Source organism: Streptomyces amakusaensis (assembly GCF_039532665.1).
GTDB classification, from domain to species: Bacteria; Actinomycetota; Actinomycetes; order Streptomycetales; family Streptomycetaceae; genus Streptomyces; species Streptomyces amakusaensis.
In genome coordinates, this window is the sequence record NZ_BAAASB010000005.1 from 1 (window position 1) to 57,671 (window position 57,671).

The 57,671-nt window shown below is 71.7% G+C and carries 44 protein-coding genes and 4 pseudogenes (1 of these 48 running past the window's edge); 22 read left to right on the forward strand and 26 right to left on the reverse strand.

The features are described from left to right. The 4 genes and pseudogenes from ABD371_RS09965 to ABD371_RS09980 all read left to right on the forward strand — a co-directional run. Nucleotides 1-338, forward strand: a pseudogene (locus ABD371_RS09965) (ABC transporter); the annotation flags it as partial. Further along, a complete protein-coding gene (locus tag ABD371_RS09970; protein WP_344475033.1) occupies nt 335-1,126 on the forward strand; it encodes an ABC transporter permease in 792 nt (263 codons plus the stop codon). The pseudogene ABD371_RS09965 and the gene ABD371_RS09970, both read left to right, overlap by 4 nt. Nucleotides 1,127-1,192: 66 nt before the next feature. After that, a complete protein-coding gene (locus ABD371_RS09975; RefSeq protein ID WP_344475035.1) occupies nt 1,193-2,458 on the forward strand; it encodes an acyl-CoA thioesterase/bile acid-CoA:amino acid N-acyltransferase family protein in 1,266 nt (421 codons plus the stop codon). Nucleotides 2,459-2,619: 161 nt separating this feature from the next. Beyond that, nucleotides 2,620-3,828 (forward strand): serine hydrolase domain-containing protein, encoded by a 1,209-nt coding sequence (locus ABD371_RS09980; RefSeq protein WP_344475037.1) that lies wholly within the window; start codon nt 2,620-2,622, stop codon nt 3,826-3,828. A gap of 94 nt (nt 3,829-3,922) precedes the next feature. Here ABD371_RS09980 and ABD371_RS09985 read toward each other — a convergent pair whose 3' ends face one another. The 3 genes from ABD371_RS09985 to ABD371_RS09995 all read right to left on the reverse strand — a co-directional run bounded on the left by ABD371_RS09985 (nt 3,923) and on the right by ABD371_RS09995 (nt 5,691). Then, nucleotides 3,923-4,120, reverse strand: a complete 198-nt coding sequence (locus ABD371_RS09985; protein ID WP_344475039.1) for a hypothetical protein — start codon at nt 4,118-4,120, stop codon at nt 3,923-3,925. Nucleotides 4,121-4,372: 252 nt separating this feature from the next. Beyond that, nucleotides 4,373-5,152 carry a GntR family transcriptional regulator gene (locus tag ABD371_RS09990; protein ID WP_344475041.1) on the reverse strand — a complete coding sequence of 260 codons (780 nt, stop codon included), beginning with the start codon at nt 5,150-5,152 and terminating at the stop codon, nt 4,373-4,375. Continuing rightward, nucleotides 5,149-5,691, reverse strand: a complete 543-nt coding sequence (locus ABD371_RS09995) for a GntR family transcriptional regulator (RefSeq protein WP_344475731.1) — start codon at nt 5,689-5,691, stop codon at nt 5,149-5,151. Before ABD371_RS09995 ends, ABD371_RS09990 begins: the two co-directional genes overlap by 4 nt. A gap of 74 nt (nt 5,692-5,765) precedes the next feature. Between ABD371_RS09995 and ABD371_RS10000 the strand changes: the two genes are divergently transcribed. Further along, nucleotides 5,766-6,365: an ATP-binding protein gene (locus tag ABD371_RS10000; RefSeq protein WP_344475732.1), complete on the forward strand. Its 600-nt coding sequence runs from the start codon at nt 5,766-5,768 to the stop codon at nt 6,363-6,365. Here ABD371_RS10000 and ABD371_RS10005 read toward each other — a convergent pair. From ABD371_RS10005 to ABD371_RS10030, 6 genes are all read right to left on the reverse strand, one after another. Next, the gene (locus ABD371_RS10005; protein ID WP_344475043.1) at nt 6,275-7,198 is read right to left on the reverse strand and encodes a phosphatase PAP2 family protein; all 924 of its coding nucleotides are present in this window, start codon (nt 7,196-7,198) and stop codon (nt 6,275-6,277) included. The two genes, ABD371_RS10000 and ABD371_RS10005, sit on opposite strands and share 91 nt — an antisense overlap. Nucleotides 7,199-7,314: 116 nt before the next feature. After that, nucleotides 7,315-8,415 (reverse strand): LacI family DNA-binding transcriptional regulator, encoded by a 1,101-nt coding sequence (locus ABD371_RS10010; RefSeq protein ID WP_344475045.1) that lies wholly within the window; start codon nt 8,413-8,415, stop codon nt 7,315-7,317. Nucleotide 8,416: 1 nt separating this feature from the next. After that, the gene (locus ABD371_RS10015) at nt 8,417-10,018 is read right to left on the reverse strand and encodes a glycoside hydrolase family 13 protein (RefSeq protein WP_344475047.1); all 1,602 of its coding nucleotides are present in this window, start codon (nt 10,016-10,018) and stop codon (nt 8,417-8,419) included. A gap of 145 nt (nt 10,019-10,163) precedes the next feature. Then, nucleotides 10,164-11,045 (reverse strand): sugar ABC transporter permease, encoded by an 882-nt coding sequence (locus ABD371_RS10020; RefSeq protein ID WP_344475733.1) that lies wholly within the window; start codon nt 11,043-11,045, stop codon nt 10,164-10,166. A gap of 14 nt (nt 11,046-11,059) precedes the next feature. Then, nucleotides 11,060-12,001 carry a carbohydrate ABC transporter permease gene (locus tag ABD371_RS10025; protein WP_344475049.1) on the reverse strand — a complete coding sequence of 314 codons (942 nt, stop codon included), beginning with the start codon at nt 11,999-12,001 and terminating at the stop codon, nt 11,060-11,062. Nucleotides 12,002-12,132: 131 nt separating this feature from the next. Further along, a complete protein-coding gene (locus ABD371_RS10030) occupies nt 12,133-13,437 on the reverse strand; it encodes an extracellular solute-binding protein (protein ID WP_344475051.1) in 1,305 nt (434 codons plus the stop codon). A 340-nt stretch (nt 13,438-13,777) separates the two neighbouring features. Here ABD371_RS10030 and ABD371_RS10035 point away from each other — a divergent pair. Together ABD371_RS10035 and pulA are read left to right on the forward strand one after the other, a co-directional pair. Next, a pseudogene (locus ABD371_RS10035) lies at nt 13,778-15,178 on the forward strand (alpha-amylase); the annotation flags it as partial. Nucleotides 15,179-15,227: 49 nt separating this feature from the next. After that, nucleotides 15,228-20,576 (forward strand): pullulanase-type alpha-1,6-glucosidase, encoded by a 5,349-nt coding sequence (gene pulA / locus ABD371_RS10040; RefSeq protein ID WP_381733394.1) that lies wholly within the window; start codon nt 15,228-15,230, stop codon nt 20,574-20,576. Between the two features lie 65 nt (nt 20,577-20,641). On the opposite strand, the gene ABD371_RS10045 is transcribed toward pulA, so the two are convergent. From ABD371_RS10045 to ABD371_RS10080, 8 genes are all read right to left on the reverse strand, one after another. Further along, entirely contained in the window at nt 20,642-21,367 is a 726-nt protein-coding gene (locus tag ABD371_RS10045; protein ID WP_344475053.1) for a TetR/AcrR family transcriptional regulator, read from the reverse strand. Between the two features lie 36 nt (nt 21,368-21,403). Then, on the reverse strand, nt 21,404-22,498 hold the full coding sequence (locus ABD371_RS10050; protein WP_344475055.1) for a PDR/VanB family oxidoreductase: 1,095 nt from the start codon (nt 22,496-22,498) through the stop codon (nt 21,404-21,406). Nucleotide 22,499: 1 nt separating this feature from the next. Next, complete coding sequence (locus tag ABD371_RS10055) at nt 22,500-23,396, reverse strand: metal-dependent hydrolase (RefSeq protein WP_344475057.1); 897 nt, start codon at nt 23,394-23,396, stop codon at nt 22,500-22,502. 69 nt (nt 23,397-23,465) lie between these two features. Then, nucleotides 23,466-26,579: an alpha-N-acetylglucosaminidase gene (locus ABD371_RS10060; protein ID WP_344475737.1), complete on the reverse strand. Its 3,114-nt coding sequence runs from the start codon at nt 26,577-26,579 to the stop codon at nt 23,466-23,468. A gap of 503 nt (nt 26,580-27,082) precedes the next feature. After that, a complete protein-coding gene (locus tag ABD371_RS10065) occupies nt 27,083-27,739 on the reverse strand; it encodes a LuxR C-terminal-related transcriptional regulator (RefSeq protein WP_344475059.1) in 657 nt (218 codons plus the stop codon). Beyond that, nucleotides 27,724-28,986 carry a sensor histidine kinase gene (locus ABD371_RS10070; RefSeq protein WP_344475061.1) on the reverse strand — a complete coding sequence of 421 codons (1,263 nt, stop codon included), beginning with the start codon at nt 28,984-28,986 and terminating at the stop codon, nt 27,724-27,726. Before ABD371_RS10070 ends, ABD371_RS10065 begins: the two co-directional genes overlap by 16 nt. Before the next feature lie 120 nt (nt 28,987-29,106). After that, nucleotides 29,107-30,096 carry an NAD-dependent epimerase/dehydratase family protein gene (locus ABD371_RS10075; RefSeq protein ID WP_344475063.1) on the reverse strand — a complete coding sequence of 330 codons (990 nt, stop codon included), beginning with the start codon at nt 30,094-30,096 and terminating at the stop codon, nt 29,107-29,109. A 91-nt stretch (nt 30,097-30,187) separates the two neighbouring features. Then, complete coding sequence (locus ABD371_RS10080; RefSeq protein WP_344475065.1) at nt 30,188-33,484, reverse strand: AfsR/SARP family transcriptional regulator; 3,297 nt, start codon at nt 33,482-33,484, stop codon at nt 30,188-30,190. A 133-nt stretch (nt 33,485-33,617) separates the two neighbouring features. On the opposite strand from ABD371_RS10080, the gene ABD371_RS10085 reads away from it, so the two are divergent. The 9 genes from ABD371_RS10085 to ABD371_RS10125 all read left to right on the forward strand — a co-directional run bounded on the left by ABD371_RS10085 (nt 33,618) and on the right by ABD371_RS10125 (nt 43,323). Next, complete coding sequence (locus tag ABD371_RS10085) at nt 33,618-34,376, forward strand: SDR family oxidoreductase (RefSeq protein ID WP_344475067.1); 759 nt, start codon at nt 33,618-33,620, stop codon at nt 34,374-34,376. Nucleotides 34,377-34,404: 28 nt separating this feature from the next. Continuing rightward, nucleotides 34,405-34,866 carry a nitroreductase family deazaflavin-dependent oxidoreductase gene (locus ABD371_RS10090; RefSeq protein WP_344475069.1) on the forward strand — a complete coding sequence of 154 codons (462 nt, stop codon included), beginning with the start codon at nt 34,405-34,407 and terminating at the stop codon, nt 34,864-34,866. A 1,153-nt stretch (nt 34,867-36,019) separates the two neighbouring features. Further along, nucleotides 36,020-37,336 (forward strand): tetratricopeptide repeat protein, encoded by a 1,317-nt coding sequence (locus tag ABD371_RS10095; RefSeq protein ID WP_344475071.1) that lies wholly within the window; start codon nt 36,020-36,022, stop codon nt 37,334-37,336. Then, nucleotides 37,333-39,336, forward strand: coding sequence for a M3 family metallopeptidase (locus ABD371_RS10100; protein WP_344475073.1), 2,004 nt, complete (start codon nt 37,333-37,335; stop codon nt 39,334-39,336). The genes ABD371_RS10095 and ABD371_RS10100 overlap by 4 nt, the downstream gene beginning before the upstream one ends. A gap of 36 nt (nt 39,337-39,372) precedes the next feature. After that, nucleotides 39,373-40,617, forward strand: a complete 1,245-nt coding sequence (locus tag ABD371_RS10105; RefSeq protein ID WP_344475075.1) for an aKG-HExxH-type peptide beta-hydroxylase — start codon at nt 39,373-39,375, stop codon at nt 40,615-40,617. Beyond that, complete coding sequence (locus ABD371_RS10110) at nt 40,578-41,822, forward strand: MFS transporter (RefSeq protein ID WP_344475077.1); 1,245 nt, start codon at nt 40,578-40,580, stop codon at nt 41,820-41,822. The genes ABD371_RS10105 and ABD371_RS10110 overlap by 40 nt, the downstream gene beginning before the upstream one ends. Nucleotides 41,823-41,836: 14 nt before the next feature. Further along, the gene (locus ABD371_RS10115; RefSeq protein ID WP_344475079.1) at nt 41,837-42,319 is read left to right on the forward strand and encodes a flavin reductase family protein; all 483 of its coding nucleotides are present in this window, start codon (nt 41,837-41,839) and stop codon (nt 42,317-42,319) included. A gap of 340 nt (nt 42,320-42,659) precedes the next feature. After that, a complete protein-coding gene (locus ABD371_RS10120; RefSeq protein WP_344475793.1) occupies nt 42,660-42,941 on the forward strand; it encodes a hypothetical protein in 282 nt (93 codons plus the stop codon). 25 nt (nt 42,942-42,966) lie between these two features. Then, the gene (locus ABD371_RS10125) at nt 42,967-43,323 is read left to right on the forward strand and encodes a DUF1330 domain-containing protein (protein WP_344475081.1); all 357 of its coding nucleotides are present in this window, start codon (nt 42,967-42,969) and stop codon (nt 43,321-43,323) included. A gap of 22 nt (nt 43,324-43,345) precedes the next feature. On the opposite strand, the gene ABD371_RS10130 is transcribed toward ABD371_RS10125, so the two are convergent. After that, on the reverse strand, nt 43,346-44,179 hold the full coding sequence (locus ABD371_RS10130; protein WP_344475083.1) for a methyltransferase domain-containing protein: 834 nt from the start codon (nt 44,177-44,179) through the stop codon (nt 43,346-43,348). Between the two features lie 52 nt (nt 44,180-44,231). Next, nucleotides 44,232-45,079, reverse strand: a pseudogene (locus ABD371_RS10135) (amidase family protein); the annotation flags it as partial. Nucleotides 45,080-45,248: 169 nt separating this feature from the next. Here ABD371_RS10135 and ABD371_RS10140 point away from each other — a divergent pair. After that, complete coding sequence (locus ABD371_RS10140; RefSeq protein ID WP_344475085.1) at nt 45,249-46,118, forward strand: helix-turn-helix transcriptional regulator; 870 nt, start codon at nt 45,249-45,251, stop codon at nt 46,116-46,118. 69 nt (nt 46,119-46,187) lie between these two features. After that, nucleotides 46,188-47,261 carry an SDR family oxidoreductase gene (locus ABD371_RS10145; protein ID WP_344475087.1) on the forward strand — a complete coding sequence of 358 codons (1,074 nt, stop codon included), beginning with the start codon at nt 46,188-46,190 and terminating at the stop codon, nt 47,259-47,261. A 31-nt stretch (nt 47,262-47,292) separates the two neighbouring features. On the opposite strand, the pseudogene ABD371_RS10150 reads toward ABD371_RS10145, so the two are convergent. The 3 genes and pseudogenes from ABD371_RS10150 to ABD371_RS10160 all read right to left on the reverse strand — a co-directional run. Next, nucleotides 47,293-47,400: pseudogene (locus tag ABD371_RS10150) on the reverse strand (DUF397 domain-containing protein); the annotation flags it as partial. Further along, nucleotides 47,390-48,163: a methyltransferase domain-containing protein gene (locus tag ABD371_RS10155; RefSeq protein ID WP_344475089.1), complete on the reverse strand. Its 774-nt coding sequence runs from the start codon at nt 48,161-48,163 to the stop codon at nt 47,390-47,392. The gene ABD371_RS10155 and the pseudogene ABD371_RS10150, both read right to left, overlap by 11 nt. A 162-nt stretch (nt 48,164-48,325) precedes the next feature. Continuing rightward, nucleotides 48,326-48,898, reverse strand: coding sequence for a hypothetical protein (locus ABD371_RS10160; protein ID WP_344475091.1), 573 nt, complete (start codon nt 48,896-48,898; stop codon nt 48,326-48,328). Nucleotides 48,899-49,021: 123 nt separating this feature from the next. On the opposite strand from ABD371_RS10160, the gene ABD371_RS10165 reads away from it, so the two are divergent. Next, on the forward strand, nt 49,022-49,654 hold the full coding sequence (locus ABD371_RS10165; protein ID WP_344475093.1) for a hypothetical protein: 633 nt from the start codon (nt 49,022-49,024) through the stop codon (nt 49,652-49,654). 79 nt (nt 49,655-49,733) lie between these two features. Beyond that, entirely contained in the window at nt 49,734-51,179 is a 1,446-nt protein-coding gene (locus ABD371_RS10170) for a PepSY-associated TM helix domain-containing protein (protein ID WP_344475095.1), read from the forward strand. A 48-nt stretch (nt 51,180-51,227) separates the two neighbouring features. Here the strand turns inward: ABD371_RS10170 and ABD371_RS10175 are convergent, their stop codons facing one another. The 4 genes from ABD371_RS10175 to ABD371_RS10190 form a co-directional block, all read right to left on the reverse strand. Continuing rightward, entirely contained in the window at nt 51,228-51,845 is a 618-nt protein-coding gene (locus ABD371_RS10175) for a winged helix-turn-helix domain-containing protein (RefSeq protein ID WP_344475097.1), read from the reverse strand. 504 nt (nt 51,846-52,349) lie between these two features. Continuing rightward, the gene (gene glnII, locus ABD371_RS10180; RefSeq protein WP_344475099.1) at nt 52,350-53,378 is read right to left on the reverse strand and encodes a glutamine synthetase; all 1,029 of its coding nucleotides are present in this window, start codon (nt 53,376-53,378) and stop codon (nt 52,350-52,352) included. Nucleotides 53,379-53,519: 141 nt separating this feature from the next. Next, nucleotides 53,520-54,722 (reverse strand): ARPP-2 domain-containing protein, encoded by a 1,203-nt coding sequence (locus ABD371_RS10185; protein WP_344475101.1) that lies wholly within the window; start codon nt 54,720-54,722, stop codon nt 53,520-53,522. Next, nucleotides 54,719-56,416: a hypothetical protein gene (locus tag ABD371_RS10190; protein WP_381733407.1), complete on the reverse strand. Its 1,698-nt coding sequence runs from the start codon at nt 56,414-56,416 to the stop codon at nt 54,719-54,721. The genes ABD371_RS10185 and ABD371_RS10190 overlap by 4 nt, the downstream gene beginning before the upstream one ends. On the opposite strand from ABD371_RS10190, the gene ABD371_RS10195 reads away from it, so the two are divergent. Together ABD371_RS10195 and ABD371_RS10200 are read left to right on the forward strand one after the other, a co-directional pair. After that, nucleotides 56,415-57,323: a Gfo/Idh/MocA family protein gene (locus ABD371_RS10195; protein WP_344475105.1), complete on the forward strand. Its 909-nt coding sequence runs from the start codon at nt 56,415-56,417 to the stop codon at nt 57,321-57,323. The two genes, ABD371_RS10190 and ABD371_RS10195, sit on opposite strands and share 2 nt — an antisense overlap. Before the next feature lie 15 nt (nt 57,324-57,338). Then, a protein-coding gene (locus ABD371_RS10200; RefSeq protein ID WP_344475107.1) for a DUF2207 domain-containing protein crosses the window boundary here: on the forward strand, nt 57,339-57,671 show its 5' portion. 528 nt of this gene lie beyond the right edge of the window; 333 of the gene's 861 nt are visible here — the first part of the coding sequence; it begins with the start codon at nt 57,339-57,341; its stop codon lies beyond the right edge, outside the window.

The following is a 57,671-nucleotide window of genomic DNA, read 5'->3' on the forward strand; positions in this document are numbered from 1 at the left end:
ACCGTATCGCCGTGCTCAACGACGGCAGGATCGCGGCCGAAGGGACCGCCGAGGAGCTGAAGCGCCTGATCCCGGGCGGGCACGTCCGGCTCCGCTTCACCGACCCGGCCGCCTACCGCTTCGCCGCTCTCGCGGTGCGCGAGGCCACCGGGGACGACGAGGCGCTGACCCTCCAGATCCCCAGTGGCGGCAGCCAGCGCGAACTGCGCTCCATTCTCGACTGGCTCGACGCGGCCGAGATCGAGGCGGACGAACTCACCGTCCACACCCCCGACCTCGACGACGTCTTCTTCGCCCTCACCGACCCCGCCAACCGCAGCGAGGAGAACGTCCGATGAGCGCCCTCACCCTCGCCGTACGCGACTCGTCGACGATGCTGCGCCGCAACCTCCTGCACGCGTGGCGCTACCCGTCCGGGACGCTCAATCTGCTGCTCACGCCGATCATGATGCTGCTGCTCTTCGTCTACATCTTCGGAGACGTGATGAGCGCGGGCATCGGCGGCGGCGGCGCGGACCGCGCCGACTACATCGCCTACATCGTCCCGGGCCTCCTGCTGATGACCGTCGGCAGCACCGTGATCGGTGCGGCGGTGTCCGTCAGCGTGGACATGACCCAGGGGCTCACCGCCCGCTTCCGCACCATGGCGATCCACCGGGGCTCTCTGCTCGTCGGGCATGTCGTCGGCGGAGTGCTCCAGTCCGTCATGAGCGTGATTCTCGTGGGCGCGGTCGGGGTGGCCATCGGCTTCCGGTCCACGGACGCCACGGCGCTGGAGTGGATCGCGGCGCTCGGGCTGGTCACGCTGTTCGCCCTGGCACTCACCTGGATCGCGGTCGGCATGGGCGCCGCTGCCCCCAACCCCGAGGCGGCGGGCAATATGGCCATGCCGCTGATCCTTCTGCCGCTCATCTCCAGCACATTCATCCCGGTCGGCACGATGCCCGGCTGGTTCCGGCCGATCGCGGAGTACCAGCCGTTCACCCCGGCCATCGAGACCCTGCGGGGCCTGCTGCTCGGCAGCGAGATCGGCCACAACGGCTGGCTCGCGGTCGCCTGGTGCGCCGGCCTGATCGCGCTCGGTCACCGCTGGTCGACGGCGCGGTTCGACCGCGACCCGGAGTAGCCGCGGCCCGCGCGTGATCACGTGCAGGTGTGGCGGGCCGGGCCCGTACCGGAGCACACTGCGAGCATGAGACATGGGGGATACAAGGGGCTGTTGGGGCTGCTGGCCCTCGCCGTGCTCGCGACGGGCTGCACCTCCGGATCCGGCGGTGCGGACGGCTCGGACGGCGACGCCAGCGACAAGGCGGTCATCGAAGTCGACAAACCGACCGCGCTCGTGGATGAGCCGGTACGGATCCGGGTCACCGGCCTGCGCGCCGGGGAGAAGATCACCGTCACCTCCGAGGCCGACGACGCGAACAGCGCCACCTGGTCGGGGAAGGCGGCCTTCACGGCGGACGCCCGGGGCTCGGTGGACCTCACCAGGGCCCGCCCCTCCTCGGGGACGTACAAGGGTGCCGACGGCATGGGCCTCTTCTGGTCGATGGTCCGGGCGGACGGGGCCGACCCCGACGAGAACTCGTTCGCCGCCAATTCGGGGCAGTCCTCCTCGTACACCATGAAACTCGCCGTCGAGGCGGGCGGGCGCACGATCGCCGACCGTGAACTCACCCGTATCTGGCGGGCCGAGAAGGTCACCGTCCGGGAGCTGACCGTCGCCCGCGACAAGGTCGCCGGCCGGCTGCTGCTCCCCGCGAAGGGCGGCCCCGAGCGCGCCCCCGTCCTGCTCTTCGGCGGCTCGGAGGGCGGGGGCAGCTCCTCCCGCAGCACCGCCGCCCTGCTCGCCTCCCGGGGCCATCCGACCCTCCTGCTCTGCTACTTCCGCTGCCCCGGCACCCCCCAGAGCCTCCAGGACGTCCCGCTGGAGTACTTCGCCACCGCGGCCGAACTGCTCGCCGCCCAGCCGGGGGCGGACGCCCGCCGGATGACCGCGATGGGCACCTCCCGGGGCAGCGAGCCCGCCCAGCTGCTGGCCCAGCACTACCCGGACCTGATCCGCGACGCGGTGGTGTTCGCCCCGTCCGACCATGTCGTCGGCTCCTTCCCGCCCGGCGGCAAGGCATGGACCAAGGGCGGCAAGGCGATCCCGGAAGGGCCCATTCCGTACGACCGGATGCGCGGGTCCGTCCTCGCGATCGCCGGCGGCAAGGACACGCTCTGGGCCGCGCGGTCGTTCTCCGAGTCGATCGCCGCCCGCAAGGGCACCCCCGAGCCCCACCGCGCGCTGATCCACCCGGACGCTGGCCACACGGTGGGCTCCTATCCCTATCTGCCCACGGGCACCGTCACCGTGCTCCTCGGCGAACGCCTGCCCCTGGGCGGCACCCGGGCCGCCGACGCCAAGGCCCGCGCGGAGTCCTGGCCCGAGGTGCTCGCCTTCCTCAACCGCTGACCGCAGCCCCCGGCGGGTCCACCAGCCGGGGCCCGGGCCCAACGTTCATCCGGCCATCGCCTCCGGACTTCCGGCCAAGGGTCGTGCAGCGGTCAACCAGTGCATCCGGCGCTGGGTCATCCCGGGTGAAGCACCGGTACGACACACACCAGGAGTGGCGGATGTCAGCGGGAAGCAAAATAAGCAGGACGAGCCTCGTCGGACTGGTCGCGGCGGCGGTGGCCGTCACGGCGTTCACCGTTCCGGCCCAGGCCAGGACCGGGGTCGGGAGCGACGGGGAGAAAGCGGGGAAGGCGCACCAGAAGACCCAGCAGGCGCTGGACGCGCTGGTGACATCGGGGCTGCCCGGGGTCACCGCCGGAGTGCGGGACAAGAACGGTGTCTGGCAGGGCACCGCGGGGGTGGGGGATCTGAGGACGGGCAAGGCGCGCGGGGCGGACGACCGCTTCCGTATCGGCAGCGTCACCAAGACGTTCGTGGCGACCGTGCTGCTCCAGATGGAGGCCGAGGGGAAGCTCAGCCTCGACGACTCCGTGGAGAAGCATCTGCCCGGCGTCGTCCGGGGCAACGGCAACGACGGCCGCCAGATCACCGTACGGCAGCTGCTCAACCACACCAGCGGGATCTTCAACTACACCAGCGACCCGGAGTTCGCCCGCAAACACCTCACCGCCCCCGGCTTCCTCACCCACCGCTACGACACCCTCGCCCCCATGGACCTGGTCAAGGTGGGCCTGTCGCACAAGCCCGACTTCGCGCCCGGGACCAAGCACTCCTACTCCAACACCGGCTATGCCCTGGCCGGGCTGATCATCGAGAAGATCAGCGGCAGCACCTACGAGGACGAGGTGCGCGAGCGGATCATCAAACCGCTCGCCCTGCGCGCCACCAGCCTCCCCGGGAACAACCCCCACCTGCCCAAACCCAGCGCCCGCAACTACTCGACCCTGAGCGACCCCACCGCGACCGAGTTCTACGACGTCACGGCCCACAACATGTCCTGGGGCTGGGCCGCCGGAGACATGATCTCCACCACCGGCGATCTGAACCGGTTCCTCAGCGCACTCATGCGCGGCAAACTCTTCCCCGCCAAGCAGCTCAAAGCCATGAAGACCGCCGTCCCCGCCCCCGGCGACCCCCTCTACACCGGCTACGGCCTCGGCATCTACAACCCCCACAACAGCTGCAACACCACCCTCTGGGGCCACAGCGGCGGCACCCCCGGCGCCGTCACCGAGGCCGTCTCCAGCCCCGACGGCCGCCACACCGTCTCCTACAGCGTCAACAGCGAGGGCGGCGGCGGTGTCATCGACGCCGAATTCTGCGGCGACCCGCACTCCAAGCGCCTGGTGCCCGCCCCGGTCCTCTGACTCAATCTCCACGCATCCGTACGATTCCTGCTCTCGCGGGCTGTCACGGACAGGAAGCCCCGTCAGGATTCACCTGACGGGGCTTCGGCGGAAGCTAGTATCCGCCGCCCAGAGGCAGGTCGGGGAAACTTCGCAACAGGGCTCGCACCGCATCCTTCGATGCGCCCACGCGCGTCTCGAAGTCCCGGTCGTCACCGGTCTCCAGCGCTTCACTCATGAGCGATACAGAGAGGAAGAATTCCTCCCTGGTCATCGTGACGACGACCTCTGCGCCGTGATCGTCCACCTGCATGAAGATTCCGCTCCTATCCCTTTATTTCCCTGAATTCTCTTTCTCCGGCACCCGACTGTCACCCCTGCTCCTGGAGTAAGGCGTCGTCATCCCCTACGCCAGGCTCCGCCTCCAGCGAGACGACATCGACCCTCTCAGTACCGCGCTCGGCGGCCGGGAGACCACCAAGACGGTCCAAGAGAGGGCGGCACCGCCCGCCTCGCCGAGTACGGAGGGGCGGGCGGTGCCGGGGACGGCTGCTTCCGGCCCGGTTCACTCAGGAGCGAACTCGTATCTCAGCTCGTACAGATGACCCGCCTTGACCATCACGGTGGCCTCGACCGGCCGGTCGCCGTCGCTGTAGACCACCCGCAGGGTGCGCAGCACCGGCAGATCGCCGGGCAGCCGCAGCAGCCGGTACTGCTCTTGCGTGGGTACGCGGGCCGACACCAGGTCCACACTGAGCCGGGGCGGAAGGCCCAGATCGGTGAGGAGCGCAGGGGTGCCGCCCTTGAGCCTTCGCTTTTCCGCCAGTGCGGTGCCCCGGGCGATGTCCAGCGGGTAGTAGGACCCGACGAGTTCGGCGGGCTCGCCGTCTACGGAGAGAACCTGTTGCCGCAGCAGCACCGACTGCCCTTCGGGCAGCTCCAGCACAGCGGCGACATCGGCCGGCGGCGCGGTCTCGATCACCTCCAGCAGGGTGCTCTCCGCCCGGGAGCCGTGCTTCTTCAGCTCCGTCAGCCAGGGGTACGGCTCTCCTGCCCCGGCCGTGGCCATGGAGGAGGCGGGGCGCACGGTCCTCTGCCGGTGCTCCCGTACGGTGACGGCCGAGCCCGCGCGTCCGACGACGAGTCCTTCGTCCTTGAGGAGTTGCAGAGCTTTCTGGACGGTGGCGTTCGAGGCGTCGAACCTCGCCTTGAGCTGCACGGTCGAGGGGAGTCTGCCACCGGGTCCCGGATCGCCGCTCATGATCTCGTCGCGCAGATCTGCCGCGATCCGCGCATGCAGGGAGCGGTTGTCGGCGGTACCGGGTTCGGTCGGGGGCACGGTCATCCGATTCTGATCTCGTAGCGCAGCCGCTGGACGTCGGCGGGCATGGTCATCATCTCCACCTGAATCGGCTGGTCGGCGCGGTCCAGTACGGTTCGGGTCAGCCGGAGGACGGGCACGTCCGGTCCGATGTCCAGGGCCTCACACTCCTCGGGGGAGGGCATCCTGGCCGTGACGTCCTCAAGGGCGCGGGCCGCGACATGCCCCAGCCCGGCGAGGAGGGCGACCGCACCGCCGGGGATCTTGGCTGTCTTCGCGAGGCGGGTGCCCGCGCCGATATGGGCCGGGTAATAGGTGTCGGTCAGCTCGCACGGCCGGTCGTCGAGCAGCATCATCCGTCGTCGCACCACGACCGTGGCCCCCTCGGCGACCCGGAGGAGCCGGGCCACGTCGCTCGGTGCGGCGGCCTCGCCCGCGTCGATGACGCGCTGAGTCCCCTTGCGGTTCCGGGAGGCCGCTTCGGTGGCCCAGACGTCGCCCGCCTTCCCGCTCGGCGGTGTCAGATACGGCATTGAGGTGCTGATCCACTCGCCGGTGCCCATGGCGTCCTCCCGTCGGATGGCGTTCTCCTGTCCTTGCTGCCCCACACCGTATGCGTATCACTGCGGCCCCCACCATGAGGGCACCTTGCTGCTTTTCGCGAATAGCGATACGGTCTGGGCGATCTGTAGCTCAGAACCAAGGCGGTGCGCCTCATGCGCGAGCCTTCGTGACAGAGGCTCTCGCGGAGTGGGATTTGACTGATCGGCGGGACGGCATCCGCCTCTGCGTCTCCGAACTGGCCACCAATGCCCCGCTCCACGGTGTGCCGTCGGGCAGGGAGTTCGCTGTGAGTCTCCTCGTCGACGGCGGGTTGCTGCGGCTGGAGGTGCGCTACAGCGGGGGCGGGTGGCCCCAGGTCCGGAACCCGTCCGACGGCGAGGCGGCCGGGCGTGGACTCCATCTGGTCCGGGAGTCGGCCGATGACTTCGGAGTGGTCTGCCACACGGTCGGAAAGGCCGTGTGGTGCGCGTTCAAGACCGAACTCGGCCCGGAAGCGAAACGCTGGCGAAATCCACGCTCACAGCGCGATCGCCCGCGCCCCGACAGGGGTGCGGGCGATCGTTGGGCGAGTGGTCGTACGCGCTACGCCTTCGCCGGCCACAGCCGCCCCCGCGCCGGTTCCCGGACGGGGATCTTGGGGAGCTGGTGGGGAAGGGCCGCGTACCAGGCGTAGGAGACCGCGAAGCCGAAGGCGAGGCAGATGACGCCGCCGACGGCGTCGAGCCAGAAGTGGTTGGCGGTGGCGACGATGACGACGAGGGTGACCGCCGGGTAGAGCAGGCCGAGGACCTTGGCCCAGGGGGTGGTGGCGACGGCGAAGATGATCAGGCCGCACCAGAAGGACCAGCCCATGTGCATGGAGGGCATCGCGGCGTACTGGTTCGACATGTTCTTGAGGTCGCCGGAGGCCATGGAGCCCCAGGTCTCGTGAACGAGCACGGTGTCGATGAAATCCTGGCCGTTCATCAGCCGAGGGGGTGCGAGCGGATACAGGTAGTAGCCGACCAGGGCCACGCCTGTGGTCGCGAAGAGGGCGAGGCGGCCCGCCGCGTAGCGGCCGGGGTGCCAGCGGTAGAGCCAGACCAGGACGCCGATCGTCACGATGAAGTGCAGGGTCGCGTAGTAGTAGTTCATCGACACGATCAGCCATGTGACCGAGTTCGCGGCGTGGTTCACCTTCTCCTCGAAGGCGAGGCCCAGGGACTTCTGGGTCTCCCAGATCCAGTCCGCGTTCCGCAGGGCCTGGGCCTTCTGCTCGGGGACCGCGTTGCGGATCAGGGAGTACGTCCAGTAGCTGACCGCGATCAGCAGGATCTCGAACCAGATGCGGGGGCGGCGCGGGGAGCGCAGCTCCTTCAGCCGGGCGAGCCGGGCGGACCGGCCGGGCCGGCCGGTCGCTCCCGCCCCGGTGCCCGGGGCGCGCGCGGTATCGGCGTCCTCGTCCACCATGGGTGACGGGGTGGTGGCCGTCCGGCCTTCCATAGTTTTCACGGTTGTTTCACCCATGGGGGAAGAGTCTGCCAGACGCGGGCGGACCGTCTGATCATCCTTCGGTCCCTGTTTTCCGCCGTACCGGCTCCATCTTACGGAGGACCCGCCCGTCCCGCGTCCGGCGCAGCCGCTCAGACACGGGCCGGAGCCGGGGCGCCGGGCCCCGAGGCCGTCGAGCCCCGGACCACCAGCTCGGGCATGAAGACGAACTCGCCGTAGGTCGGGGCCGGGGAACCGCCCGCGCCGCCGGGCCCGGACTCGCCCTGGATCTCCTCCAGCAGGGTCCGCACCGCGGCCTGCCCCATCGCGGGGACCGGCTTGCGGACCGTGGTCAGCGGCGGATCGGTGAAGGCGATGAGCGGGGAGTCGTCGAAACCGACCACCGAGACGTCGTCCGGGACCTCCAGACCGCGCTGCCGCACCGCCCGGACCGCCCCCAGCGCCATCATGTCGCTGGCGCACACCACCGCCGTGCAGCCGCGGTCCAGCAGCGCGGACGCCGCCGCCTGGCCGCCCTCCAGTGTGTACAGGGAGTGCTGGATCAGCTCCGCCTCGATCACGGTGGGGGCCAGACCCAGCTGGTCCCCGACCGCCCGGACGAAGCCCTCGATCTTGCGCTGCACGGGCACGAAGCGGCGCGGACCGAGCGCCAGCCCGATTCTGGTGTGGCCGAGCGACACCAGATGCGTCACCGCCAGCTTCATCGCCGCCCGGTCGTCGGGCGAGATGAACGGCGCGCGCACCTTCGGGGAGAAGCCGTCGACCAGGACGTACGGCACCCCCTGGGCGTGCAGCTGCTCATAGCGCCGCATGTCCGCCGTGGTGTCCGCGTGCAGCCCGGAGACGAAGATGATCCCGGCCACCCCCCGGTCCACCAGCATCTCGGTCAGCTCGTCCTCCGTGGACCCGCCGGGGGTCTGGGTGGCGAGCACGGGGGTGTAGCCCTGGCGGGTCAGCGCCTGCCCGATGACCTGCGCCAGGGCGGGGAAGATCGGGTTCTCCAGCTCCGGTGTGATCAGTCCCACCAGTCCCGCGCTGCGCCGGCGCAGCCGTACGGGACGCTCGTAGCCGAGGACGTCCAGTGCGGCGAGGACGGCCTGGCGGGTGGTCGCGGCGACTCCGGGCTTCCCGTTGAGGACGCGGCTCACCGTCGCTTCGCTGACCCCCGCCTGGGCCGCTATGTCTGCCAGTCGTGCGGGTGCGGTCACAGGGGTGGACTGTACCGGGCGCATCTCAGACTGCCCACCAGACACAGGTGTCGCCGGGGACACGGACCTCGCCGCCGCTGAACTCCAGCGCCGCCGAGGAGATCAGCGGGCGCCCCGGAACCGGCAGCACGGCCTCGTCCGCCAGGGTGTTCAGGGTGCAGACCAGCCCGGGACGGCCGAGGGCGAGGACGCCCTCGGGGGAGCGGAGCCACTCCATCGCGCCGTCGCCGAGCCCCGGCAGCGTCTTGCGGAGGGCGATCGCCGAGCGGTACAGCTCCAGCGTGGAGCGCGGGTCGCCGGTCTGCGCCGCGACCGAGAGCCCCTGCCAGGACTCGGGCTGCGGCAGCCAGCTGCCGCCGGGGCCGAAGCCGTACGGAGCCCGGGTGCCCGACCAGGGCAGCGGCACCCGGCAGCCGTCGCGCCGGCCGTCCTGGCCGTCGCCCCGGAAGAACGCCGGGTCCTGGCGCACCGCGTCGGGAAGCTCCGTCACCTCGGGCAGTCCCAGCTCCTCGCCCTGGTAGACATAGGCCGAGCCCGGCAGCGCCAGGGTGAGCAGCGCCGCCGCGCGGGCCCGGCGCAGACCGCGCTCCCCGCCGCCGTAGCGGGTGGTGTGGCGCACCACGTCGTGGTTGGAGAGCACCCAGGTGGTGGGCGCGCCCACGGAGGCCGTCGCGGCGAGCGACTCGTCGATGACCCGGCGCATCGCCGGAGCGTCCCAGTCGCAGGTCAGGAACTGGAAGTTGAAGGCCTGGTGCAGCTCGTCGGGGCGGACGTACAGCGCGAGCCGCTCGGCACTGGGGGCCCAGGCCTCCGCGACGCCGATGCGCTGCCCCGGGTACTCGTCGAGGAGGGCGCGCCAAGCGCGGTGGATCTCGTGCACCCCGTCCTGGTCGAAGAAGGGCAGCACCTGCGCGCCGATCAGCTTGGCCTGCTCGCGCAGCCCGATGTCGGGCAGCCCGGCCGCCTTGACCATGCCGTGCGCGACATCGATCCGGAAGCCGTCCACGCCCAGGTCCAGCCAGAACCGCAGGATCGACTCGAACTCCTCGCGCACCTCGGCCCGGTCCCAGTTGAGGTCCGGCTGCTCGGCGGCGAAGAGATGCAGATACCAGTCACCGGCCCCGGTACGGGTCCACGCCGGGCCGCCGAAGATGGACTCCCAGTCGTTCGGGGGGAGTTCGCCGTGCTCCCCCTTCCCGGGGCGGAAGTGGTACAGCTCGCGCTCGGGACCGCCGGCCAGCGCCGCCTTGAACCAGGCGTGCTGTTCCGAGGTGTGGTTGGGCACGATGTCGACGATGACGCGCAGCCCCAGCCGGTGCGCCTCGGCGACCAGCTCCTCGGCGTCGGAGACGTTCCCGAACAGCGGGTCGACCAGGCGGTAGTCGGAGACGTCGTAGCCGCCGTCGGCCTGCGGGGAGGCGTAGAAGGGGGTGAGCCAGACGGCGTCCACGCCCAGGTCGGCGAGGTGCGGCAGCCGCTCGCGGGCGCCGCGCAGATCGCCGATGCCGTCGCCGTCGCCGTCGGCGAAGGAACGGACGTACACCTGGTAGATGACGGCGTCCCGCCACCAGTCCGCCGAGGCGGCGGCGGGCTGGTCGCTGAGGGTGGGAGCGAGCTCCTGGGTCATGTACGTTCCCTTGTAAGTCGTCAAATACGTGATCGTGCTGGGGTGAAGAGGGATCTTCCCGCTGTACGGGAGGCTGCCCCCGGCGGATGGACGGGCAACGCCCGCCGGATGCGCGGGCCCGCGCCGCGCGCGCCCGTCGCCGCCGTCAGCCCTTGGTTCCGCCCGCCGTGAGCCCGGCGACGAGATGCCGCTGCGCGAAGAAGAAGAGCAGCCCGGCGGGGATCATGATCAGTACGGAGGACGCCGTCAGCAGGCCCCACTCGGCGCGGTGCGGGCCGACGAAGGTCTGGAGGCCGACGGCGAGCGTGTACTTGGTCTCGCTGCTCATGAACTGGCTCGCGAAGGCGACTTCGCCCCAGGCCGTGAGGAAGGTGTAGAACGCGGTCACCGCCAGGCCCGGCCGCGCCAGCGGCATGATCAGCCGCCAGAAGGTGCCGAAGGGGGTGAGCCCGTCCACCCGGCCCGACTCGTCGATCTCGGTGGGGATGGTGTCGAAGTACCCCTTCAGCATCCAGGCGCAGAAGGGCACGGACACCGAGCAGTACGTGAGGATCAGTCCGCCGTGGCTGTCCAGCAGCCCCAGCGCGCCGAGGATATTGTAGAGCGGCACGATCAGCACCGCCACCGGGAACATCTGGCAGACCAGGAAGGTCCACATCAGCGGCGCGTGGCCGGGGAAGCGCATCCGGGAGAGCGCGTAGCCGGCGCTCGCCGAGATGAGGACGCCCACCAGCATGGTGCCGCCCGCGATGGCGATCGAGTTGAGCATCCAGGTGAGGAACTCGGTGTCGCCGAGCACATGGCCGTAGTTGGAGAGCGTGAAGCCCGCCATCTCCAGCGGGGCCGTCCAGCCGCTCTCGCCCCGGATCGAGACCAGGAGGATGAAGACGATCGGGAAGAGCGCGACGAGACAGGCGGCGACGAGGGTGGCGTGCAGGGCGACGGAGGCTCCCCGGGAGCGCTCGGCCCTGCCGCGCACCCTGGTCACGGGCCGGGCGGCGACGGCGGGGCGGACGGCCCCGGACACCTTTTCCGCGGTGGTCACTTGGCGGCCTCCTGGCGCTTGAGCATGCCCCGGTAGAAGACGGAGAAGACCAGGAGCAGCGAGAGGATCACGATTCCGTAGGCGGCGGAGCCCGCGTAGTCCCGTACGCCCTGGAAGGCGAGGCGGTAGGCGTAGGTCACGAGAATCTCGCTCTCGGTGCCGCCCGCCTGCCCGATCACCAGATAGATGACCGGGAACATGTTGAAGGTCCAGATGGTGCCCAGCAGCACGATGGTGGAGCTGACCGGCCGCAGACCGGGCATGGTCACGCTCCAGAACCGCTGCCAGGGGGTGGCCCCGTCCATCTCGGCGGCCTCGTGCAGCTCGCGCGGGATGGACTGGAGGCCGCCGAGTATCGCGAGCATCATGAAGGGGACGCCGAGCCAGGTGTTCACGGCTATGACGGACAGCTTCTGGACGAAGGGGTCGCCGAGCCAGTCGACGGGGCCCATGCCGATTTTGGCGAGCAGCTCGTTGAACACACCGTTGTCGGTGTTGTACATCAGCTTCCAGGCGAACGCGGCGACGAACGCGGGCACCGACCACGGCAGGATCAGCAGCACCCGGTAGAGGGAGCGTCCGCGCATGGGCCGGTTGAGCAGCAGCGCGAGGCCGAGGCCGATCGTGTAGTGCAGGAAGACGCAGCTCGCGGTCCACACCACGGTCCACATCAGCCGGGGGTAGAACGATCCCTCCTGGCCGGAGAGGATGTTCCAGTAGTTGTCCAGGCCGACGAACCGATAGGTCGCCGGGACGGAGAAGTCCCCGATCGTCCGGCCGATGTTGACCTCGTCGGCGTCGGTGAAGGAGAGATAGACGCCCCGGCCCAGCGGATAGCCGACGAGCACGGCGAGGACGACCACCACGGGCAGGACCATGGCCCACGCGTACCAGTGGGTGGTGAAGGACCGTCTGGTCCTGGCTGTCAGGGTGCTCATCTCTCTCCGATGGCTGAAGGGCGGGTGCCGTCCGGTCCGGCCGGGCGGGTGCGCGGGATTCGGTTCCCGCGCCGCGGGGCGCGCTGTGCCCGTCCGGCCGGACCGGGGGTCCGGTGGGTGCGTGGGCCTCGTCAGCCGGTGGTCGTGTAGTCCTTCAGGAGCTTGCTGTTCCACTCCTTCGCGAGGGCGTCGAGGCCGTCCTTCGGGGAGACGTCGCCGCGCAGGATCTTCACGTAGTGCTGGTCGAAGGCGACGAAGAGATCGCCGACGCCGGGGATCACCGGCCGGGGCCTCGCGACGGTCAGCGCCTGCTGGAACGCCTTCTTCGCCGGGTCGGCGGTGACCTCGGCGGTGTACGCAGACTTCCGCGTCGGGAGCGTGTTGATCTCCTTGGCGGTCAGCTCCTGGCTCTTCTTCGAGGCCATGAACTTCACGAAGAGGTACGAGGCGTCCTTGTTCTTCGAGCCCCGGTAGACGGAGTAGTTGTGGCCGCCGATGGGCGCTCCCGCCTTGCCGGCCGAGCCGCCCGGGACATTGGCGATGCCCAGGTTGTCCTTGTCCTTGAACGCCTTGCCCGCGTAGCTGTCGCTCACCGACCACGGCCCGTTGAGGATCATGGCGACCTCGCCGGCCTTGAAGGAGGTCTGGGCCGCGACATAGCCGTCGGTGGTGGCGGGCTTGAGGGCGACGTCGGACCCGGCCAGCTTCAGGGCGGTCTCCATGGCCCTGACGCCCTCGGCCGAGTTGACGGTGATCTTCTTGCCGTCGACGTCGAGCATGTCCGCGCCCTCGCCGTGGAGGAACGGCAGCGAGAAGTAGCCCTCGGGGTTGAGCTGGGTGCCGGTGACGCCCGTCTTCTTCTTGATGGTCTTCGCGGCGGCGATGAACTCGTCCCAGGTGGCCGGGGGCGCGGCGATGCCGGCCTCCTTGAAGATCTTCTTGTTGTAGAGCAGGGCCAGGGTGTCGGTCACCTGCGGCACGCCGACCGTCTCGTTGTTCCACTTGGCGGTGGAGAGCGGGCCGGGCAGGAAGTCCTCCGCGCCCTCCAGCGCGGGGGTGCCGTCCAGCGGCTGGAGATAGCCGAGGTTGGCGAACCCGGCGGACCAGCCCACATCGGTGCGGATGACGTCCGGCGCGCCCTTGCCGGACTGGGCGGCGGTCTTGAACTTCTGCTCCGCCTGGTCGAAGGAGACCGAGGTCCGGTTCACCTTGATCTTCGGGTACTCGGCCTGGAAGGCGGCGATGAGCTTGTCGTACGTGGGGCCCTCGGCCTCGTTGGACGTGTCCCACCAGGTGATGGAGCCCGACACGCTCTGCGGGTCCTCGGCGGCCTTCTTGCCGCTGCTGTCCCCGCCGCTGCCGCTGTCGCCGCCGCACGCGGTGGCGGTCAGGGCCAGTACGCCGGCGATCGCGGCGACCGTTATTCCTCTGCGCATCATGATCTCCCCATTGAGGTCAGGCCCCGCCTGTCCTCGGGCTGGGCTGCTGCGGCGTGAAGTTAACAGTCTTGCAAGACTTTGCGAAAGACCTTGCAGAAAGAAAACGGCAAGATTTCGATGTTGTGACCTCCCTGTGTCCTACAGATGTCCCGGATAGTCCCCAGGGGTTGACCTCCAGTCAGTACGCCTCCTACCGTCTGCTGGCAGGCGGGTCGGGCCAGTTGCTGCAAGAACCTGCAAGATCCATCAGCAACTTTCAGAGAAGCCCGCGAGCGCTTCGGAGCACACCCGCACCCGCACTTCCCCCACGTACGCACAGCGTTGTGCAGGAGGAAACATGTCCGGCATACCCAGAGCCGGGGTCGGCCGACCCCTCGCCGCCCTGCTCGCACTGACGGCCGGGGCGGCGATCGCCGTCACCGCCCCCGCGCCGGAGGCCGTGGCCGCGCCGCCCGGCCCGAAGGACGTGACCGCCGTCCTCTTCGCGTGGCGCTTCGACTCGGTCGCCCGCGCCTGCACCGAGCGGCTCGGACCGGACGGCTACGGCTATGTCCAGGTCTCGCCGCCCCAGGAACACATCCGGGGCGACCAGTGGTGGACCTCGTACCAGCCCGTCAGCTACAGGATCGCGGGCCGGCTCGGCGACCGGGCCTCCTTCGCCGCCATGGTGAACACCTGCCGCACGGCCGGGGTGAAGGTCGTCGCCGACGCGGTGATCAACCACATGGCGGCGGGCGACGGAACCGGCACTGGAGGCTCCGCCTACACCAAGTACAACTACCCCGGCGTCTACTCCGGCTTCGACCTGGACGACTGCCGCTCGGCGATCGCCGACTACCGCGACCGCCACCAGGTCCAGAACTGCGAACTCGTCGGCCTCGCCGACCTCGACACCGGCGAGGAGTACGTCCGGAGCCGCATCGCCGCCTACCTCGATGACCTGCTCTCCCTCGGCGTCGAGGGCTTCCGGATCGACGCGGCCAAACATATGCCCGCCGCCGACCTCGCGCACATCAAGTCCCGGCTGACCAGGCCCGATGTCTACTGGAAGCAGGAGGCGATCCACGGCGACGGAGAGGCCGTCTCGCCGGGCGAGTATCTCGGCAGCGGCGATGTGCAGGAGTTCCGCCACGCCCGCGACCTCAAGCGGGTCTTCCAGCGCGAGAACCTCGCTTACTTGAAGAACTACGGCGAGGGCTGGGGCTATCTGCCGTCCGCGAAGGCCGGGGTCTTCGTCGACAACCACGACACCGAACGCCTCGGCGACACCCTCAACTACAAGGACGGCTCCGCCTACACCCTCGCGAACGTCTTCATGCTGGCCTGGCCCTACGGCTCGCCCGACGTCCACTCCGGCTACGAGTGGAGCGACAAGGACGCGGGCCCGCCGAACGGCGGCCGGGTCACGGCCTGCTGGAGCGACGGCTGGAAGTGCCAGCACGCCTGGCCGGAGATCGCCGCCATGGTCGCCTTCCGCAACACCGCCCACGGACAGCCCGTCACCGACTGGTGGGACGACGGCGGCGACCGGATCGCCTTCGGCCGGGGCGACAAGGCGTATCTCGCCGTCAACCACACCACCACCCCGCTGAGCCGGACCTTCCAGACCTCGCTGCCCGCCGGAACCTACTGCGACGTCCAGTCCCGCCGCCCGGTGACCGTCGACGGCTCCAGCCGTCTCACCGCCACCCTGGCCCCCGGCACCGCCCTCGCCCTCCACGCCGGCGCGAAGAACTGCGCCTGAGCCGGGGGGCGGGCCGCCCTCGTACCCAGCACTGGAGACACTCTTGACACGCCCCAGAACGGCGGCGGTCGCACTGACCGCCGCCCTCTGCGCCACCCTGCTGCCCGGCGCCCCCGCCTTCGCCGCCCCCGCGAAGAAGCCGCCCAAGCCGCCCTCGGATGCACAGCTCGCCGCCGAACCCGCCCGCCACGACCTCACCAGGGAGCAGTTCTACTTCGTCCTCCCCGACCGCTTCGCCAACGGCGACCGCCGCAACGACCGGGGCGGACTGACCGGCTCCAGGCTCAGCCACGGGCACGACCCCACCGACAAGGGCTTCTACCAGGGCGGCGACCTCAAGGGGCTCACCGGCAAGCTGGACTACATCAAGGGCCTCGGCACCACCGCCATCTGGCTCGCGCCGATCTTCAAGAACCGGCCGGTGCAGGGCGAGGGCAATGGGGGTACCTCCCAGGCCGGAGGCTCTGGGGGAACCTCCGCCGGGTACCACGGTTACTGGATCACCGACTTCACCCAGGTCGACCCCCACTTCGGCACCAACGCCGATCTGACGGCCCTCATCGACAAGGCCCATGCCAAGGGCATGAAGGTCTTCTTCGACGTCATCACCAACCACACCGCCGACACCGTCGACTACGCCGAGAAGAAGTACGGCTACAAGCCCAAGGGCGCGTACCCCTACCTCGACCGCACCGGCCGCCCCTTCGACGCCGCCGACCGTGAGCGCATCGGCAGGGTCGGCGCCGACTCCTTCCCGTACACCCCGCGCCCCCGCGACCGGGAGAAGGTCCCCGGCTGGCTCAACGACCCCACGATGTACCACAACCGGGGCGACTCCACCTTCGCGGGCGAAAGCTCCGAGCACGGCGACTTCGCGGGCCTGGACGACCTGTGGACCGAGCGCCCCGAGGTCGTCAGGGGCATGGAGAAGATCTACCAGAAGTGGGTCCGCGACTTCGGCATCGACGGCTTCCGCATCGACACCGTCAAACACGTCGACATGGAGTTCTGGACCCAGTGGGCCACCGCCCTCGACGAGTACGCCGCCCGGCGCGGCCGGGACGACTTCTTCATGTTCGGCGAGGTCTACTCCGGCGACCCGGCGGTCACCGCGCCCTATGTGACCCGGGGCCGGCTCGACTCCACCCTCGACTTCCCCTTCCAGGACGCGGCCCGCGCCGTCGCCTCCCAGCGGGCCCCCGCCGACCGGCTCGCCAAGGTCTTCGCCCAGGACTACCGCTACACCACCGACAAGGCCAACGCCTATGAGCAGGTGACCTTCCTCGGCAACCACGACATGGGCCGCATCGGCACCTTCCTCCAACAGGACAACCCCCGGGCCGGCGACGCCGAACTCACCCGCCGCGCCCGCCTCGCCAACGAGCTGATGTTCCTCAGCCGGGGCAACCCGGTCATCTACTACGGCGACGAACAGGGCTTCACCGGAGCGGGCGGCGACAAGGACTCCCGTCAGACCCTCTTCGCCTCCCGGACCCCCGACTACCTCGACGACGACCAGCTCGGCACCGACCGCACCCACGCCTCCGACGCCTACGACACCGGCCACCCGCTCTACCGCTCCATCGCCGAGCTGTCGAAACTGACCAAGGCCCACCCGGCGCTCCGCGACGGAGTCCAGCGGCAGCGGTACGCGGAAGGCCAGGTCTACGCCCACTCCCGCACCGACGCGGCCGAGCGCCGCGAGTACCTCGTCGCCGTCAACAGCGGCACCGGGCCCCGGACCGTCGAGCTGACCACCGACTCCCCGAACACCGCCTTCCACACGCTGTACGGGGGTGACACCACACCCCGTACCGACGCGGCCGGCCGGCTCACCGTCACCGTCCCGCCCCTGACCTCCCTCGTACTGAGGGCGGACAAGGCGCGGCCGAAGCCCACCGCACAGCCCGTGCTCAGCCTCAGGGCCCCCGCCCCCGGAGCCACCGGCACCGTCGAGATCGACGCCGACCCCGGCGCGGCCGGAGGCAGGGTCGTCTTCGCCGCGCAGATCGGCGACGGCCCCTGGCGCACCCTCGGCTCCGCCGACCACGCCCCCTACCGGGTCACCCAGTACCTCGACGCCACCGTCGAGGCGGGCACCCCGCTCCGCTACAAGGCGGTCGTCGTCGACGCGGCGGGCCGCACCGACAGCGCCACCGGCTCCACCACCGCCGGAGCGACGCCCCCGCCCGCCAAGCCCGTCGCCGTCGACCGCGACTGGGCCGTCGTCCACTACCAGCGCCCCGAAGGGGACTACGCGGGCTGGCGGCTGCGCGCCGGGGGCACCGCCGCCGCCTTCACCGGCCGCGACGCCCACGGCGCGTTCGCCTGGGTCAAGCTCCCCGAGGGCGCGACGACGCTCCCGTACACCGTCGAGAAGGACGGCGTCCCCGACGGGCCCCGGCGCGAGATCGACCTCTCCCGCACCGGCCAGGTCTGGATCACCCAGGGCCGGGACGGCCAGCGCGAAACCGCCCCCGCCGGGACCTATCCGCCGCAGGACAAGGGCAAGGCCGTCATCCACTACCAGCGCCCCGGGGGCGACTACGACGGCTGGGGCCTCCACGTCTGGAACGGCGCGGCGAACCCCACCGACTGGGCCGAGCCGCTGACGCCCGTCCGGAAGGACGCGTACGGAGTGACCTTCGAGGTCCCCCTCGCACCCGGCGCGACCTCGCTCAGCCACATCCTCCACAAGGGCGACGAGAAGGACCTCCCCGGCGACCAGTCCCTCGACCTCGCCACCCACGGCAACGAGGTCTGGCTGCTCTCCGGAGAGCCGAAGCCCCTGCTCCCGCAGGCCGGCGCGGTTCCCTCGCTCGACCTCGGCAAGGCCGAGGCGCAGTGGATCGACCGCGACACCGTCGTCTGGAAGGTGAAGGCCACCGAGGCCACCAGCCAGCAGCTGGTCTACGCGGCGGGCCGCCCGATCTCCGTCACCGGCGGCGCGCTCAGCGACGAGGGCCGCTGGCTGCGGCTCGCCCCCGGCGCACTGACCGAGGCCCAGCGCGCCGCGTACCCGCACCTCCGGGAATACCCGGCGTTCACCGTCGACCCGCGCGACGCCGAGCGGGTACGGGACTCCCTGCGCGGCCAGCTCATCGCCACCCAGCGCAACGCCTCGGGCGCGCTGCTCGCCGCCACCGGGGTGCAGACCGCCGGAGTGCTCGACGATCTGTACGCGGCCCGGGCCACCCGCGCCGCCCTCGGACCGGTCTTCGGCCCCGACGGGGTCACCCTCTCCCTCTGGGCCCCCACCGCCCGTACCGTCGCGCTCGAACTCGACGGGAGGACCGTGCCCATGCGCCGCGACGACGCCAGCGGCGTCTGGTCGGCGAAAGGCCCCCGCAGCTGGCGCGGCGAGCCGTACCGCTACCGGGTCACCGTCTGGGCCCCCAGTGTTCAGAAGACGGTGGTGAACAAGGTCACCGACCCCTACTCCACCGCCCTGACCACCGACTCCGTCCAGAGCATCGCCGTCGACCTCACCGACCCGAAACTCGCCCCCAAGGGCTGGCGGAACCTGAAGAAGCCCGCCGCCGTCCCGCTGCGCGACGCCCAGATCCAGGAACTCCACATCCGCGACTTCTCCATCGCGGACCGCACGGCGAAACACCCCGGCCAGTACCGCGCCTTCACCGACCGCGACTCGGCGGGCAGCAAGCACCTCAAGAAGCTCGCCGACAGCGGAACCTCCTACCTCCACCTCCTGCCCGCCTTCGACATCGGCACCATCCCCGAGCGCGAGTCCGACCGCGAAGAACCCGCGTGCGACCTCTCGGTGTACGCCCCCGACTCCGCCGAACAACAGGCCTGCGTCGCCGAGGCCGCCGCGAAGGACGCCTACAACTGGGGATACGACCCCCTGCACTACACCGTCCCCGAGGGCTCCTACGCCTCCGACCCCGAGGGCGCCCGGCGCACCGTCGAGTTCCGTGAGATGGTCGCCGCGCTGAACGGCCAGGGCCTGCGCACCGTCATGGACGTGGTCTACAACCACACCGTGGCCGCCGGCCAGTCCGAGAAGTCCGTACTCGACAGAATCGTCCCCGGCTACTATCAGCGGCTGCTCGCCGACGGCTCCGTCGCCACCTCCACCTGCTGCGCCAACACCGCCCCCGAGAACGCGATGATGGGCAAGCTGGTGGTGGACTCCGTCGTCACCTGGGCCAGGGAGTACAAGGTCGACGGCTTCCGCTTCGACCTGATGGGCCACCACCCCAAGGCGAACATGCTCGCCGTCCGCGCGGCCCTGGACCGGCTGACCACGGCCCGCGACGGCGTCGACGGGAAGAAGATCGTCCTCTACGGGGAGGGCTGGAACTTCGGCGAGATCGCCGACGACGCCCGCTTCGTCCAGGCCACCCAGAAGAACATGGCCGGCACCGGCATCGCCACCTTCTCCGACCGGGCCCGCGACGCGGTGCGCGGCGGCGGCCCCTTCGACGCCGACCCCGGCGTCCAGGGCTTCGCCTCCGGCCTCTACACCGACCCCAACCCGGCGGCCGACAACGGCGACCGCGCACAGCAGCGCGCCCGGCTGCTGCACTACCAGGACCTCATCAAGGTCGGCCTGACCGGCAATCTCGCCGACTACACCTTCACCGACAGCCGGGGCCGCACCGTCAAGGGCTCCCAGATCGACTACAACGGAGCCCCGGCGGGGTACGCGGACGCCCCGGGCGACGCGCTCGCCGACGCCGACGCCCACGACAACGAGACGCTTTACGACGCGCTCGCGTTCAAGCTCCCCAAGGACACCCCGCCCGCCGACCGGGCCAGGGCGCAGGTCCTCGCCATGGCCACGGCGACGCTCTCCCAGGGGCCCGCGCTCTCCCAGGCCGGGACCGATCTGCTGCGCTCCAAGTCGCTCGACCGCAACTCCTACGACAGCGGCGACTGGTTCAACGCGATCCACTGGGAGTGCCGCGCCGGCAACGGCTTCGGCCGGGGGCTGCCGCCCGCCGCCGACAACCGGGACAAGTGGGAGCACGGCAGGCCGCTGCTGAGCGCCCCCTCGCTCACCGTCGGCTGCCCGCAGATCGACGGGGCGTCCGCCGCCCACCGGGATCTGCTGAAGATCCGCACCACCGAGCCGGTCTTCGGTCTCGCCACCGCCGAACAGGTGCGCTCGACGGTCTCCTTCCCGCTCTCGGGCCCGAACGAGACACCCGGTGTGATCACCATGCGCGCCGGTGACCTGGTCGTCGTCTTCAACGCGACACCCGAGCGCCACACCCAGCGGCCCGCCGGGACCGCCGGGGAGCGGTACGCGCTCCACCCCGTCCAGGCCGGCGGCGCGGACGCGACCGTCAAGTCCTCGGCGTACGAGAGGGAGACGGGAACCTTCTCGGTGCCCGCCCGGACGGTCGCCGTCTTCCAGCGCGGCTGAGCCACCAGCGCACACAGGACGGCCCCGGGTCCCTGCCTTCAGGGTCCCGGGGCCGTTTCCCTGTCTCAGGCCGTACGGTCGGCGACGACCTGCTCCATCACCGTCGGCGCGATCGCCATCAGCCGGTCCACCAGCTCGCCGAACGGGCCTTCCAGCGGCTCCTGCTCCAGGATCCGCACCACCACGGCGGCCATGCCGTCGTCGTACGCCGCGCTCACCGCGCACAGCGCCGCGAAGTCGTGCACCAGCTGGAGCTCCAGCTCGGCGCGGGGGATCTCCCGGCCGTCCAGCCAGAGCAGCGCGGTCGCCTCGGCCAGCGAGACCCAGGAGCGCACCACCAGGGTGAGACGGACCGGCGGCTCCGCGATGTCGAGATGGGACATGATCTGGTCGTAGGCGGCCTGCCGGACATCGTCGATCATCGCGTTCGTGGTGGTGGAGCCGACGGCGGGGCCGCCGCGCATCAGCGCGGAGAAGCCCGGCCCGTGCTCGTCCACGAAGTCGAAGAACCGCTTCATGACCCGCAGCAGCCGCGCGCCCAGCGGGCCTTCGCGCGGCTCGACGAAGCGGGTGGCCAGCTCGTCGGCGGCGCGCCGCAGCGCCGCCTCGTACAGGCTCTGCTTGCCGGGGAAGTAGTGGTAGACGAGCGGCCGGGAGATCCCGGCCGCCGCCGCTATCTCGTCGATCGAGACCTCGTCGGGGGAGCGGGCGCTGAACAGTTCCAGCGCGACACCGATCAGCTGCTGCCTGCGCTCCTCGACGCCCATCCTGCGGCGTACCCCGGTCGTCATGGGCATACCCTACCGACTGGCCTCCGCGCACCAGTTCTACAGGTCGAGTACCAGCCGCCCGCCGCCGTGGCAGCGCGATACGCAGATCAGCATCTGCTCGGTCCGCTCGGCGTCGGTGAGCAGCTCGTCGCGGTGGTCCACCTCGCCCGCCAGCACCCGCTGCCGGCAGGTGCCGCAGAAGCCCTGGCGGCAGGAGTGCGCGAGGTCCGGCAGCTCGGTCAGCACGGCGGCCAGCACCGACTGCCCCGCCGCGACGGGGACGGTGCGCCCCGAGCGGCTCAGCTCGACCTCGAACGGGCCCCCGTCGCCCGGCCCGCCGCCGGTGAACCGTTCCAGCCGGGGCGGCCGGTCCTTCGGGAGCAGCCCGGCGACGGCGTCCATCAGCGGGCCGGGACCGCAGCAGTAGACGGCCGTGGACTTGGGCAGCGAGGCGAGGAAGCCCAGCTCCGGCCTTCCGCTCTCGTCCCCGGCGACGACCGTGACCCGGTCCCCGCCGAGCGCCGCGATCTCCGCGAGGAAGGGCATCGAGGCGCGCGAGCGCCCGCAGTACAGCAGCCGCCATCGCGCGCCCGCCGCCTCGGCCGCGTACAGCATCGGCAGCAGCGGGGTGATGCCGATGCCGCCCGCGACGAAGTGGTACGCGGGGGAGGGGACCAGCGGGAAGCGGTCGCGCGGGCCCCGGATCTCCACCTCCGTGCCCGGGTGCAGCCGCTCGTGGATCTCGCGGGAGCCGCCCCGGCCGTTCTCGGCCAGCCGGACGGCGACGGTGTACGCGGCGGAGTCGGCCACATCGCCGCAGAGCGAGTACTGCCGGACCAGTCCGGAGGGGAGCACCAGATCGAGATGGGCCCCCGGCCGCCACGGCGGCAGCCCGTCCGGCCCGTCCCCGGCCAGCCGGAGCCGTACGACGCCCTCGGCGGGGGTGGTGCGCTCGGTGACGGTGACCCGGCGGGCCCGCGACGGACTGCTGCCTCCTCCCCGTCCCGAGACCGGCTCCGGGAGGGCGGGCAGCGGCCAGAGCGGGAAGTGCGCGACCCGGCGGCGCAGGGCCCGCCGGGCCCGCCGGGCGAGCAGCGCGGCCCCGGCCCCGGCCCCGGCGGTGAGGGCGAGGGTGAGCGGGCGCGGCGGCATCTCAGCGGCCCCCTTCGACGCGGTCCGTGCGGTCCGTGCGGTCCGTGGGGTTCGCGCCGGGGGACGTGGCGAGATAGGCGAGGGCCTGGGCCGTGTCCCCCTCGTCCCGGGGGTGGTAGCCCCGGCTCAGATAGCGCGGCCCGGAGCGCAGCACGTCCGGGAGGGCGGGCAGCACTCCCCGGCGGCCCGCGCCGTAGTACTGCGCGAGGCTCGCCCGCCCGCCGGTCAGCGTCGGGTCGTTGGCCAGGAAGAAGCGGGTCCCGCGCTGCCAGAGGAAGACCAGCGCGGAGAAGGCCGTCGCCCAGGTCCGCGCCCGCCGCCGGTAGGAGCCGTCGACGTGCTGGAACAGCTCGAAGGCCACCGAGCGGTGCTCCACCTCCTCGGCCCCGTGCCAGCGCAGCAGATCCAGCATGGTGGGGTCCGCGCCGCACCGGTCCAGCTCCTTCGCGTTGAGCACCCAGTCGCCGAGGAAGGCGGTGTGGTGCTCGATCGCGGCGATCAGCGCGACCCGCTCCCACAGCCACCAGCGGCTCGCCCGGCCGGGCGGCAGGGTCCGGTCGCCGAGGAGCTTCCCGAAGAGCCAGTCGACCTGTGCGGTGTAGGGCGTGGGGTCCAGACCGAGCCGCCGCAGCTGGGGGAGGACCTCGTCGTGCGCCGCCGCGTGCACGGCCTCCTGCCCGATGAAGCCGATGACGTCGGCGCGGAGTTCCTCGTCCGTGATGTGCGGCAGCACCTGCTGGTACACCTGGACGAACCAGCGCTCACCGGCCGGCAGCAGCAGATGCAGCACATTGATGGTGTGGGTGGTGAACGGGTCGCCGGGGACCCAGTGGAGCGGGGTGTCCGCCCAGTCGAAGGAGACCCGGCGGGCCGCCAGTACGGGCCGCGTATTAGACATGCCGTCAATGTACTGATGGGTAGGGCGAGATGACAGAGGTGCGACCCGCATCCGGGCCGCACCCTCACATCACCCGGTGACGGCGGTGCCGACCTCCCAGCCGCTGAACCGCACCGTGCCCCGCGCCCCGCTCCCGCCGTTCATGGCCGTCATGAACAGCCCCACGTCCTGCGCCGCCCCCGCCCCCGGCACGCCCACCGTGCCGACCGTCCGCCAGCTCACCCCCTCGTCCACCGAGAAAGCGCCCGTGAACGAGCCCGCGAGCGCCGTCCCCGTCTCCCTGGTCAGCCGCAGCAGCACCGGGGCCCGCACCCCCGTCACCCGCCGGTACACATCCAGCGTCCCGTCGCCGTTCGAGTCGTACGACAACACCACGCCCTGCCCCGGAGTCACCGCGAGATTCACGAAACCCGGACCGCCCTGCACCGCCAGATCGTCGCGCGCCACGATCCCCGCCCGCGCCCAGGGCGCGGTGTTCTCCTGCGTGTCCACCCGCAGCAGCACGCTCACCCCCGGCGTCAGCGCGCCCTCGCGGTACGCCGTGCCGAAGTGCGCCGTCCCCCGCCACAGGTCATTGCCCGCGCCGTTGACCGCGAACCGCTCCCCGAGCTGGCCGAAGACGGCCGCGTTGCTGGTGAAGGTCCGCCACCCGGCGGCCAGCGGCGCGGCCATGTGCAGCGTCCCGCGCTGGACGACCGCGACCCGGTCCTCGCCGAGCGGCCCGTACCGCACCCCCAGTTCGTACGGGAGCGCCCGCAGCGGCTCCGCCAGCGGCTCGGCCGGGGCGCTCACCCGCCAGGACACCGAGCCCGAGCCGCCCGCCGGCACCCCCGGCAGCGCGGTCGGACCCTGCGGCGAGGGGGCCAGCTCGGCCCCGGTCAGCGCGAGATCGACCCGGCCGGCGGCGCGCAGACCGTTCAGATTGCGGAAGCTCGCCGTCACCGTCGCCGAGCCGCCGGGGGTGAGCGCGGCCGGCTCCGCCGAGAGGGTCGTGTGCCCCTGGTACGGCGCGGTCGCCAGGGTGTCCCGCACCCGGGTCGCCACCCGGTACGCGTCCCCGGTGGGCCGCACCGGATACGCCCGCCGGTCCACCGTCCACGCCTCCTCGGCCGGATACCAGTCGAAGGACTTCGGCGCGCGGCCCTCGGCGAGCGCCGTCGCCGCCTCCGCCAGGAACGCCTCCCACTGCGGCACATGGACATCGCCGATCAGCCCGTGCCAGTCCCGGTTCGCGTAGTTGCTCAAGTGCCCGGCCACCGTCCGGTCGCCCCAGGTCGTCACCAGCACCCGCGCGGTCCGCTCCAGCTCGACGGCCTCGGCGGGGCTGGTCGCCAGCCGCTTGGCGTCCTCCAGCCACGGCCCGAGCAGAAACGACCGATGACAGCCCGCCATGGTGTCGGCCAGCCGCATCAGCCTCAGCCAGAGCGCGGAGATCCCCCGGAAGCTCTCGACGTCCTTCGCGCCGTACGCGGAGCGCAGCGCCAGCTGAAGCGTCCGCGAACGGTTCGCCAGCGCCTGCCGGGCGAGGTCGGTGAGGTCGTGGCGGTACGCGTCGGAGTCGCGCAGCGGCTCCTGCACCCGCAGCAGCGCCGCGAACGCCCGGTCGAAGCCCGCCGGATCGAAGGCCGTGCCGATCGCCGAGGTCAGATTCGGCCTGCGCAGAAAGAGCGAGTCGTGCGGCCGGCCGTCCGCGCTCGTCAGCCGGTACGCGGTGGCCGCCAGCGCGCCGAACGCCTCCTCGGCCGCCGCGTCCTTCCCGCCGTACCGGATCCGCGCGTACTCCGTGAACCAGGCCTCCCGGTCGATCCGCTCCTCGCGCCACGCCAGCTCGCTGAACAGCTCCAGCGCCGCCGGGTCCCGCTCGGCCGCCTCCGGCATGTACGCGGTGCCCACCAGCGCGCTGCCCGGCTTGTCCCGCCAGGCGGTGAACCTCGCCGTCCACCGGTCGGTGTTCGCGCCGATCGTGGTGCGCCCGCCGAAGTTGGGGATGGTGCCGAACGCGTACGGCGCGCCGCCCCACTCCTTCTCCCGGTCGGTGACCGTGTCCAGGTCGGAGAGCCCGTCCACGATCAGCACCCGGCCGGTGTCGACGGCGTCCAGCAGTGCCGGGCGCGGATTGGCCTGCCAGCCCAGGATCACCCAGGTCGCCTCGGGCCGGGCGGTGCGCAGCGCGGTCTCGACGGCGCGCGCGGCGGCGGCGACCGGGACGTCCCCGGCGCTGCCGCCCTCGTGCAGCAGGTCCATCTTGAAGAAGTCGGCCCCGCCGAAGAGTTCTTCCTGATGCCGGTAGAAGGCCGCCGCCAGCTCGGCGAAGACGGGGGTGCGCGGATCGAGCCAGTCCGGCCGGGGGAGCCCGTTCCAGCTGCCCTGGGGGACGGTCCGCGCGCCGGGGTTGCGGGCGGCGAAGCCGTCCGGGACGGTGCCGAAGTAGCCGGGCAGCACCGGGCGCATGCCCAGCTCCCGCAGCCGCGCGGTGATCCGCTGCCCCAGTTCGGTCCGGGCCGCCAGCAGCGCGGGGGAGAGCGGGCCGCCGTACCCGCTCATGTTCTGGAGCAGCCACCACGGTTGGTGCGAGGGCGCGGGCAGCCAGGTGCGGGACTCCTCGTCCGAGTAGCCGAAGTCCATCAGCAGCCGGTGGTAGACGGCCTCCTGCCCGGTCGTCACCAGCACCTCGTTGCAGCCGTGCAGGGCGAGCACGTCGATCAGCCGCTCCCAGCGCGCCCAGTCGGCGTACGGTCCTGTGTAGCCGTCATGGGTGTCGTTGTACGCGAACCGGTGCGGCACCGTCGCCGACCGCTCCAGCGCGCGGGCCGGCGCGGGCAGCTTCGCGGGCAGGTCGAGCCGGCTGCCCGACCAGGAGACATGCGCCCGGCAGGTGTACTTCAGATACCAGTGCACCCCGGTCAGCAGCACCGCCGCCGAGGTCCCCGCCACCTCGATCCGGCCCGTGCTCCCGGTCACCCGGAACCGCTCGGGCCCGCTCAGCTCCCGCAGCAGGAACTGGTCCTCGTGGTCCGGCAGCAGCCGCCGCAGCGCGGCCCGCGCCGGGGTCAGATCCAGCGCCGCGCCCGCCCGCCGGGGCGGCCCCGTCGCACCGGCGGCCGGCCCCTGCCCGGCGAGGGCCGTGCCCACCCCGATCGCCCCCGCCGTCCCCAGAACCCTGCGTCTCGACAGCTCGAACATCAGCGCCTCCGTGTTACCCACGTCACAGCCGGTGCCTGCGTGCCGCAGGCTATCGGGCACCCGCCCCCGCGGTGCGGTGGTACGGCAGCGCCATGGCCCGATCCGCCCACCCGCCCCCCGGCGCGCGAGCCACACCCCCCGCCCCCGTCACGGGAGTTGCGCCCCCGGCGCACGCCTCCCGAACCTTCCCCGGCGGCGGGAACGCCCGGCGTGGCGAGAGCCCCGGGCCGGGGCCGAGCCGCCGTCGGGCGGCGGCTGCTCAGGGGCTTCGCCCACCTCGGTGAGGGTTCCCCGGCCGGGGATGTCGCAGGCGCGCGGCCCGCGCGGCGAGGGCCGTGACCGGTGTGGCCGCCGCCCGGCCGGTGGTGTCTGAGCGAGGGATCCGGCGGGCAACGCCCGTGACGCCCGCCCCGCCTCCGCCGGGGCCCGGCCGAGGGAGCCCGCCCGGGCACGCGAGGCGCCCAACCCCGGCCCCGGGCCGGAAACCCCCGGTCGAGCCGCCGTCAGGCGGCAGCCCCCCGGTCCAGATACGCGAGCACCGCCAGCACCCGGCGGTTGTCGTCGTCGGAGACCGGCAGCCCCAGCTTGGCGAAGATGTTCGAGGTGTGTTTGGCCACCGCCCGCTCGGTCACCGTCATCCGCTCGGCGATCGCCGCGTTGGAGCGGCCCTGCGCCATCAGCTCGATGACCTCCAGCTCACGCGGTGTCAGCCCGCCCATCGGCTCGTCCCGCGCCCGCCGGGAGAGCAGCTGGGAGATCACCTCCGGATCCATCGCCGTGCCGCCCCGGGCCACCTGCCGCACCGCGCCGATGAACTGGTCCGCGTCGAAGACCCGGTCCTTGAGGAGGTAGCCGACCCCGCCCCGCCGGTCGGCCAGCAGCTCACGCGCGTACAGCTGCTCCACATGCTGGGAGAGGACCAGCACCGGCATCCCGGGCCTGGCCCGCCGCGCGGCCAGCGCGCACTGGAGGCCCTCGTCGGTGTGGGACGGCGGCAGCCGGACGTCCACGACGGCCACGTCGGGCTCCAGCTCCGCGAGCGCCCTGGTGAGTTCGGGCCCGCTCTCCACGGCGGCGAGGACGTCAAAGCCGTACGCCTCCAGCATCCGCACCAGACCGTCCCGGAGCAGAAACAGGTCTTCGGCTAGAACAACGCGCAAGGGATCTCCATGCTGACCGTGGTGGGGCCGCCCTCGGGCGAGCTGACGGCCAGGACGCCGTCGAATGTACCGAGCCTGCGTTCGATCCCCGCGAGCCCGGTCCCCGTGCGGGAACCCGCGACGGCCCCGCCCCGGCCGTCGTCGGCGACCGTGATCCGCAGCGAGCCGCCCGTGTGCGAGAGATCCACCCGGATCAGGTCGGCGTCCGCGTGCTTGACCGCGTTGGCGAGCGCCTCGCTGACCGCGAAGTACGCCGCCGACTCCACCGGGGCCTCGGCCCGCCCCGACAGCTCCACGGTCACCTCGGAGTCCACCGGCAGCCGCAGCGCCAGCGCCCTGACCGCGTCCCCCAGCCCGCGCTCGGCCAGCACCGGCGGATGGATCCCCCGCACCAGACCGCGCAGCTCGGTCAGCGCCTCGGCCGAGGACTCGCGCGCCCTGGCGAGGAGTTCCCTGGCCCGCGCCGGGTCCTTCTCGATCAGCGCCTCCACCGTCCCCAGCTGCATGCCCATCGCCACCAGCCGGGCCTGCGCCCCGTCGTGAAGATCCCGCTCGATCCGGCGCAGCTCGGCCGCCGAGGTGTCCAGGGCGTCGTGCCTGCTCTCGGTGAGCCGCTCGATGCGCTCCTCCAGCCGGCCCTCGCGGCCGGGCTGGAGCACCGCGCCGGTCAGCCGGAAGTGGGCGCGCACCAGCGCCGGGTTGGCCTTGACCGCGACGGTGAGGAACGCGAGCCCCAGCAGCCCGGCGAGCCCGCCCGTACCCCACCCGCCGACCGGGACGAAGAGGAACCAGTAGGGATCCTCGGCGGCGACGATCGGGATCCACAGCCCGGCGGCGAGCAGCACACCGAAGAGACCCTGCACGATCAGCCAGGGCGCGAGGAGCGCGAGCGCCGCCCCGGCGCTCATGTCCACCAGCAGCCACTGGAGATCGCGCCAGGTCGCCGGGTCCCTCAGCAGCAGCGAGCAGCGCGCGGCGAGCCCGGTCGCACCGGGTGGGACCTGCCTGCGCCCGGCCGTGATCCGGCGGCCCGACCACTGGGCGGCCAGCAGCCGCCGCCGCGCGGCGTGCGCCCGCACCAGCCGCAGCACCGGCGGGGTGGTGAAGAGGCCCACCCCGATCGGTATCAGCGCGACGGAGACCACCGCCAGTACGAGGAGGACGACCGATCCGATCAGCCCCAGCAGCGCCAGCGCGAGCCCCCGCCAGGCCGCCACCACCGCCTCTCGCGCGTGCGTCATGCTCATGGACGTCCCCCCGGCTGTACGTGGTCAGGGCTCAAGTCTGTCCCGCCCGCCGCCCGCGGTCACTGGGCCCCGCCACCGGGCCGGGGTGTACCCAGCACCACCCCCGGGTGTCATCCGGGCCTACAGCCCCAGCACCTTCGCCTCCAGCTCGGGAGCGAGCCCCACCGCCCGGCGCGGCGGCCGGCCGCCCGAGCCGTCCGCGCTCAGCATCCACTCCCAGGTGTCGGCGACCGTCTCCCGGACCGGCCGGCACCGCAGTCCGGCCCTCAGCGCTTTGCCGACGCTCACCCGGTAGACCGCGTTGTACAGCTCGGCCTCGGTGCGCGGCACCCACACCGGGAGCTGTGTCCACGGCTCTATCCCGGCCTCGATGATCGCCCCCGGCTCCGTCCACCGCAGCTCCGCCGAGGAGCCGGTGACCTCGGCACAGGCCGTCAGCAGCTCCTCCATCGTGGTGTGTCCGGGCTCGCTCACCAGGTTGTACGGGCCGCTCAGCCGGGCCTCGGCGGCGGACAGCGTCCACTCGGCGAGATCCCGGATGTCGATGTACTGGAGCGCGTTGTCCCGGGGCCCCGGCGCGAGCACCGGACCGCCCCGCCGGATCCTCCGCAGCCACCACGGCAGCCGGTCGATGTTCTCCCACGGCCCCAGCAGCAGCCCGGCCCGCACCAGCAGCGACCGCTCCGCGCCGAAGGCCTCCGTCACGGCCAGCTCGCCGCCGCGCTTCGCCTCCGCGTACGGGACGTCCTCCGCGTCCGCCGAGGACTCCACCACGGGGGAGCTCTCGTCGAACCCGACGGCCGGCGGCCACGCGTAGACCGAACAGCTCGACACATAGGTGTAGTGCCCGACCCTTCCGGCCAGCAGCCGCGCCGAGTCCCGCACCACCCGGGGCGCGGTGGCCCAGGTGTCGACCACCGTGTCCCACTCGCCGTCCCGCAGCGCCTCCAGCCCGTCCGCCCGCGTCCGGTCGCCCACCAGCCGCCGCGTTCCGGCCGGGCCCTCCCGCCGCCCCCGGTTGAACAGCGTCACCTCCCACCCGCGTGCCACCGCGGCCTCCGCGACGGCCCGTCCCGCGAACTCCGTACCACCCAGCACCAGAAGTCTCATGCCCCGACTCTCCCCCCGCCGCCGCACCCGCACCACCCCTCTCTGCCCACAGAAGAATCCGCGCGGCGTCCCGACGGGCCCCCCGACGGCGTCACGGCGGCGTCACGTCCCGTGCGAACGCGGCGGCGAAGCCGGCATCGCCCAGGGCCGTACGGACGGCGGCCGTGACCCGGTCGACGTCGCCGCGTTCGGCCGGCGGCAGCGAGGCCCGTACGGCGGTACGGGCGCGGGCGGCGGTGCCGAGGAGCCGGGCGGCGAGTTCGGGGCGGCCACCCAGCCGGTGCGCGCCGGCCAGGCCCTCCAGGGCGAGGGCGACGGCCCGGGGGTCCCCGGTGGCGCGGGCGGCGGCCAGGCCCTCGGTGTGGAGTTTCAGGGCGGCGTCGTGGTCGCCCCGGAGTTCGGCGATGAAGCCGAGTTCGGCGAGGATGAGGGCGGTGCCGTTCTCGGCCTCGAAGAGACGGTTCCACTCCAGCCAGGTGCGCAGGGCGGACTCGGCCTCCGCGAGCCGCCCCTGACGCCGGGCCCCGAGCGCGAGTCCGAGCTCCGCGAACTCCTGGGCGCGGTGGTCGGCGTGGCGCACGGCCAGCCGCCGGCCGTGGTGGTGCAGCTCCTCGGCCCGCGCGTGGTCGCCCTCCAGAAGGGCGATCCGGCCCAGTTCGGACCAGCGGACGGAGGCCTCGGCCCACAGGCCGAGACTCTCGGCGATCCGCAGACCGCTCCGGTGCTCGGCCTCGGCGGACCGGTAGTCGCCCTCGATCTCCGCGAGCCTGCCCAGCACCCCGAGGGCCTGCAACCGGCCCCACTCGTCGCCGAGATCGCGGAAGAGACCGAGGCTCGCCCCGGCGTCGGCCCGGGAGCCCGCCAGATCACCGAGCACATAGCGCTGCACGCCGCGTACGCTCAGAGCCGCCGCGACACCCCAGCGGTCGCCGCGCGCCCGGGCGTCGGCGAGGGTCCGGCGCACCAGCTCCTCGCCGGCCTCCATGGACCCCAGCAAGGTCGCGGCGTAACCGAGGAACCAGCCCGGTCCGCCCGTCCCACCGGCGCGGGCCATGTCCTCGTACAGCCGCAGTGGCACCCGGCTCACCCGCCCGGACTCCAGCGGGTCGCCCGCCAGCAGGGTCATCCCCGCGTGCCACGCCGCCACCTGCGCGCGGTCGTCGCCGGGCCCGTCCTCGCCCGACCCGTCCGCGCCGACGGCCAGCGCCGTGGCCATGGAACGCCTCGCCTCCGTGAGCCGCCCCCGCAGAAACCAGTACCAGGCCAGGGCGCGGACCAGACGCCGGGCGAGCACGCCGTCCGCCGTGGCGACGGCGGTGTCGAGGGCGGCGCGCATATTGGCCGCCTCGGCGTCGAGACGGCGCAGACAGCGCTGCTGATCGCCGCCGCGCAACCTGCTCTCGGCCCGCTCCGCCAGCTCGGTGTAGTGGCGGAGATGGGCGCGGCGCAGCCGGTCGTACTCGCTCCCGCGCTCGCTCTCGCTCCCGCTCCCGGGACCGTGCGCCCGCAGTCTCTCCACGCAGTACGCCGCCACCGACTCCAGCAGCCGATAGCGCGGCCCCGGCCCTTCGAGGCCGTCGGCCCCGTCCCGCGCGCCGTGGGCGACGACGACCAGCGACCGGTCCACCAGCCGGGCCAGCAGGTCGAGGACCTCGCCGGGCTTCACCCCGTCCCCGGAGCAGAGCGCCTCGGCGGCCTCCAGGGTGCAGCCGTCGGAGTGGACGGCCAGCCGGCGCAGCACCGTGCGCTCGGCGGCGGTCAGCAGCTCCCAGCTCCAGTCGATCACCGCCCGCAGGGTCCGCTGCCGCTCCGGCGCGTCCCGCCGTCCGCTCGTCAGCAGCCCGAAGCGGTCGTCGAGCCGCTCGGCGAGCGCGGCCACGCCCAGGGCGCGCAGCCGGCTGGCCGCCAGCTCGACGGCGAGCGGAATGCCGTCCATGCGGCGGCAGACGGCGGCGACCGCCTCGGCGTCGTCCTCGGACAGGGTGAAGCCGGGCGACGCGGCGGCGGCCCTCGCCACGAAGAGCCGGACCGCGCTCGACCGCGCCACCTCCGCGTACGAGGCCCCCGGCTCCGGCACGTCCAGCGGCGGGACCGTCCACAGCTGTTCGCCCGAGATCGCCAGCGGCTCACGGCTGGTGGCCAGCAGCCGCACCCCGGGCGCGGCCCGCAGCAGCAGCCGCGCCAGCGCCGCGACGGCCTCGATCACATGCTCGCAGTTGTCCAGTACGAGGAGGAGACGCCGGTCCCGCAACGCGTCCGCCAGCCGGTCCGCCAGCGGGTGCGGGCTGCCGGCCGCCGACGGCGGCAGCGAGCCGGGCCGGGCGTCGTCCCGGATGCCGAGCGCGACGGCCGCCACCTCCGCCAGCTCGTCCACCACGGCCCCCGAGGCCCCGGCCGAGCGCGCCACACCGGAGAGTTCCACCAGCCGCACCCCGTCCGGGAAGAGCTCCCCGGCCGCCCCGCCCGCCACCTCCAGGGCGAGCCGGGTCTTCCCGACCCCGCCGGGCCCGGTCAGCGTCACCAGCCGACGCCCCGCGAGCAGCTCCCGCACCTCGGCCACCGACCGCGACCGCCCGATCAGCCCGGAGACCGGGGCGGGCAGCTCCGGCGCCGGGGTCCGGGAGGTCCGGGAGACACGGGAGGTCCGGGAGGTCCGGCCGAGGATCTCCCGCTGAAGCGCGGCCAGTTCGGGCCCCGGCTCCAGCCCCAGCTCCTCGGCGAACAGCCGGCGCACCTCCCGGTAGACCTCCAGCGCCTCGCCCGCCCTCCCGCTGCCGTACAGCGCCCGCATATGGGCCGCGCGCAGCCGCTCCCGCAGGGGATGGCGCTCGGCCAGCTCCCCGAGTTCACCGGCGAGCGGGCCGTACTCCCCGAGCTGAAGCCGGGCCTCGGCCTGCTCCTCCCGTACGAGAAGACGCTGCTCCTCCAGCCGCGCCGCCGCCGCCCTGGCGAACGGCTCGTCCGCGAACCCGGCGAACGCGGGCCCCCGCCACTGCCCGAGCGCCTCGGCGAACCCGGCCGCCCGCTCCCCGGGATCGGCCACCCCCCGGGCCCGGCCCGCCAGCGTCAGGAAGCGCTCCGCGTCCACCGCGCCGCCGTCCACTCGCAGCCGGTACCCCGGCGGGCGGTGCACCACCGCCCCGTCCCCTCCGGCACCGGCCGCCGCCAGCGCCTTGCGCAGCCGGGACACCAGGGTCTGGAGCGCCCCGGCCCGGCGCACGGGCGGCGTCCCGCCCCAGATGTCCTCCGCCAGCCGGTCCACCGGCACGACCTCCCCCGGCGTGACCAGCAGCGCGGCCAGCAGAACGCGCACCTTCGCCTCGGGGACCGCCGCGAGTTCGCCGTCCGCCGTCCACACGGCCAGTGGTCCCAGTACCCCGAAGCGCATCGGTTCAGCGTACGGCCGCGCCCGGCCGTCAGCGGCCCGACAGCGACCGACAGCGGATCGCGGGCGAATCGAAAGCGCCCTCCCGCAGAGTCGTTCCAGCAGCCGGCGCCAACCCACCTCCCAAGGAGTCACCATGAGCAGGTTCACGGGCCGGAGGGCCGTCGTCACGGGCGGCACCCACGGCATGGGCCTCGCGATCGTCAAGGCCCTGCTCGCCGAAGGGGCGGAGGTCGTCCTCACGGGCCGCGGCGAGAAGACCCTCGAAGAGGCCCGTACGGAACTCAGGGGCGAGGCCGCCCACGTCGTACGCTCCGACGCCGCCAGCATGGCCGACATCGCGGCCCTCACCGACTTCGCGCAGGAGAAGCTCGGCCGCGTCGACCATCTCTTCCTCAACCACGGCATCGCGGAGTTCGCCGAACTCTCCGAGGTCACCGAGGCGTCCTGGGACCGTCACTTCGCCGTCAACACCAAAGGGGCCTTCTTCACCGTCCAGGCCCTGTCGCCCCTGCTGGAGAACGGCGGATCGATCGTCTTCACCACGGTCGCCAACGACCTCGTCTTCCCCGGACTCAGCGCCTACTCCGCCTCGAAGGAGGCCACCCGCGCCTTCGCCCACGTCCTCGCGGCCGAGTTCCTCCCCCGGAGGATCCGCGTCAACTCCGTCGCCCCCGGCTTCATCAAGACCCCCACGATGGGCTCGGCCGGTCTGACGGCCGAGGAGCGCGCCGCCTTCGAGCGCCAGGGCGACGAGACCACCCCCCTCCAGCGCATCGGCACCCCCGAGGAAGTGGCCGCCGCCCTCTTCCTCGCCTCCGACGCCACCTTCACCACCAACGTCGAACTCCCCGTCGACGGCGGCTTCGCCCAAGGCCTCGCCGCCGCCCACTGAGCCCCCCTCACAGACCCAGGAGCCCCTCATGTCAGCCCAGGACCACCCGGTCATCGACAGCCCCGACCCCTCCGTCGCCGAGCACGTACGCCGCTACATCGCCACCGACGGCGCCAGCGGTCACATGGAAGCCGGGATGACCAACCTCATCCTCACCCACCGGGGCCGCAAGTCCGGCCGCAGCTACCGCACCGGCCTCTTCTACGGCGAGGACTCCGGCCGCTACATCCTCGTCGGCTCCGGCGGCCCCATCACCCACACCCACCCCCAGTGGTACCTCAACATCACCGCCCACCCCGAGGTCCGCATCCAAATCCTCGCCCACCACTTCACCGCCCGCGCCCACACCGCCGAAGGCCCCGAACGCGAACGCCTCTGGCAGCTCATGACCACCCTCGCCCCCGTCTACCACTCCTACGAGGCCAAGACCCGGCGCACCATCCCGGTGGTCGTCCTCGATCCCACCGGCACCGTGCCCGCGCCCTCCTGAGCGGCCCGGCCCGGTCCGCAGGTCCTCTCGTGGCCGAGATCTCGCCGCTCGAAGCACCGGCTCGCCTCTCCCGGGAGGGCCGCGATCAACGGTGATTCCCCTGCACCTGGACCACGGCTCTGGGTACGGTGGCGTTCTGTAGCCGACGGGACACGAGCCGCGGGGTCTGCGGCGGGAGACAACGGCAAGACGTTCGGAGCGTTCCTCTCGCCCCGGCGGTCGAAGCTCGGTGGACCCCGCTCCGTCTGGCCACCGAAGCCGGCCGGAGCGAGGCCCAACAGCGGGTCGATGTTCTTGTACTTCACCGTCGCCGAAGGACGTCACCAACTGGCAGATGTTCGCCTCCGGCCTCCTCGTCGACAACGGCCCGAAGGGTCCGGAGAAGATCATCAAATTCAATGAACTCCTGGTGAAATGACTGATCTTCCCTACGGCCGCAGGCGTGGCGAAGGTCGTCAACGATCTCATCGACGAGGGCTGGGAAGTCGACCTGGCCGCTATCACCCCGTAAATCACATCCAACGGTCCGGCCCTTTGGCGCCTGGACATGGAGTCGCCCGATGGGCAGGCCGTCGGGCACTGCGGCCGGCCGCGATGAGGTCGGGGAAGTCGGCGAGGGGGCTCTTGGCGAAGGACTTCCGGGTAGATCAATTTCTCTGTCGCCGTGGGTTCATCACGGCGTATTGGCCTGTCTCAGCCTCTCATCCCCAGATCCCCCTGATTCGCAACCAGGATGTTCCGTTATCCGATCTCCCCTGGCAGTGGTCAACTGGAACGGGACCTCTTGTTGCGGTGCGGTCTGAGTCAAGCATTCCGCAACTGGTGATAATGGGGAAATACTTGAGCCTCTCTCGGGTTGGACCATACATTCGAGGCACTTCCGGGTCCCCGGAGGTGTCCCTCATTTCAGGAGGTTCAGATATGAACGCCGAGCAGATCACCGAGATTGAGGTCGAGGCCGACGAGCTGGCCGAGGAGTTCGGCCTCACGGTCTCGGGTGTGGCCTACTACGCCCCGGCTGTCTGATTTCCAATCAGATGACTTTTGCTCGCCTGGCGATAGGCGGGCTGCTGATGGCCGCGAGGGGGGTAATTCTCCCTTTGCGGCCATCACGCTTGACATTGTCCAGGAAGATCAGAAAGGGGAGTTGCCGGTGGAGAAGTTTCTGCGAACCAAGGGGATCATCCAGCACTTGGACCGGCCGATGGAAGAGCCACCGCAGGGCGCCTTCGTCCCTGAGCCGACGCCTCACTCGCGTGAACTTCTCGCCTCGTACTTCGACCTGGAGACCTCCGGCGGCCCCCTGCACGCCCAGTGCACTGCTGACGTCGGCCGTCGCTTGGCCGAGGGCCTGCCCATCCCGGTCTACCAGATCGCTTCCCTCGGGCTGCTGCGCGAAGCCCTGAAGGCCGAGCAGCCCACGCAACCCAACCCGGACGACCCCCGCGACCTGCCCAAGGCCATGAGGTCGGCACCCTGGAATCAACTGTGCGACATGGCTGACCACTGGCGCGACTTGTCCACTCCCGACCGCTCGCGTCTGGTGACCGCACTGGCCAAGCTGGGCTTCTGGAACACCGTCGCCGACCTCGTGCCGGCCGGCGGAGGCGGCAGCAGCCTCGACGGCCTGCGACTGGCCTACTTCCGGCACAACGCCGACGCGCAGCTCGCTCCGGACGCCAGGAGTGCGGCGGCGGCATTCGTGCAGGCTCGCAGCGCAATGGAGACCATCGCACGAAGCGAGGACTTCGACCCGGCCGTGCGGTACGGGGCCGCCGCCCACATGATCGTGCTGTGTGCGAAGGGGGAGAAGGACAAGGCGCTGGCGGACATGCGGCACTGGCTTCAGGCGGCCGATGCGGTGGCTGCCCGGGCAGGGAAGGAGATGGAGCCCCTGCATGCCTCCATCTACTGGCGCGGTGTCGCGTTCATCCCGTTCTTCGAGGGAAACCATGCCGAGGTCAAACGGCAGTTGGAACTCTCGGAGAAGTACGCCATGGAAGCGGTAGAGGCCGCGGACGCTGATACCCGGCTGCTGGCACTGGAGAATGTCCACCCCGTTCTGGAGACCTCCGGACGCTCGGCGAAGGCCCGCGGAGATATCGACGGTGCGGAGCAGTTCTACCGGCGCATGACAGAGTGGGACCCTCTCGACCCCAAGGCGCACGTACGCCTGGCCGACTTCCTCATGGGCGAGAACCGCGTGGCTGAGGCCCGCGACGCCTACAACACCGCAGCCCGCCTGGGCGCGCCGTACGCCTCCTACGCGCACTGCCAGGCCGCTCGCTGTTCCATTCGACTGGATGAGGCCGAGCACGCCTATGCCGGACTGGTGGTGTCGGCCGTGCTTGACCGGCGGGCTCTGTCTCCGCTGATTCTGCTGCGGGACATATGCATCACCGAAGCGCTCTCCCCGTTGAAGGAGTGGGCCGTGCACGAACTCGCCGCCCGCATGGAGGAGGTTCGTTGAGGCCGAACCCGCTCCTTCAGCACCCCGGCGAGTACGGGATCCAGCCGTTCGCCGACATCCTCCCCAGGCACTATGTGCCGGCGCTGGAGAAGACCATCGCCGAGCGCGAGAGCCGCATCATTGCCATCGCGGACAGTGCGGAGCCCCCCGACTTCGCCAACACGATCGAGGCGGTCGAGCTCTCCGGCGCGCGCGTGCAGTACATCCACGACGCGTTCACCCATCAAGTGACCGCCGGAGGCTGTGCAGAGCTGACCGGGCTGGAGCAGGACATCGCGGTTCTCCTCTCCCGCCACGAGGGCAGGATCCTCCGTAACCAGCGGTTGGTCTCCCGCATCGACGCCGTCTACGCCCAGCGCGACCGGATCACTGACCCCCAGGCGCATGCACTGACCGAGTTCTGGTGGCGGCGTGGGCGGCGGGCCGGGGTCATGCTGCCCGCCGAGGCCGTCCGTGAACTGGGCGCGGTGAACCGGGAACTCTCCCGTGAGTGCGCCGCCTACCGGCAGGAACTGATCCGAAACGCGCATGCCCACGCCCTGGCAGTGGAAGGCCATGTCGCCTTGCGCGGCCTGCCGGGCGACCAGATAGCTGCCGCGGCCGAGGAGGCATCCCGGAGAGGGGAACCCGATTCCTGGTACGTGCTGCCTCTCGCCTCGTCCACCAGCCAGCCGGCGCTGGCTCACCTTCAAGACCGCGAAACCCGCAGGCTCCTGCTGGAGAAATCGCTCGGCCGCGGTGTGGGAAATGAGGAGCGGGCCGCGCGGATCGCGCTGTTGCGAGCCCGCCAAGCCCGCATCCTGGGCTATCCGACATTCGCGGCGTGGGCGACGGAGGAGCAGACAGCGGGCACTCCGGACGCGGTGGAGGCCATGTTCCACCGCCTGGCCAAGCCGCTCCTGCGCGCGGCACAACAAGAGCGGCGGGCTCTGGAGGCTGCAGCAGGACACCCGATCCAGGCATGGGACTGGTCCCACCACGCGGCAGCGGAGCCCGGGGAAGGCTCCAGGCCGGCAGCGGAAGACCTCCGCGTGTACTTCGAACTGGATTCCGTCATCACCCGCGGCCTCTTCCACAGTGCGCGCATCCTGTACGGGCTGGAATTCACCGAGCGGCACGACATCACAGCCCACCACCCCGGAGCCCGCGTCTTCGACGTCACAGACGAGAACGCCAACCCGGTCGGCCTCTATCTGGTCGATGCCCATACCCGGCCGGGCAAACGAGGCGGCGCGTGGACCGGGATGCTCCGCCCCCAGGCGCACGCCACCGCGGCCCGGCCGGTCGTGGTGAACACCTTCAACATCGCCCCGCCAGGGCCCGGGCGACCCTGCCTGCTTGAAACATCCGAGATCGTGACCCTTTTCCACGAGTTCGGGCACGCCTTGCACGCCTTACTCTCCAACGTCCGGTACCCGGCGCACTCGGCCCCCGGCGTTCCCCGCGACTTCTCCGAGGCACCGGCCCAGGTCCATGAGACCTGGGCCTTCCGCGAAAATCTCCTCGGTCACTACGCCCGGCACCACCTCACCGGACAGCCCCTCGCCCAGGAGTGGATCAAACATCTCGGCAGGCAGCACAGCACCGGCGTACACATGCTGGTGGAGATTCTGGGCGCAGCCGCGGTCGACTGGGCCTGGCACACCCTCCCCGACAGGGAGGTCGGCTGGGACGCCGCGCAGATCGAAGCGCAAGGTGCTGCCCGCTGGGGCCTGGACGCGATGACCGAGATTCCGCCCCGCTACCGCTCCGGCTACTTCGACCACGTCTTCCACGGGCCCTACGGCGCCGGCTTCTACGCCTACCTGTGGTCGGAGATCATCGCCGCGAACCTTGTCGAGGCACTGGAGCAGCGCGGCGGCCTCACGCGCGCGGCCGGCGACCTGTTCCGCCCAATGCTCGCCGCAGGCGGATCCCGCGACGCGATGGCCATGTTCCGCGAACTCACTGGTCTCGGTCAGCCGCGTATCGAGCCTTTCCTTCGCCGACGCGGACTGTAGGACCCGCGCCATCCCACCTACCAAGAGGACACCACCATGAGCAGCACCGACTTCCTCGGCGGCGAGCTGGCTCTCGCTCAGGACAACGATCCCGTCCTGGACGCCTATGTGGCCAAGCTCCGCGCCTCCGTTCCCAAAGTGACCAAGCGGCTTGGGCAGCTCGGAGGAGAGCAGACCGAGACCGAGCTGGCGCTATGGGGGCAGCGGTTCGCCGCTCTGGACGACAGCCAGACCCACCGCATCCTCTCCCACCCGTTCTTCCCCTATCTGTGGCGGCAACTGATGCTCGCGGCTCAGCGCAGAGATGCCGACTTCGTCCGCACCTGGTCCGGGCATTTCGCACGGTTCGTCGCACTCCCCTACGCCGTCGGCCCCGGATCGAACGCCACAGGCACCGAACTGGTCCTGCCCGAGCCGGCCACCGAAGTGCGATTTCCCGGCCAGCGGCACCATCTGATCTTCGACACCGCCGTGGACCGACTGATGATCGACGAACGCGGCGACGGGGCCATCCTCAACGGCTCCGCAATCCTCCCCACCTCCTACATCCTCGGCAAGGGCGAGCCCCGTCTGGGGAACACGCTGCGCGCGCGGCGGCCGGTCATCACCGGAACCGACATCGAGATCGACAACACCGACTCGTGGATCACCCGCCACTTCACGTCGATGAACTCCCACGAACCGCAGCCCGGCTATCCCCGCTCCGACCTCTCCGTACGGGACGTCAGTGAAAGGAACATCGCCGACATCTCCCGGGCTTTCGCCCTGATACAGGACGTGTGGCCCGAACTCGCCTCCGAGATCCGGTCCTACACCCGCTTGTTCGTGCCCTACGCCTCCCAGTTCCACTCCTCCTTCACCGAGGCGGTCCTGATGGGAGCGGTGTTCCTCTCCGAAGCAGCGCAGCCCTTCGACGCCATCCACTACACCGCCGAGCACCTGCTGCACGAGAACTCCCACCTGCGGCTGATGCTGATCCTCGAACTCGACCCCTTGGTGACCGTCGCCGAAGGAGCCACGTTCAACTCCCCCGTCCGCAAGGACGAGCGCCCTCTGTGGGGCATGCTCATGGCCGTCCATGCCTTCGCCCGAATCACCGCCTTCCACCGCCGCGCGTACGCCCAGACCGGCCTGGAGATCCATGGCGAGCTGACCCGGACGAACGCCGGTCTGCTGAAGAAGGGCCTGGACGAGATAGAAAGCGAACCCTCGACGGCGTTCACGCAGGCGGGCAAGGTGCTGTGGGCGCAGATGCGGGAAGAGACGCAGCAGGTCGCCTGATGACAGAACCCACCCAAGCGCAGGCAGGCTTCAAGCAGCTCATGGCGGACAGGACCGTGAGGATCCTTGTGGTCTGCTCCCTGATCAACTCCGTGGGCTTCTTCTCCATGATGCCCTTCCTCGCGCTCTACCTTGCCGACATCACCACTCTGCCGCCGGCTGCGATCGGCGCGTTCACCGGGTCCATCGCACTGGTCGGCGCTGCGGGCGCTCTCGCCGGAGGTGTGATCACCGACCGGGCCGGAGCCGGGAGTCTGCTGAGGGCCGGTTTCGCCCTCTACACGGTGCTGGGTGCGGCACTCGCCGTGGTCACCGCGCCAGTGGTGGTGCTGCCTCTGATCGTGTGCCTGGGCGGCGCGCTGATGCTGGTCGGGCCGTCTTTGAAGAAGCTCATGAGCCTCGCCGCAGGAGAGGGCGGAGAGCTGGTGTTCCGGATGCGGTTCATGACCCTGTCGGTCGGTGCCGCGCTCGGCCCGCTGCTGGGCGCCGCCGCCTACAACATCTCCCGTAGTGCCCTGTTCGGGGTCTCCGCGGTCCTGTTCGTTCTCTGCCTGGTCTTGGTGCATGCCAGGCGGGACGCGTTGAGGGCGCTGGATGTCCGGTCCGAGGCCGCTCACAGGGTGCGCTGGGCGTGGACGCGGTCTTTGCGCGACGGCCGGTTCCGACTAGTGCTGCTCTCGTCCGTGCTGGTGACCCTGGTCTTCGCCCAATTCGAATCCATGATCCCCCTTTACCTCAAGGGTGAGGCCGGAGACGGTGCGCCCACGCTGTTCGCGGTTGTCTTCGCCGTGCATGCCATCCTCGGCTTTGTCTACCAGTGGCCGGCGGCATGGCTCGCACGACGCATGTCCATACCCGCGCAGGCGGCGGTGGGATGTGCCGGGTTCGCCGTCTCCTTCGCCTGCTGGGGGGTGTCGGCGGGACGTCTGTGGGTGCTGCTGGCCGGTGTGTTCGCCTGGACTGTCGGCGAGGCAATCCTTATGCCAATGGCTGACCTCATCACCCACCGCATCGCGCCGAACGAGGAGAAGGGGGCCTTCTTCGGGGCTCTGGAACTCCGATACCTGGGATTCTTCGCCGGCCCCGTCCTCGGCGGTGCACTGCTTGGCAGCGGAACCTGGAACTACTTCGGAGTGATGGCCGTGATCTCTTTCGCGGCCTGGCCGGTGCTGCGCTCCCGTTCCCTGACCCGTGAGGCTCTGTGATGAGCACAAGGCCGGTGATCGACTCCTCCGTCTTCCGCTCCGTGGCCGGAAGGTTCCCCACCGGTGTCACCGTCATTACTGCCGCAACCGGGTCCGGCCCGGTGGGGTTCACCTGTCAGTCCTTCACCTCGCTGTCCCTGGACCCGGCGCTGGTCTCCTTCAACGTCTCCCGGTCCTCAAGCACGTGGCCGCTGATCCGGGAAGCTGGCGCGTTCTGCGTCAACGTACTTGCCGCAGGACAGGAGAAGATCGCCCAGTCCTTCGCCGAGCGGGGCGTCGAACGGTTCGACGGCGTCAAGTACACCTGCGCACTCGGCACCGACTCCCCTCGGCTGGCAGGGACTGCCGCCTGGCTGGATGCCACCATTGAGGACGTCTGCGGCGGCGGAGACCACCTGATCGTCATCGGCCGGGTCATCGCTGCCGCCGTAGGTGAGGGCGAGGGGGCACTTCTGTTCCATCGCGGCTCGTATGGTTCTGCCGGTGGTGAACCCTGAGGTCGCTGGGGCTGGTGGCGGGGCATTCTGGCCGCCGGGGCGAGGCGTGCGCATCGAATCAGTGTCCGAACTCGTGGGCGGGAGAAGCGCTCCGGCTGCCGCGCGCCGGGAGGCGCCTCTGTCAGCACCTCCGGCCACGTACACCGCGGCGGTCGAGCGGTACCTCACCGGCGGGGGCATCGCGAAGTCCTCCGCGCGGATCTACCGGATCTCGTTGACGACGTGGGGGGTTCGCCGACGAGCCCGCGTCGACCGGTCCGGCCCACCGGGGCGTGAAGCTGCCCGTCTTCCCTGCTCCTCACCGACCGCAAGGCCCGGCCGGAACGCCGACGCTCGATGTGTGCCCAGGGACCAGCCGGGCCCGGCTCTCCTACCCCGGGCTGAGGAAATCTTTGAGGAGAACACCCGACTGCTGGCCAACCCGCTCGCCTCACCCGAGGACAGCGACGCGGCACTCGACCGGGGGTGGCTCATGGGCCACTTCAAGGACGCGTCCGATCCTCGGCACAGCGAGGCCGTGGAGATCAAATGGGGCGTCCACCCACAGGGCGACGAGCGGGCCCAGGGCTACCAGGTGATCGGCGAGGCTGATTCCGACGGGTGGGGCGGGAGGGGTCAGTAGTCTCGGTGTGACAACAGTGCACGCCGTGTCCAACGGAACGGGGAATCTGATGCCTGCTTACGTCATCGTCAACGTCGATGTGCTCGACCAGGAGGCCGGTCTGGCCTATGCGACCGCAGCACGGAGCACCGTTCTCGACCACGGCGGCCGTTATCTGGTCGCGGGCCCCACCCCCGAACCCGTCGAAGGGACCTGGGAGTCCTCCCGGTTCGTGCTCCTGGAGTTTCCCGACATGGACCGGATACGGGAGTGGTACGACTCCCCGGAGTACCGGCGGGCCCGGAAGATACGGGAGGGGAAGGTGCGGCTGGGGATTCTGTTCGCCGAGGGTTCGCCGCCCGAGGGATTTCCCCTGTCCGAACTGGAGACGGTGGAGCGGTAGCGGGGCAGCCGGTGTCGGGCGGTCATCCGTCCCGTCGTCCCGTCTCCGTTCCCGTTCCCGTTCCCGCTTTGCGCGCGGTCAGTTGGAACAGCCGGGCGGTGTGCATGTAGGGCGGGCGCGCGGTGGTGGCGAGTTCCAGCCGTTCGAGGTCGGCGTAGAACGCCGGGTCGTGCTTCAGGGCGTCGTCGGTGATGTAGTCGCAGAAGCTGCGGATGCCGTAGTGACGTACGTTCTGGCAGCCGAGGCCGTGCAGTACGGGGATGATCTCCTCGGCGGTGTGAAGGGTCAGCGCCGAGTCGAACATCCGGGTCCGGGCCCGGTCGGTGTCGAGCGCGGCCAGTGCGGCGGCGGGGTCCATCTCGCGGACGGCGGTGTTCAGGGCCGCCGAGTGCCGGTTGATCGCCATCACCGAGAGCAGCCCGCCGGGCTTCAGCGGGGCGAGGGCCGTGGCGAGGGTGCCCGGTACGTCGTCCATGTACGGGAGGAGGTTGTGGCACAGCACCGCGTCGAACCCGCCCTCGCCGAGGCCGGCGGGCAGGGCGGTCACATCGGCCCGCACACATGTGATCAGCTCCGCCAGACCGACCGCCGAGGCCCGCTCGGTCGCGGCGGCGAGCATGGCGGGGGCGTGGTCGACGATGGTGACGTGGTGTCCGCGGGCGGCGAGGCGTACGGCGTCGCCGCCGTCCCCGCCGGCGAGGTCGAGTACGCGCGAGGGCCGCCCGTCACCCGGAGTGTCCAGATCACGGACCAGGTTCGCTTCGGCGACCGCGTAGCGCAGCCGGCCCCAGGGGGCGTCCTGCCACTCCCGCCAGGCGGTCGGCACGGAGTCGGGCTTCTCGGGAGTTTCGGGCATCCGGCGACGATATCCGGCCGGTCGACGGGACGGCCGAAGGGGCCCGGACCTGCTCCGGTCCCCGGAAGCCGCCGATCTCCCGCTCCAGCAGCTCGGCCAGCCGCAGCGGGGCGCGGCCCTCGAACATCGGGCCGATGAGCTGCACTCCCACCGGCAGGCCCTCGGGGGACCGGCCCGCAGGGACGGCGGTGGCGGGCAGGCCGGGCATGGTGGCGACACCGGCCCAGACGAGCTGGTCGAGATAGGGGTACTCGACGCCGTCGATGTCGATCCGGCGTTCCAGCGGATCGGGGGCGTGGTCGTGCGGGAACGCGGGAGTGGGCGAGACGGGACACACCACGGCGTCGAACTCGGCGAAGAGCCGCCGCCGGCCGTGGCGGTGGAGTTCACGACGGCCGTTCGCCTCGATCCAGTCGCGATGGCTGAAGACCGTGCCGCGCGCCGCCGCCGGCCCGAGTGTCGGCTTGTGGGCGTGGACACCGCAGAAATGCGCGGGGGTGCGCAGTGAACCGCCGATCCCGCAGCCCCAGGGGCACATTGGTCTTGCCGAGCACCACCGCGCCCGCGCCCTTGAGCCGCGACACCTGCAAGGCGTCCTCGCCCGGCACATGGTCCCGGTGCGGCGGCATGCCCCAGGTCGTGGGCAGCCCGGCGATGTCGTACGACTCCTTGACCGTCACCGGAACGCCGAGCAGCGGCCGGCCCTCACCCCGGGCGCGCGCCCGGTCGGCATCGCGCGGCGGCCCGCGCGCGGTCGAAGTCCGGCACGCAGATCGCGTTGACCGCCCCGGCGTACCGCTCCATACGGGAGATCGCCCCCTCGGTCAGCTCCGCCGAGGTCACCTCACCGGCACGTAAAGCGGCCAGGAGTATTTCCGCCGTCTGGAAATCCCATTCCATGAATCCGGACCGTATAGGCCCCTCGGAGAAGCCATGAAATACCGCATCGCACAACTGAATGAAGGGGCGGAAGCAATTTCTTTCCTCCGCTCCCCGGAGGCTCAGCCAAACCCTGACAGGGACACCCAGAGCCGGTCGATCGCGGCGTCGGCGGACGTAGGCTCGCCGTATGAACGCGAACGAACTGGGGGATTTCCTTTACGCCCGGCGCGCCGGGATCGCCCCGGACAGCGTCGGCATCGTCACCGGGCACACGGGCCGCCGGGTGCCGGGGCTGCGGCGGGACGAGGTGGCCCGGCTCGCGGGGGTGAGTGTCGCGTACTACACCCGGCTGGAGCAGGGGCAGGACCAGAACGCCTCGGACTCCGTTCTCGACGGTCTCGCCCGCGCCCTGCGCCTGGACGAAACCGAGCGGGTCCATCTCCACGACCTGGCCAGGGCCGCGGCCTCCCGCCGGGCCCGCCGCGAAACGGAATCCGAGGCGGATCCCGAGACACCGCATCCGCGCACGCTCGCCCTCCTCGACGCGCTGCCGCACCTCCCGGCCGTCCTGCTGGGCCGCCGCAGTGACGTCCTGGCGTGGAACCGGCTCGGCCACGCGCTGCTCGCGGGACACCTGGACTTCGCGGCGCCCAGCGACCCCGGGCGACGCCCGTCGATGTCAGAGATGATCTTCCTCGACCCGCGCGTGCGGGAAGCGGAAGCGGAGTGGGAGACCCACGCCAGGACCCATGTCGGCTACCTCCGTCTGGTGCGCGGACGCCACCCGGACGACCGGGAACTCGCCGCCCTCGTGGACCGGCTCCGGGCGGACAGCCCGGAGTTCGCGGACCTGTGGGCGAGCGGCCATGTGCGCGACTGCACCTTCGGCACCCGCCGGCTGCGCCACCCGGCGGTGGGGGAGATCGCCGTGACCTATCAGGTGTGGCTCCAGCCGGACAGCGACAGCCGCCTCGAAGTCTTCACGGCGGCACCCGGCACGGCATCGGCCGACGCCCTCGGCCTCCTCGACACGATCACACCCCCCGTCGCGCGATAGGCGACCAACCTCACCCATGTACGGACGGCCTCTTCGGCATGCCCGCACACCATGAACAAAGAGGTACATATGAGTATGAAGCAACTCGCCCTCGTCGTCGGCGGAACCGGTATCGCGGGCCGTGCCCTGTGCCGGGAACTCGCCCAACAGGGCCGCCGTGTCGTGAGCCTGTCGCGAAGCGCCCCGGCAGCGCCGCCGGCCGGTGTCGAGACGGTACGCGCCGACCTCACGGACGCCGAGTCCGTGGCCGCCGCACTGGCCGGACTGGCCCCCACGCACATCTTCTTCACCGCCTGGAGCCGCCGGCCGACCGAGGCCGAGAACATCGCCGTCAACGCGGCGATGGTGCGCCACGTCCTGGACGCCGCCGGCCGCTCCGGCCGACTGCGCCATGTCGCCCTGGTGACCGGGATCAAGCACTACCTCGGCCCCTTCGAGGAGTACGCCGCCGGAGCGCGCGACACCCCCTTCCGCGAGAGCGAGCCGCGCCTGCCGGTCCCGAACTTCTACTACGCCCAGGAGGACGAACTCTGGGAGGCCGCCGAACGGCACCGCTTCACCTGGAGCGTCCACCGCTCGCACACGATCATCGGGCACGCTGTCGGCAACCATATGAACATGGGCATGACCCTCGCCGTCCAGGCCGCCCTCTCCCGCGCGGAGGGCACGCCCTTCGTCTTCCCCGGCAACGAGGTCCAGTGGAACGGCATCACCGACATGACCGACGCGGACCTCCTCGCCCGCCAGCTGATCTGGGCCGCCACCACCGACGGCCTGCCCAGCCAGGCGTACAACACCGCCAACGGCGACGTCTTCCGCTGGCGCCGGATGTGGCCCCGCATCGCCGAACTGCTGAAGGTCGAACCCGAGGGGTACGCCGAACGCCCCCGCCCCCTCGAACACCAGATGTCCGGCCGCGCGGACGCCTGGCGCGCGCTGGCCGCCCGCGAGAACCTGGCCGAGCCGGACATCACCCGCGTCGCCTCCTGGTGGCACACCGACGCCGACCTCAACCGCCCCGTCGAATGCTTCACCGACCTCACCCGCAGCCGGACCGCCGGATTCACCGGCCACGCCGACACGCTCTCCTCGTTCGCCGCCCTCTTCGACACCCTGCGCCGGGAGCGCGTCATCCCCGCTTGAGCCGGGCGCTGCGGGCGAGGGCGACCCGTCCCCGCACGGGGACGGTGCCGGTGGCGCTGAGGCCGACGGCCACCTCCACGCATGCGCCGCCGTTGCTGCTGTGGGAGGACGTGACCCAGCGGGGGGTCTCAGCGGTCACGGAGTGCCCTTTCGCCGAGGTCCGCCACGAGAAGCCGGTAGCCGACGTCCAGCGCTTCGCGGTCGAGCAGTTCGGCATGCCGCTCGTGCCAGCTGCCGGAGGACAGATCGCCGGACAGCCGGGCCAGCCCCGGGCGGAGGACCTCCTCGCCGGTTTGGGCGAGCATCGAGATACCCGCTCGCACTTTTGGATCGAGGTATGCCTCGGGCCGACGCCAGAAAGCGGCACCGAATCCATCGGTGCAGTCGTACGGGATCGGCACCGGGACCGTCTCGACGCGGGTGCCGCCGCCCAGCAGCGCGGTCAGCCGGCCGATCGGAACGGAGTGCGCGTCGACGTACTCGCCCACCTCCGGCAGGTACTCGTCCAGCAGCCAGAACCTGCGGAAGACCGCCTGGTCCCAGGTGAAGACGACGACGCGCCGCCTGCCGATCCGCAGGAGTTCCCCGACACCGGCCTCCAGATCCGTCCAGTGGTGCACGGTCAGCACGGCCATCGCCGCGTCGGCCGAGTCGTCGGCCACCGGGATCGACTCGGCGGACGCCTGAAGGGCCCGCGCCGATCCCGCCGGACGCTGGGCGATCATCACCGCACTGGGCTCAACCGCCAGCACCGTCTGCGGTGGTTCGTAGGAGCCGGCACCCGCGCCGACATTGATGACACTCCCGGCGTCGCCGAGCGCTGCGTAGATCCTGGCCGCGATCCGGTGGTCGGGCCGTCGCGTGTGATGGTAGGTCGCGCCGATGCGGTCATACGTCGTCACGACGGGAGTGTGCCCCCGCCGCCCGTCACCTACCGTCGCTGATGAGCCATCTCCGACCCGACCGAGCCCCCGCGAGGTGCGAGGCTCGGGGGAGTGGAGTGGAGTGGTGCGGTGACGGCGATCCGCTGTCCGGACCCTCGCTGCGGGCGGCGGCGGAGGAGGTCATAGAGGGGCCGGCTCCACCCTGCCGCTGAACCGGCCGCCCACCCGGTCGGCGAGCCAGTGGACACGGGCGGTCTGGTCGCCGTTCCGGTCGCGGCAGTGGACGTGGACGGTGTGGTCCTGGGACGGCTCGTCCTGGTAGAGGTCGCGGGAGTTCACCGTGAGGGTGAGGTAGGCGTACTTCTGGGAGATCGATTCAAGCCCGGCTTCGGGGACGGCGGGCCAGGCGTCGAGGTCCCATCGGACGGCCGCCGAATCCTCCGGCCGCAGGGCGGTGATGAAGGGCTCGGCGCTGTCCAGGGGACGCCCCCAGTCGAACACCCGGATCGGCAGACAGCCGGCGGGGTCGTCGCCGGCCTTCGAGGAGCCGTGCCCGTCGCCGGAGAGGGCCCACCAGTCGAGGCCGGGCAGGACGTCGAGGACTCGGGCCAGGGCGTCCGGCGACCGGATCACGGCTTCGAAGTCGACCTCGCCGTGGGCGCTGTCCGCGACGGCCAGCAGGGACCGCACCGCGCGCAGGGCTTCGGGCAGATCGGGGGTCGTGAGGACGGCGGCTGCGGCGGAGTTGCTCATTCCGGCACGATAGGACGGCGCGGGTCACCAGCCCAAGCGGTTTGTGGACCGCCGCGGGGCGGCAAAGACATCCCGCCGCCCCCCTGCCGCTCCCACCCCCCGGGATGGCAACATGTCCCCACCATGACAGATGCCCGGTCGCCCCTGCGCGCGCTGCGCGCCGCGCTCTTCGCGGCGATCTGCGTATCGCTGGCCGCGATGGGCCACTCCTTCGCATCCGGTCATGACATTCCGCTCCCCGCCCTCCTCGGAGCCCTCCCCGTCACCGCCGCCGCCGGCTGGCTCGCCGCCGCCCGCCGCAGGGGAGCGGTCTCGATCGGGCTGGGGCTCCTCGCGGGGCAGGGCGCGCTGCACCTCTACTTCGCCGGGACCCAGTCGCACGGACCGCCGCCCGTCGGCGGCGGACACCACACCGGGGCCGCCGCCCAGGCGGCCCTGCCGGACCCGGCCCTCCTCGGGCAGTCGCCGGTCACGATGGTGGTCGCGCACCTTCTCGCCGCCGCGGTCTGCGGTCTCTGGCTGGCCAGGGGCGAGAAGGCGTTCCTGCGGCTCGCCGAAGCCGTCGCGGCCTTCGCCTTCACTCCGCTGCGGCTGCTGCTCGCCGTCGTGGCGCTGCCGTCCGCCCCGGCCGTACCGCTCCGCGAGCGCCCCGCGAACGCCCGCGGCCGCGATCTCCTCCTCGGGCACAGCCTGGTGCGGCGCGGCCCGCCGCGCTTCCCCGTCCCCCGCGCCACGGCCCCCGGAGCAGCCGCCTGACCGCGACTGACCGCGACTGACAGTGCCTGACCTGGGGGTCATTCCCCCATGCCAGTTTCACTGACCCCCCAGGATCACCATGGCCATTGACGCGCCCGCAGAGGGCCGCACCGAGACCGAGCAGCAGGACACCGCCGCCGGCGGCTCCACCTCCGTCTGGAGCGCCCTGCGCCCCCTCGCCCTCCGTATCCACTTCTACGCCGGCCTGCTGGTCGGCCCCCTGCTGCTGATCGCCGCCGCGAGCGGTCTGCTGTACGCGCTCTCCTTCCAGGCCGAGAAGATCGTCTACCGGCATGAGCTCCAGGTCCCGGTCGGCGACCGCGCCCTGCCGCTCTCCGAGCAGGTGAAGGCCGCGAAGGAGGCCCGCCCCGACGGCACGGTGACGGCCGTGTGGCCCGGCGCGGAGGACGACGCGAGCACCCGCGTCCTCATGAGCTCGCCGAAGGTCGAGGAGGGCAAGTCCCTCGCCGTCTTCGTCGACCCGTACACCGCCGAGATACGCGGCTCGCTCCCCTCCTACGGCAGCTCCGGCGCGCTCCCGCTGCGCACCTGGCTGGACGAGCTGCACCGGGATCTCCACCTGGGCGACCTCGGCCGCAACTACAGCGAGATCGCCGCCAGCTGGCTCTGGGTCGTCGCCCTCGGCGGACTGCTGCTCTGGCTGGGCCGCAGGCGTCGCACCAAGCGCGCGCTGCTGCTGCCCGAGCGCGGTGCCAAGGGCCGCCGCAAGACGCTCTCCTGGCACGGCTCGGTCGGCCTGTGGGCCGTGGTCGGCCTGGTGCTGCTCTCCGCCACCGGACTGACCTGGTCCCGGTACGCGGGGGAGAACATCGGCAAGGTGCAGGACCAGCTCGGCGGGGCCAGCCCCGCGATCTCCGCGACGATCGAGGGCGGCTCGGGAGACGGCGGCGGCGGACACGAGGGCCACGAGGGGCACGGCGGCGGCGACGCGGCGGCCCACCGGGGCGCGGACGTCGGCATCGACCATGCGCTGGAGTCGGCGCGCGCCTCCGGGATCCGGGGCGACAAGCTGGCGATCACGCTGCCCTCGGAGGGCACCGGCTATGTGATCAAGGAGACGGACGCCACCTACCCCCTCCACCTCGACTCGGTCGCCGTGGACCCGGCGAGCGGCACGGTCATCGACCGGCTCCAGTTCTCCGACTATCCGCTGCTCGCCAAGCTCACCCGCGTCGGCATCGACGCGCACATGGGCGTCTTCCTCGGACTGGCCAATCAGCTCGCGCTGGCCGCCGTCGCCCTCGCGCTCATCCTGCTCATCGTGTGGGGCTACCGCATGTGGTGGCTGCGCAGGCCCACCAAGGCGCGGACCTTCACCGGCGGCCGTCCGATCCCGCGCGGGGCCTGGCGCAGGGTTCCGGCGACGGTTCTGCTCCCGCTCGCCGCGGCCACCGTGTTCATCGGCTGGTTCGTACCGCTGCTGGGCATCACCCTGCTGGTGTTCGTGGCGCTCGACCTCGCCCTCGGCGCGGTCGCGAAGTTCCGCGCGGCGCGGAGCCAGTAGCCACGGGAGGTACGGTCCGGTCCCCCGGGCGGGGGACCGGACCGGCGCTCACGGGGTGTACTTGTAGCCGACCCGCCGCACGGTCTGGATCGTGTGGCGGTGCTCGGCCCCCAGCTTGCGGCGGAGCCGTGCCACATGGACGTCGACGGTGCGTCCGTCGCCCACGTGCCCGTACCCCCAGACCGTCGTCACCAGCTGGTCCCGGGTGTGCACCCGGTGCGGGTGCGCCACCAGGTGCGCCAGCAGCTCGAATTCGAGATAGGTGAGGTCGAGGGGTTCGTCGTTGACCACCGCGACACGCTCCACCATGTCGATCCGCACCGGCCCGGCCGAGCCGTCCGAACCGTCGGAGTCGGCGGGCGCGGGCTGCGCGGCGGCGGCCGGGTGCTGGTCGGCCGGGACCAGGACGAGATAGCCGACCATCGGCGGCCGGCCCGGCAGCCCGGGGACGCTGTGCTGCGGCACCGGCAGCCAGGTCGCCCCCGGCGGCAGGAACTCCGCCACATCGACCGGGCTGCCCTGCGGGACCACCTCGTCGCGGTCTATGGCCCGCAAACGGTGGCGGGCGGGATTCAGCGCCCCCGCGTGCACGGCGGCGGTCGCGGCGGTGGCGGCGGAGGCCGCGCTGCCGGCGGAAATCGAGGAGAGGGGGCGGGAGTTCGCCATGAGAGGTCAGCTCTCTTTCAACGCGGAGGAGTCGTCAAGTCGGTAGGACGGACGTACGTCGTGCGCGCTGGCCGAAGGCCGGAAGATCGGCTTTAGAGGGCCTGCGCGTTCACCGCGCTGCAACACTCCCGATCGAAGTCATGGTGCTGCCGAGACGGCCAGAACGGCTCAAGGTCGTGGCGACCTGTCGCGACACTCTCCATGCTGGCCATGGGCTCATTGAAGCAGATGAACACTGTGCGAACGAGGGTCACTCTCACTTACCGAGACGCCGATCTCGTCACACTCGCGCCCAGTTGGGGCCCGCCCGGAGCGGGAATCGGCCTCGGTGCGACAACTGCCCCGCTCAGCCCATGCATCGCTCGCGTCAATCCGCCGGAAACACGATCTTCATCCTTCTCCGTCCTTGGACGGCCGTCCCAGCAGATGGACAGAACCCTTCGTGGCACGGCCGAGGGGGCGCCCGCCGGAATCGGCGGACGCCCCCTCGGGACTGATACGGGGTCAGCTGCGGCCGGCCTTCTCCAGCGCGGAGCAGCAGGTGTCCACCATCAGACGGGTCACCACATACGGGTCGACATTGGCGTTGGGGCGGCGGTCCTCGATGTAGCCCTTGCCGTCCTTCTCGACCTGCCACGGGATGCGCACCGACGCGCCCCGGTCCGAGACGCCGTAGCTGTACTCGTTCCACGGAGCCGTCTCGTGCTGCCCGGTGAGCCGGTCGTCGATGCCCGCGCCGTAGTTCTTGACGTGGTCCAGCGGCTTGGAGCCCTCGCCGAGCGACTCGCAGGCGGTGATGATCGCCTCGTACCCCTCGGGGCCCTCGCGCATCACCTTGGTGGAGAAGTTGGTGTGCGCGCCCGCGCCGTTCCAGTCGCCCTTGACCGGCTTGGGGTCGAGCGTCGCCGACACCCCGAAGTCCTCGGCGGTGCGGTAGAGCAGCCAGCGCGCGATCCACAGCTGGTCCGCGACCTCGACCGGCGGCAGCGGGCCGACCTGGAACTCCCACTGGCCGGGCATGACCTCGGCGTTGATGCCGGAGATCCCGAGCCCCGCCTTGAGGCAGTTGTCCAGGTGCGCCTCGACCACGTCACGGCCGTGGATCTCGTCCACGCCGACGCCGCAGTAGTAGCCGCCCTGCGGCGCGGGGAAGCCGCCGACCGGGAAGCCGAGCGGCCGGTCGCCGTCGAAGAAGGTGTACTCCTGCTCGATGCCGAAGATCGGCTCCTGCGAGGCGAACCGCTGGCCGGCCTCGGTCAGCTCCGCCCGGGTGTTCGACGGGTGCGGGGTCATGTCCGTGTTGAGGACCTCGCACAGCACCAGCAGGTCCGAGCCGCCGCGGATCGGGTCGGGGCAGGAGAAGACCGGCATCAGCACACAGTCGGACGCGTCGCCCTGGGCCTGGTTGGTGCTGGAACCGTCGAAGCCCCAGAGAGGCAGCTCCGCTCCGTCGGCGAGGATCTTCGTCTTGGAACGAAGCTTGGCGGTCGGCGCGGTGCCGTCGATCCAGATGTACTCAGCCTTGAAGGTCACGGGGCCTCATCCTCTTACGGTCTCGCGGGTGCAGCGGTATGCGATGAAGCTTCGCAATACACCATTTCCCGTCCGTTGCCCCATTGTGAACCCCGTGTTACGCGGCACCGGAGGGCTGTGGGACGCCCCACACTGCCACGGCTACCCGCCACCGCCACCGCCGCCGCGCCGGGGCATCCGCTCCGCCCCCTCCCGCACCAGCGCCTCGAACCCCGCGTCCCGGATCCGCCGCACCAGCTCCGCCCGGCTGTCGCCGAGCGTCGCCGAAGCCCGGTCGAGATCCCAGTCGTGGGCGCTCAGCACCGTCAGCAGATACCCCCGCCGGATCTGCGCGTCCGACAGCCGGAACGTCTTCAGATACGCCGTACGCCCCCGGTGATCCGTGATCACCTCGCCGATGTGCTGCTCCCGCTCCCCGCGCCGGAACGAGGGCAGGAACCGCCACAGCGTGAACCCCTCCATCGCGTACACCCGCTCGAAGAGGTACGAGGGATCCAGCAGCCGCGCCGCCATCAGCGCGTCATGCCCCTCGGCCCACTCCCGCTCCGCCGCGCGCGCCGCCGCCCGCAGACCGTCCAGCGTCCGCACCCCCCGGCCGTCGCCGAGGCGGACGGTGAACTCGGGCACCGGCCCGCCGAAGAACGCGTACTGATGGATCACCTCCCCGTACAGATCCTCGATCAGCGTCGCGTGCAGCGCCCGGTAGTCCTCCGGATGCGGCACCACGAAGGCCGCGGCGAGCGAGTCCGCCGCGTACAGCAGCACCCCGCACTGCCCCGGATGGATCTCGAAGACCCGCAGCGCCTCATCGAGCCCGGGGATCCGCCAGCCCCCGTACGCCGCCTCCGCGCGCGGCGGGAGCCCCTGCCGCAGCGCCTCGGCCGACCACTCGTCCCAGGCCGTGGACGGGCCGCCGAAGTGCAGCGACAGATAGCCCTCCAGCGCCAGATGCTGCGGCAGGAACCGCAGCCGCCGCTCGGCGGCCCCCCGGGCGCGGAGGCGCTTGGCCAGCCGGTGATGGGAGCGCAGCGGTACGCACGGCGGTGCCGCGTCGCCCAGCCGGGTCCCGTACACGGCGGACTCCGCACCGCCGCCCTTCGCCCGCCTGTCCGCCGATCCGTCCGCCAGTCCGTCCACCGACCAGTCCGCCACGAAGCCGTGCGGGACATAGGAGACATAGCTCTGACCCGGCCGCGTCTCCACCTCCGCGTACTGGTCCCCGTACACCTCCCGGCGCAGCCGCAGCCCCTCCACCGGCGCCTCGCGCACCAGCGGGACCAGCCGGATCCCGCCCCACACCTGCGAGGGCAGCACCGAGAGCCCGCTCAGATCCAGCTTGTTCACCGCGATCCCTCCCGATCCCCACCCCGGCGGCGGTGCGCCGCCACGAACCGCTCGACACGGCGGTCCAGATACGACTGAAGCTCGGCGAGCCCGGTACGGCCCTCCGCGAACTGCGCGATCTCCACCAGGGCCGGGAGATCCTCCGCGTCCCGGACCCCGGCGGTCGGCACGCTCGGCGCGAGCCGCCGGACGTCGAGACCGTCGGCGTCGTACACCGGATTCAGATGGACGACACTGGTGCGCCGCGCCGCATCGAGCCGGGTGCGCCAGACCCTCAGCACCTCGCCCGCGAGCCCCGGCGGCGCGTTGTCCCAGCCGTCCGAGACGATCACCAGCCGCTCGGGCGGACCCTCCAGCGCGTCGAGTATCCGGGCCCCGACCGGGCTCGCGCCCCACGGCCGCACCAGCAGCGCGTCCGCACGGCCCGAGGTCCAGTGCGCGCGGTACGAACCGGCCAGCGCCGCCAGCAGATAGTGCGCGCCCAGCGCGACCGCCAGCGGACGCCTGCGCTTCACCCCCGAGCCGTACGAGGAGTAGCTGTCGTCCAGCACCGCCGCGACCGTGCCCCAGCTCCCCGCGTGCGGCCCCGCCGCGCGCAGTGCCGAGGCCCGCAGCGCGCCCGTCAGCTCCTCGCGACGCCGTGAGCGCTCGTCGAGGGAGAGGGAGAGGACGTAGAGGGCGAGCCGGGTCAGCGGCATCGAGGCGAGATCGGCCCGGGGGGCGGAGGCGGGGTTCGCGGCCCGGGTGCGCAGCCGCTCCAGCCGGGTCATCCGGGGCGCGATCCGCTCCAGGAACACCTCGCGCGCCACCCCGTGCCGGGCGGCGAAGCCCTCGGCGACCGTGAACGGCAGCTCGTAGACCGCGCCCTGCTCGTAGTGGGCACGGCGGTGCGCCTCCAGCAGCGGATGCGCGTAGCGGGTGCGGTGCTTGGGCCGGAAGAGGAAGTCGCCCAGCTCCTTCGCCCCTTCGGCGGGCCCGGGCGGCAGATGGGTGTGCCGGACGGCCGTCCGCAGCCCCTCGCGGTACTTCACCGCGTCCAGGCCGAGATCGGGCCGCGCCGCCAGCCACTCCCGCTGAATCGCCCGGGTGCGCCGGTTGTTGACCTTCGCCGCCCGCAAGGCCCGGAACAGCCGGTACACCCGCTGCGGCGGCAGCACCGCCAGCCGGGCGGCTATCAGCTCGCCCTCCCGGCGCTTCTGCTCGGCGTCCACCTCGCCCGAGGTGCGCAGCAGCCGCTCGATGATCAGGGCCGCGTTGTGGTCGTTGATGTCGAGGGCGAGGGCCGCCGCGTACACCGGGCGATAGTTGACCTGGACGTACTCATGGAGAAAGGCCAGCGAGAGCCGCTGCTCGGCCGCGTCGGAGCGGAACTCGCGCTGTCCGGTGGCGGTCACCGCCGCGTTCACGAAGATCAGTACGTCTTCGGCGGCGACCAGGTCGGCGAAGCTCTCGGCGGCGGGCTCGGCGGCCTCGGCAGGCTCGGCGGTCTTGCCCACGGTTTTCCCCCTCGGGCGGGCAGCAGGAAGCCGGCCGGGGAATGGGGGCGCGAACGGCGAAATCATGGCTTTACAGAGCGAGTCTCGGAAGTCGCGCCGGAGTCCCGCGGCCGGCCCTGGAAACGTAACACCCGTGCGTGGGTCGCTCCTCCGATTTTCGCCCGGCGGACGGGGCCGGAGGGGCACACTGAGCCCCATGCACAATCCCGTGAAGATGTTGCGTTGTGGACTTTTCGGCGCCGGTCATTGGGCGAGGCAGACCCATGCGCCCGCACTCGCCGCCCATGGCGGAGTGGACTTCGTCGGGGTGTGGGCGAGACGGCCCGAGGCCGCCGCCGCGCTCGCCCGGGACCATGGGACGGCCGCGTACTCGGGGGACGAGGGCGTCGACGCCCTTCTCGCGGAGTGCGACGCCGCCGCCTTCGCCCTGCCCCCGGACGTACAGGCCCCGCTCGCGGTCCGGGCCGCCGACGCGGGCCGCCAGCTGCTGCTGGACAAGCCGGTCGCCACGACGGTGGCGGCGGCCCGCGAGACCGCCGAGGCGGCACGGCGGGCCAAGGTGGCCTCCGTGGTCTTCTGCACCCTGCGCTTCGCCCCGGACACCGAGCTGTGGATCAACGAACAGGCCTCGGCCGGCGGCTGGTTCACCGCCCACGCCCGATGGCTCGGCGCGCGCCACGCCCCCGGCTCGGCGGACGGCCGCCACCCCCGCTCGCCGTGGCGGAGCGAGAAGGGCGGCCTCTGGGACGTCGGACCGCACGCCCTGTCCGTGCTCATCCCCGTACTCGGCGACGTCACCGAGGTCAACGCCCTGCGCGGTCCGGCGGACAGCGTCCATCTCGTCCTCCGGCACTCCTCCGGTGCCTCCAGCACCTCGACCCTGGGCCTCGGAGCCCCGCCGAACGCCGCGGGCGCGGGCGTCGAACTCGTCGGCGAGCACGGCAGAACTGCGATGCCCCGCTGGAACGACGCCATCACCGCCTACCGCGCCGCCGTCGACGAACTCCGCTCCTCGATGACCACCGGCCGACCGCACGGCTGCGACGCTTGGTTCGGCCTCCGCCTCACCGAGATCCTGGCGGAGGCAGAGTCCAGACTGAACTGAGCCGAGGGGGAATCGATGGGGTGGATAACCGGCGAGGCGCGCTTCGCGCTCTGGTGGCTGCTGGGCTTCGCGGCGGTCAACGCGGCGCTGGGCTGCTGGTGCCTGATCCGGGGGTGGACCGACCGCGCGACCGTCCGGCGCGTCAAACGCGAGGGCATCGGGCCTGTGGAGGCGTCCTGGCAGGCGGGCGGTGAGCGGACCGCCGCACGGACGGCCGTGGGCCTCCTCGCCCTGGGGGGAGCCGTCGACATCTCCGACGCGGGCGTGGTCACGGCCGTGCCCGGCGCTCCCGAACCGTCCGACCCGGTCCTGTCCGCGCTCCTCGAAGGCATCCGCCGCCGGAGCGCG

Bases quoted from the DNA above. Each gene is read 5' to 3' on its own strand.
- ABD371_RS10175 (WP_344475097.1), bottom strand. From the start codon at position 51,845: ATGGCGAACTCCCGCCCCCTCTCCTCGATTTCCGCCGGCAGCGCGGCC.
- ABD371_RS10170 (WP_344475095.1), top strand. From the start codon at position 49,734: ATGGCCATTGACGCGCCCGCAGAGGGCCGCACCGAGACCGAGCAGCAG.
- ABD371_RS10140 (WP_344475085.1), top strand. From the start codon at position 45,249: ATGAACGCGAACGAACTGGGGGATTTCCTTTACGCCCGGCGCGCCGGG.
- ABD371_RS09975 (WP_344475035.1), top strand. From the start codon at position 1,193: ATGAGACATGGGGGATACAAGGGGCTGTTGGGGCTGCTGGCCCTCGCC.
- ABD371_RS10070 (WP_344475061.1), bottom strand. From the start codon at position 28,986: ATGAGCATGACGCACGCGCGAGAGGCGGTGGTGGCGGCCTGGCGGGGG.
- ABD371_RS10130 (WP_344475083.1), bottom strand. From the start codon at position 44,179: ATGCCCGAAACTCCCGAGAAGCCCGACTCCGTGCCGACCGCCTGGCGG.
- ABD371_RS09990 (WP_344475041.1), bottom strand. From the start codon at position 5,152: ATGACCGTGCCCCCGACCGAACCCGGTACCGCCGACAACCGCTCCCTG.
- ABD371_RS10160 (WP_344475091.1), bottom strand. From the start codon at position 48,898: ATGAGCAACTCCGCCGCAGCCGCCGTCCTCACGACCCCCGATCTGCCC.
- ABD371_RS10085 (WP_344475067.1), top strand. From the start codon at position 33,618: ATGAGCAGGTTCACGGGCCGGAGGGCCGTCGTCACGGGCGGCACCCAC.
- ABD371_RS09980 (WP_344475037.1), top strand. From the start codon at position 2,620: ATGTCAGCGGGAAGCAAAATAAGCAGGACGAGCCTCGTCGGACTGGTC.
- ABD371_RS10165 (WP_344475093.1), top strand. From the start codon at position 49,022: ATGACAGATGCCCGGTCGCCCCTGCGCGCGCTGCGCGCCGCGCTCTTC.
- ABD371_RS10145 (WP_344475087.1), top strand. From the start codon at position 46,188: ATGAGTATGAAGCAACTCGCCCTCGTCGTCGGCGGAACCGGTATCGCG.
- ABD371_RS10025 (WP_344475049.1), bottom strand. From the start codon at position 12,001: ATGAGCACCCTGACAGCCAGGACCAGACGGTCCTTCACCACCCACTGG.
- ABD371_RS10010 (WP_344475045.1), bottom strand. From the start codon at position 8,415: ATGCGCCCGGTACAGTCCACCCCTGTGACCGCACCCGCACGACTGGCA.
- ABD371_RS10190 (WP_381733407.1), bottom strand. From the start codon at position 56,416: ATGGGGCTCAGTGTGCCCCTCCGGCCCCGTCCGCCGGGCGAAAATCGG.
- ABD371_RS10030 (WP_344475051.1), bottom strand. From the start codon at position 13,437: ATGCGCAGAGGAATAACGGTCGCCGCGATCGCCGGCGTACTGGCCCTG.
- ABD371_RS10055 (WP_344475057.1), bottom strand. From the start codon at position 23,396: ATGTCTAATACGCGGCCCGTACTGGCGGCCCGCCGGGTCTCCTTCGAC.
- ABD371_RS10075 (WP_344475063.1), bottom strand. From the start codon at position 30,096: ATGAGACTTCTGGTGCTGGGTGGTACGGAGTTCGCGGGACGGGCCGTC.
- ABD371_RS10195 (WP_344475105.1), top strand. From the start codon at position 56,415: ATGCACAATCCCGTGAAGATGTTGCGTTGTGGACTTTTCGGCGCCGGT.
- ABD371_RS10080 (WP_344475065.1), bottom strand. From the start codon at position 33,484: ATGCGCTTCGGGGTACTGGGACCACTGGCCGTGTGGACGGCGGACGGC.
- ABD371_RS09985 (WP_344475039.1), bottom strand. From the start codon at position 4,120: ATGCAGGTGGACGATCACGGCGCAGAGGTCGTCGTCACGATGACCAGG.
- ABD371_RS10090 (WP_344475069.1), top strand. From the start codon at position 34,405: ATGTCAGCCCAGGACCACCCGGTCATCGACAGCCCCGACCCCTCCGTC.
- ABD371_RS10005 (WP_344475043.1), bottom strand. From the start codon at position 7,198: ATGGGTGAAACAACCGTGAAAACTATGGAAGGCCGGACGGCCACCACC.
- ABD371_RS10060 (WP_344475737.1), bottom strand. From the start codon at position 26,579: ATGTTCGAGCTGTCGAGACGCAGGGTTCTGGGGACGGCGGGGGCGATC.
- ABD371_RS10000 (WP_344475732.1), top strand. From the start codon at position 5,766: ATGAGGGCACCTTGCTGCTTTTCGCGAATAGCGATACGGTCTGGGCGA.
- ABD371_RS10015 (WP_344475047.1), bottom strand. From the start codon at position 10,018: ATGACCCAGGAGCTCGCTCCCACCCTCAGCGACCAGCCCGCCGCCGCC.
- ABD371_RS09970 (WP_344475033.1), top strand. From the start codon at position 335: ATGAGCGCCCTCACCCTCGCCGTACGCGACTCGTCGACGATGCTGCGC.
- ABD371_RS10105 (WP_344475075.1), top strand. From the start codon at position 39,373: ATGAGCAGCACCGACTTCCTCGGCGGCGAGCTGGCTCTCGCTCAGGAC.
- ABD371_RS10050 (WP_344475055.1), bottom strand. From the start codon at position 22,498: ATGCCGCCGCGCCCGCTCACCCTCGCCCTCACCGCCGGGGCCGGGGCC.
- ABD371_RS10045 (WP_344475053.1), bottom strand. From the start codon at position 21,367: ATGACGACCGGGGTACGCCGCAGGATGGGCGTCGAGGAGCGCAGGCAG.
- ABD371_RS09995 (WP_344475731.1), bottom strand. From the start codon at position 5,691: ATGGGCACCGGCGAGTGGATCAGCACCTCAATGCCGTATCTGACACCG.